General features: G+C 68.8%; 51 protein-coding genes and 2 pseudogenes (1 of these 53 running past the window's edge). 29 read left to right on the top strand and 24 right to left on the bottom strand.

The window, feature by feature from the left end:
- From uca to ACM6LR_RS20175, 3 genes are all read left to right on the top strand, one after another.
- Positions 1–2,445, top strand: partial view of an urea carboxylase gene (uca, locus tag ACM6LR_RS20185; protein ID WP_414937562.1) — the 3' portion only. 1,122 nt of this gene lie to the left of the window's left edge; only the last 2,445 of its 3,567 coding nucleotides appear in the window; the start codon falls outside the window, past its left edge; the stop codon is at positions 2,443–2,445.
- A complete protein-coding gene (locus tag ACM6LR_RS20180) occupies positions 2,442–4,055 on the top strand; it encodes an allophanate hydrolase (protein WP_414944294.1) in 1,614 nt (537 codons plus the stop codon). Before uca ends, ACM6LR_RS20180 begins: the two co-directional genes overlap by 4 nt.
- A 363-nt stretch (positions 4,056–4,418) precedes the next feature.
- On the top strand, positions 4,419–5,006 hold the full coding sequence (locus ACM6LR_RS20175) for a D-alanyl-D-alanine carboxypeptidase family protein (RefSeq protein ID WP_414944293.1): 588 nt from the start codon (positions 4,419–4,421) through the stop codon (positions 5,004–5,006).
- 55 nt (positions 5,007–5,061) lie between these two features.
- Here ACM6LR_RS20175 and bla read toward each other — a convergent pair whose 3' ends face one another.
- Positions 5,062–5,979 carry a class A beta-lactamase gene (bla, locus tag ACM6LR_RS20170; RefSeq protein ID WP_414944292.1) on the bottom strand — a complete coding sequence of 306 codons (918 nt, stop codon included), beginning with the start codon at positions 5,977–5,979 and terminating at the stop codon, positions 5,062–5,064.
- A 192-nt stretch (positions 5,980–6,171) separates the two neighbouring features.
- On the opposite strand from bla, the gene ACM6LR_RS20165 reads away from it, so the two are divergent.
- A complete protein-coding gene (locus tag ACM6LR_RS20165; RefSeq protein WP_414937559.1) occupies positions 6,172–7,404 on the top strand; it encodes a thiolase family protein in 1,233 nt (410 codons plus the stop codon).
- Complete coding sequence (locus tag ACM6LR_RS20160) at positions 7,404–9,515, top strand: 3-hydroxyacyl-CoA dehydrogenase NAD-binding domain-containing protein (RefSeq protein ID WP_414944291.1); 2,112 nt, start codon at positions 7,404–7,406, stop codon at positions 9,513–9,515. The genes ACM6LR_RS20165 and ACM6LR_RS20160 overlap by 1 nt, the downstream gene beginning before the upstream one ends.
- Positions 9,516–9,672: 157 nt before the next feature.
- Here ACM6LR_RS20160 and ACM6LR_RS20155 read toward each other — a convergent pair whose 3' ends face one another.
- The gene (locus ACM6LR_RS20155) at positions 9,673–10,173 is read right to left on the bottom strand and encodes a permease-like cell division protein FtsX (protein WP_414937557.1); all 501 of its coding nucleotides are present in this window, start codon (positions 10,171–10,173) and stop codon (positions 9,673–9,675) included.
- Between the two features lie 147 nt (positions 10,174–10,320).
- Here ACM6LR_RS20155 and ACM6LR_RS20150 point away from each other — a divergent pair.
- A pseudogene (locus tag ACM6LR_RS20150) lies at positions 10,321–11,913 on the top strand (twin-arginine translocation signal domain-containing protein).
- Positions 11,914–12,074: 161 nt separating this feature from the next.
- Here ACM6LR_RS20150 and ACM6LR_RS20145 read toward each other — a convergent pair.
- The 4 genes from ACM6LR_RS20145 to ACM6LR_RS20130 all read right to left on the bottom strand — a co-directional run bounded on the left by ACM6LR_RS20145 (position 12,075) and on the right by ACM6LR_RS20130 (position 16,522).
- Positions 12,075–12,899: an aldo/keto reductase gene (locus ACM6LR_RS20145; protein ID WP_414937555.1), complete on the bottom strand. Its 825-nt coding sequence runs from the start codon at positions 12,897–12,899 to the stop codon at positions 12,075–12,077.
- Between the two features lie 26 nt (positions 12,900–12,925).
- Positions 12,926–14,053, bottom strand: a complete 1,128-nt coding sequence (locus ACM6LR_RS20140) for a sensor histidine kinase (protein ID WP_414944290.1) — start codon at positions 14,051–14,053, stop codon at positions 12,926–12,928.
- On the bottom strand, positions 14,050–14,727 hold the full coding sequence (locus ACM6LR_RS20135) for a response regulator transcription factor (protein ID WP_414937553.1): 678 nt from the start codon (positions 14,725–14,727) through the stop codon (positions 14,050–14,052). Before ACM6LR_RS20135 ends, ACM6LR_RS20140 begins: the two co-directional genes overlap by 4 nt.
- Positions 14,728–15,034: 307 nt before the next feature.
- Positions 15,035–16,522: a PucR family transcriptional regulator gene (locus tag ACM6LR_RS20130; protein WP_414944289.1), complete on the bottom strand. Its 1,488-nt coding sequence runs from the start codon at positions 16,520–16,522 to the stop codon at positions 15,035–15,037.
- Positions 16,523–16,633: 111 nt separating this feature from the next.
- On the opposite strand from ACM6LR_RS20130, the gene ACM6LR_RS20125 reads away from it, so the two are divergent.
- The 5 genes from ACM6LR_RS20125 (at position 16,634) to ACM6LR_RS20105 (ending at position 23,758) form a co-directional block, all read left to right on the top strand.
- On the top strand, positions 16,634–18,103 hold the full coding sequence (locus ACM6LR_RS20125) for a sodium:solute symporter (protein ID WP_414937551.1): 1,470 nt from the start codon (positions 16,634–16,636) through the stop codon (positions 18,101–18,103).
- A 134-nt stretch (positions 18,104–18,237) separates the two neighbouring features.
- On the top strand, positions 18,238–19,191 hold the full coding sequence (speB, locus tag ACM6LR_RS20120) for an agmatinase (protein ID WP_414937550.1): 954 nt from the start codon (positions 18,238–18,240) through the stop codon (positions 19,189–19,191).
- Complete coding sequence (locus ACM6LR_RS20115) at positions 19,188–20,843, top strand: thiamine pyrophosphate-binding protein (RefSeq protein WP_414944288.1); 1,656 nt, start codon at positions 19,188–19,190, stop codon at positions 20,841–20,843. The genes speB and ACM6LR_RS20115 overlap by 4 nt, the downstream gene beginning before the upstream one ends.
- Complete coding sequence (locus tag ACM6LR_RS20110) at positions 20,840–22,246, top strand: aminobutyraldehyde dehydrogenase (RefSeq protein ID WP_414937548.1); 1,407 nt, start codon at positions 20,840–20,842, stop codon at positions 22,244–22,246. Before ACM6LR_RS20115 ends, ACM6LR_RS20110 begins: the two co-directional genes overlap by 4 nt.
- A gap of 81 nt (positions 22,247–22,327) precedes the next feature.
- Positions 22,328–23,758: a purine-cytosine permease family protein gene (locus ACM6LR_RS20105; protein WP_414937547.1), complete on the top strand. Its 1,431-nt coding sequence runs from the start codon at positions 22,328–22,330 to the stop codon at positions 23,756–23,758.
- On the opposite strand, the gene ACM6LR_RS20100 is transcribed toward ACM6LR_RS20105, so the two are convergent.
- Both ACM6LR_RS20100 and dxs read right to left on the bottom strand, forming a co-directional pair.
- Positions 23,755–23,928: a hypothetical protein gene (locus ACM6LR_RS20100; RefSeq protein WP_414944287.1), complete on the bottom strand. Its 174-nt coding sequence runs from the start codon at positions 23,926–23,928 to the stop codon at positions 23,755–23,757. The two genes, ACM6LR_RS20105 and ACM6LR_RS20100, sit on opposite strands and share 4 nt — an antisense overlap.
- 223 nt (positions 23,929–24,151) lie before the next feature.
- Positions 24,152–26,056: a 1-deoxy-D-xylulose-5-phosphate synthase gene (gene dxs / locus ACM6LR_RS20095; RefSeq protein ID WP_414944286.1), complete on the bottom strand. Its 1,905-nt coding sequence runs from the start codon at positions 26,054–26,056 to the stop codon at positions 24,152–24,154.
- Between the two features lie 218 nt (positions 26,057–26,274).
- On the opposite strand from dxs, the gene ACM6LR_RS20090 reads away from it, so the two are divergent.
- The 5 genes and pseudogenes from ACM6LR_RS20090 to ACM6LR_RS20070 all read left to right on the top strand — a co-directional run bounded on the left by ACM6LR_RS20090 (position 26,275) and on the right by ACM6LR_RS20070 (position 33,237).
- Positions 26,275–27,762 (top strand): aldehyde dehydrogenase family protein, encoded by a 1,488-nt coding sequence (locus tag ACM6LR_RS20090; RefSeq protein WP_414937543.1) that lies wholly within the window; start codon positions 26,275–26,277, stop codon positions 27,760–27,762.
- Positions 27,763–27,778: 16 nt separating this feature from the next.
- Positions 27,779–29,290 carry an APC family permease gene (locus ACM6LR_RS20085; RefSeq protein ID WP_414937542.1) on the top strand — a complete coding sequence of 504 codons (1,512 nt, stop codon included), beginning with the start codon at positions 27,779–27,781 and terminating at the stop codon, positions 29,288–29,290.
- The gene (locus ACM6LR_RS20080) at positions 29,287–30,840 is read left to right on the top strand and encodes a GMC family oxidoreductase (protein WP_414944285.1); all 1,554 of its coding nucleotides are present in this window, start codon (positions 29,287–29,289) and stop codon (positions 30,838–30,840) included. Before ACM6LR_RS20085 ends, ACM6LR_RS20080 begins: the two co-directional genes overlap by 4 nt.
- Positions 30,841–31,070: 230 nt before the next feature.
- The gene (locus ACM6LR_RS20075) at positions 31,071–31,613 is read left to right on the top strand and encodes a DUF1062 domain-containing protein (RefSeq protein WP_414937540.1); all 543 of its coding nucleotides are present in this window, start codon (positions 31,071–31,073) and stop codon (positions 31,611–31,613) included.
- 371 nt (positions 31,614–31,984) lie between these two features.
- Positions 31,985–33,237: pseudogene (locus ACM6LR_RS20070) on the top strand (DUF222 domain-containing protein).
- 62 nt (positions 33,238–33,299) lie between these two features.
- Here ACM6LR_RS20070 and ACM6LR_RS20065 read toward each other — a convergent pair.
- From ACM6LR_RS20065 to ACM6LR_RS20055, 3 genes are all read right to left on the bottom strand, one after another.
- Positions 33,300–33,665, bottom strand: a complete 366-nt coding sequence (locus ACM6LR_RS20065; RefSeq protein WP_414937538.1) for a hypothetical protein — start codon at positions 33,663–33,665, stop codon at positions 33,300–33,302.
- Between the two features lie 148 nt (positions 33,666–33,813).
- Positions 33,814–35,019 (bottom strand): class I SAM-dependent RNA methyltransferase, encoded by a 1,206-nt coding sequence (locus ACM6LR_RS20060; protein ID WP_414937537.1) that lies wholly within the window; start codon positions 35,017–35,019, stop codon positions 33,814–33,816.
- A complete protein-coding gene (locus tag ACM6LR_RS20055; RefSeq protein ID WP_414937536.1) occupies positions 35,016–37,049 on the bottom strand; it encodes an APC family permease in 2,034 nt (677 codons plus the stop codon). The genes ACM6LR_RS20060 and ACM6LR_RS20055 overlap by 4 nt, the downstream gene beginning before the upstream one ends.
- Positions 37,050–37,201: 152 nt before the next feature.
- On the opposite strand from ACM6LR_RS20055, the gene ACM6LR_RS20050 reads away from it, so the two are divergent.
- Entirely contained in the window at positions 37,202–37,867 is a 666-nt protein-coding gene (locus ACM6LR_RS20050; RefSeq protein ID WP_414937535.1) for a potassium channel family protein, read from the top strand.
- Positions 37,867–38,523 carry a potassium channel family protein gene (locus ACM6LR_RS20045; RefSeq protein WP_016332961.1) on the top strand — a complete coding sequence of 219 codons (657 nt, stop codon included), beginning with the start codon at positions 37,867–37,869 and terminating at the stop codon, positions 38,521–38,523. The genes ACM6LR_RS20050 and ACM6LR_RS20045 overlap by 1 nt, the downstream gene beginning before the upstream one ends.
- A gap of 101 nt (positions 38,524–38,624) precedes the next feature.
- Here the strand turns inward: ACM6LR_RS20045 and ACM6LR_RS20040 are convergent, their stop codons facing one another.
- Entirely contained in the window at positions 38,625–39,368 is a 744-nt protein-coding gene (locus tag ACM6LR_RS20040) for a DUF3159 domain-containing protein (protein ID WP_414937534.1), read from the bottom strand.
- Positions 39,369–39,377: 9 nt separating this feature from the next.
- The gene (locus tag ACM6LR_RS20035; protein WP_414937533.1) at positions 39,378–39,758 is read right to left on the bottom strand and encodes an OB-fold nucleic acid binding domain-containing protein; all 381 of its coding nucleotides are present in this window, start codon (positions 39,756–39,758) and stop codon (positions 39,378–39,380) included.
- 103 nt (positions 39,759–39,861) lie between these two features.
- On the opposite strand from ACM6LR_RS20035, the gene ACM6LR_RS20030 reads away from it, so the two are divergent.
- Positions 39,862–40,578: an alpha/beta fold hydrolase gene (locus ACM6LR_RS20030; protein ID WP_414944284.1), complete on the top strand. Its 717-nt coding sequence runs from the start codon at positions 39,862–39,864 to the stop codon at positions 40,576–40,578.
- On the opposite strand, the gene ACM6LR_RS20025 is transcribed toward ACM6LR_RS20030, so the two are convergent.
- Both ACM6LR_RS20025 and dut read right to left on the bottom strand, forming a co-directional pair.
- Positions 40,575–41,222: a DUF3710 domain-containing protein gene (locus ACM6LR_RS20025; RefSeq protein ID WP_414937531.1), complete on the bottom strand. Its 648-nt coding sequence runs from the start codon at positions 41,220–41,222 to the stop codon at positions 40,575–40,577. The genes ACM6LR_RS20030 and ACM6LR_RS20025 overlap by 4 nt on opposite strands.
- The gene (gene dut / locus ACM6LR_RS20020) at positions 41,222–41,704 is read right to left on the bottom strand and encodes a dUTP diphosphatase (RefSeq protein ID WP_414937530.1); all 483 of its coding nucleotides are present in this window, start codon (positions 41,702–41,704) and stop codon (positions 41,222–41,224) included. Before dut ends, ACM6LR_RS20025 begins: the two co-directional genes overlap by 1 nt.
- A gap of 24 nt (positions 41,705–41,728) precedes the next feature.
- Between dut and ACM6LR_RS20015 the strand changes: the two genes are divergently transcribed.
- Positions 41,729–42,223, top strand: coding sequence for a DUF3093 domain-containing protein (locus ACM6LR_RS20015; RefSeq protein ID WP_414937529.1), 495 nt, complete (start codon positions 41,729–41,731; stop codon positions 42,221–42,223).
- A 102-nt stretch (positions 42,224–42,325) separates the two neighbouring features.
- Here ACM6LR_RS20015 and ACM6LR_RS20010 read toward each other — a convergent pair whose 3' ends face one another.
- Positions 42,326–42,634, bottom strand: coding sequence for a DUF4193 domain-containing protein (locus ACM6LR_RS20010; protein ID WP_005164528.1), 309 nt, complete (start codon positions 42,632–42,634; stop codon positions 42,326–42,328).
- A gap of 452 nt (positions 42,635–43,086) precedes the next feature.
- On the opposite strand from ACM6LR_RS20010, the gene cei reads away from it, so the two are divergent.
- A complete protein-coding gene (gene cei, locus ACM6LR_RS20005; protein ID WP_414937528.1) occupies positions 43,087–43,770 on the top strand; it encodes an envelope integrity protein Cei in 684 nt (227 codons plus the stop codon).
- A gap of 36 nt (positions 43,771–43,806) precedes the next feature.
- On the opposite strand, the gene ACM6LR_RS20000 is transcribed toward cei, so the two are convergent.
- Positions 43,807–44,625, bottom strand: a complete 819-nt coding sequence (locus ACM6LR_RS20000; RefSeq protein WP_414944283.1) for an inositol monophosphatase family protein — start codon at positions 44,623–44,625, stop codon at positions 43,807–43,809.
- A 67-nt stretch (positions 44,626–44,692) separates the two neighbouring features.
- Between ACM6LR_RS20000 and ppgK the strand changes: the two genes are divergently transcribed.
- Entirely contained in the window at positions 44,693–45,454 is a 762-nt protein-coding gene (ppgK, locus tag ACM6LR_RS19995) for a polyphosphate--glucose phosphotransferase (protein WP_414944396.1), read from the top strand.
- A 246-nt stretch (positions 45,455–45,700) separates the two neighbouring features.
- Positions 45,701–47,101 carry an RNA polymerase sigma factor gene (locus ACM6LR_RS19990; protein ID WP_414937526.1) on the top strand — a complete coding sequence of 467 codons (1,401 nt, stop codon included), beginning with the start codon at positions 45,701–45,703 and terminating at the stop codon, positions 47,099–47,101.
- 126 nt (positions 47,102–47,227) lie between these two features.
- Here the strand turns inward: ACM6LR_RS19990 and ACM6LR_RS19985 are convergent, their stop codons facing one another.
- Entirely contained in the window at positions 47,228–48,427 is a 1,200-nt protein-coding gene (locus ACM6LR_RS19985; RefSeq protein ID WP_414937525.1) for a hypothetical protein, read from the bottom strand.
- Positions 48,428–48,473: 46 nt separating this feature from the next.
- On the bottom strand, positions 48,474–48,851 hold the full coding sequence (locus tag ACM6LR_RS19980) for a hypothetical protein (RefSeq protein ID WP_414937524.1): 378 nt from the start codon (positions 48,849–48,851) through the stop codon (positions 48,474–48,476).
- A 62-nt stretch (positions 48,852–48,913) separates the two neighbouring features.
- On the opposite strand from ACM6LR_RS19980, the gene ACM6LR_RS19975 reads away from it, so the two are divergent.
- Both ACM6LR_RS19975 and ACM6LR_RS19970 read left to right on the top strand, forming a co-directional pair.
- Complete coding sequence (locus ACM6LR_RS19975; RefSeq protein ID WP_414937523.1) at positions 48,914–49,714, top strand: class I SAM-dependent methyltransferase; 801 nt, start codon at positions 48,914–48,916, stop codon at positions 49,712–49,714.
- A complete protein-coding gene (locus tag ACM6LR_RS19970) occupies positions 49,711–50,943 on the top strand; it encodes a hypothetical protein (RefSeq protein ID WP_414937522.1) in 1,233 nt (410 codons plus the stop codon). The genes ACM6LR_RS19975 and ACM6LR_RS19970 overlap by 4 nt, the downstream gene beginning before the upstream one ends.
- On the opposite strand, the gene ACM6LR_RS19965 is transcribed toward ACM6LR_RS19970, so the two are convergent.
- Both ACM6LR_RS19965 and ACM6LR_RS19960 read right to left on the bottom strand, forming a co-directional pair.
- Positions 50,935–51,144, bottom strand: a complete 210-nt coding sequence (locus tag ACM6LR_RS19965; RefSeq protein WP_414937521.1) for a hypothetical protein — start codon at positions 51,142–51,144, stop codon at positions 50,935–50,937. The two genes, ACM6LR_RS19970 and ACM6LR_RS19965, sit on opposite strands and share 9 nt — an antisense overlap.
- On the bottom strand, positions 51,141–51,728 hold the full coding sequence (locus ACM6LR_RS19960; protein WP_414937520.1) for a hypothetical protein: 588 nt from the start codon (positions 51,726–51,728) through the stop codon (positions 51,141–51,143). The genes ACM6LR_RS19965 and ACM6LR_RS19960 overlap by 4 nt, the downstream gene beginning before the upstream one ends.
- Positions 51,729–51,838: 110 nt before the next feature.
- Between ACM6LR_RS19960 and ACM6LR_RS19955 the strand changes: the two genes are divergently transcribed.
- The 3 genes from ACM6LR_RS19955 to ACM6LR_RS19945 all read left to right on the top strand — a co-directional run bounded on the left by ACM6LR_RS19955 (position 51,839) and on the right by ACM6LR_RS19945 (position 55,196).
- A complete protein-coding gene (locus ACM6LR_RS19955) occupies positions 51,839–53,032 on the top strand; it encodes a sensor histidine kinase (protein ID WP_414937519.1) in 1,194 nt (397 codons plus the stop codon).
- Positions 53,029–53,682: a response regulator gene (locus tag ACM6LR_RS19950; RefSeq protein ID WP_414937518.1), complete on the top strand. Its 654-nt coding sequence runs from the start codon at positions 53,029–53,031 to the stop codon at positions 53,680–53,682. The genes ACM6LR_RS19955 and ACM6LR_RS19950 overlap by 4 nt, the downstream gene beginning before the upstream one ends.
- 71 nt (positions 53,683–53,753) lie before the next feature.
- Complete coding sequence (locus ACM6LR_RS19945) at positions 53,754–55,196, top strand: APC family permease (protein ID WP_414937948.1); 1,443 nt, start codon at positions 53,754–53,756, stop codon at positions 55,194–55,196.
- Here ACM6LR_RS19945 and ACM6LR_RS19940 read toward each other — a convergent pair.
- Genes ACM6LR_RS19940 through ACM6LR_RS19930 form a run of 3 tightly spaced genes read right to left on the bottom strand, consistent with a single transcriptional unit; the run spans position 55,168 to position 57,096 of the window.
- On the bottom strand, positions 55,168–55,839 hold the full coding sequence (locus tag ACM6LR_RS19940; RefSeq protein ID WP_414944395.1) for a DUF6885 family protein: 672 nt from the start codon (positions 55,837–55,839) through the stop codon (positions 55,168–55,170). The genes ACM6LR_RS19945 and ACM6LR_RS19940 overlap by 29 nt on opposite strands.
- Positions 55,839–56,255: a GNAT family N-acetyltransferase gene (locus tag ACM6LR_RS19935; RefSeq protein ID WP_414944282.1), complete on the bottom strand. Its 417-nt coding sequence runs from the start codon at positions 56,253–56,255 to the stop codon at positions 55,839–55,841. Before ACM6LR_RS19935 ends, ACM6LR_RS19940 begins: the two co-directional genes overlap by 1 nt.
- Before the next feature lie 46 nt (positions 56,256–56,301).
- Positions 56,302–57,096, bottom strand: coding sequence for an EamA family transporter (locus ACM6LR_RS19930; protein WP_414937946.1), 795 nt, complete (start codon positions 57,094–57,096; stop codon positions 56,302–56,304).
- Positions 57,097–57,435: 339 nt separating this feature from the next.
- Between ACM6LR_RS19930 and ACM6LR_RS19925 the strand changes: the two genes are divergently transcribed.
- Entirely contained in the window at positions 57,436–57,615 is a 180-nt protein-coding gene (locus ACM6LR_RS19925; protein ID WP_410654702.1) for a hypothetical protein, read from the top strand.
- Positions 57,616–57,671 lie beyond the last annotated feature (56 nt).

Raw genomic sequence — 57,671 nt, 5'->3', positions numbered from 1 at the left:
ACGCACTACGACCCGTTGCTCGCCAAGGTGATCACCGTCGGTTCGGATCGAGCCGAGGCGCTGGCCGCGCTGGGCGCCGCGCTCGGGGAAAGCCGGGTGGACGGCGTCCGCACGAACCTCGGCCAGCTGCGCGCGGTGACCGCCGATCAGCGGGTGCACGACGTCACGCACGACACCGCGACGCTCGACGCGATCACCGATCCCGAACCGCGGATCGAGGTCCTGCGGGGCGGGACGATGACCACCGTCCAGGAATGGCCGGGGCGGCTCGGGTTCTGGCACGTGGGCGTCCCGCCGAGCGGGCCGATGGACGATCTGTCGTCGCGGCTTGGCAACCGCGCGCTGGGCAATCCCGAAGGCACTCCCGGCCTCGAGTGCACCGTGGACGGTGTGTCACTGCGGTTCACCGACGACGCAATCGTTTGCGTCACGGGATCTCCGTCACCGGTGACCGTCGACGGGACGACCGTTCCGCAGTGGACACCGGTCGAGGTGCCCTCGGGTGGCGTGCTGGACGTCGGGACCGGCACGGCCGGGCTCCGCGCCTACGTCCTCGTTCGCGGCGGCTTCGACGTGCCGGAGTTCCTGGAAAGCGCGGCGACGTTCACGCTGGGCGGCTTCGGCGGGCACGGCGGACGCGCGCTGGCGGCCGGTGACGTCCTCTCCCCCGGCCCGCTCCCGGAGAACGACGTCCTCGGGCCGGTTCCCGAGTCCGAACGCCCGGTCTTCGGCACGCACTGGGGGATCGGCGCGTCCGAAGGGCCGCACGCCGCTCCGGAGTTCTTCACCCCGGACGACGTCGAGACGTTCTACGCCACCGACTGGGAGGTGCACTTCAACTCCGCGCGGACCGGCGTCCGGCTCGTCGGACCGCGGCCACGCTGGGCGCGGGAGGACGGCGGTGAGGCGGGATTGCACCCGTCGAACATCCACGACACGCCGTACGCGATCGGCGCCGTCGACTACACCGGCGATCTGCCGATCCTGCTGGGCCCGGACGGGCCGAGCCTCGGCGGCTTCGTCTGCCCGGCCACCGTGGTGACCGGGCAGCGCTGGAAACTCGGCCAGTTGCGTCCGGGTGACACCGTACGGTTCGTGCCGATCACCACCGAGCACGCGGTTTCACTGCGGGAGGCACCCGGCGAAGCGGTCACAGCGACCCGGAAACCGATCGACGACGGCGGCATTCTCGGCCGTCTGTCCACATCGGACGAGAACCCCGAGGTCACCTACCGGCGCAGCGGCGACGACAACCTGCTGATCGAGTACGGGCCGATGAAACTCGACCTGGCCCTGCGAATGCGGGTCCACGCCCTCGCGGACAGGCTGGCGGCGGAAGGCCTCGACGGCGTGGTCGACCTGACACCGGGCATCCGGTCGCTGCAGGTCCACGTCGAGCCGGACGCGCTGCCGGTCTCGAAACTGCTCGATCTCGTCCAGGAGATGGAGCACGATCTGCCGCGTACCGCGGATCTCGTGGTGCCGAGCCGGACCGTGCGGCTGCCGTTGTCGTGGGACGACCCGGCGACACGCGAGGCGATCGAGCGGTACATGGCTGGCGTGCGCGACGACGCGCCGTGGTGCCCGTGGAACATCGAGTTCATCCGGCGGGTCAACGGTCTGTCCAGTGTGGACGACGTCTACCGGACGGTGTTCGACGCGGAGTACCTGGTGCTGGGGCTCGGCGACGTCTATCTCGGCGCGCCGGTGGCCACTCCCCTCGATCCGCGGCATCGGCTGGTCACCACGAAGTACAACCCGGCGCGCACGTGGACCGCGGAGAACTCCGTCGGCATCGGCGGCTCGTACCTGTGCGTCTACGGGATGGAAGGCCCCGGCGGGTACCAGTTCGTCGGGCGGACCGTGCAGGTGTGGAGCGGCTGGCGGCAACGTGGCTCGTTCGAACCGGGTTCGCCGTGGCTGCTGCGGTTCTTCGACCGGATCTCGTGGTACCCCGTGTCCGCCGAGGAGTTGCTGGACCTGCGGGCGCGGAGTTCGGCGGGGGAACTGGAACTCGACATCACCGACGGCGAGTTCGCGCTGGCCGACCACGAGCGGTTCCTGGCCGACAACGCCGCCGACATCGCCGAGTTCCGGGCGAAGCAGAGCTCGGCGTTCGAGGCCGAGCGGCAGGCCTGGGCGGCGGCGGGTGAATTCGACCCTCGTCCCGAGCCCGTCGGGGCGAAGGTCCCGACCACGAGGGTCGAGGCCCCGCCCGGCGGTCACGTCGTCGAAGCACCGTTCGCCGCGACCGTGTGGCGGGTGGACGTCGAGGCGGGCAAGAAGGTCGGCACGGCGGAGACGCTGGTGATCCTCGAAGCGATGAAGACCGAGGCGCGGATCCCCGCGCCGTCCGCCGGGGAGGTCGTCGAAGTGCTCGTCTCCCCCGGCGACCAGGTCGCCCCCGGCACACCGCTGGTGGTTCTGGGAAGGAGTGCGGGATGAGCGTGCTGGAGCGGGTGCGCGCCGCGTACCACCGGATCGCGCGGGTCGACCGGCCCGAGATCTGGATCGACCTGCGTCCCGAGGACGAGGTGCTCGCCGACGCCGAGAACCTGGAAACCCGCCGCGCGGCGGCTGAAATCTTGCCGCTGTACGGGAAGCTCGCCGCGATCAAGGGCAACATCGACGTCGCCGGGCTGCCGACGACGGCGGCCTGTCCCGAGTACGGCTACCGGCCGGACGAGGACGCGCCGGTGGTGGCGCGACTGCGCGCGGCCGGTGCGCTGATCCTGGGCACGACCAACCTGGATCAGTTCGCGACCGGGCTGGTCGGCACCCGCAGTCCGCACGGCGCGGTGCGGAACGCGATCGACCCGGCGTACGTGTCGGGCGGGTCGAGTTCGGGTTCGGCGGTCGCGGTGGCGCTCGGGATCGTGGATCTCGCGCTGGGTACCGACACCGCCGGATCCGGCCGGGTTCCGGCGGCGTTCAACGGGATCGTCGGACTGAAACCGACACGGGGACTGCTGCCGACGACCGGTGTCGTGCCCGCGTGCGCGAGCATCGACTGCGTGACCGTGTTCGCGCGGACGGTCGACGAGGCTTCGACCGCGTTCGCGAGTCTCAGCGAGCCACGGGATCTTCCGGTGGTGCACCGTCCTTTCCGGATCGGTGTGCCTCAGGAGCTGGGCCCGTTGCAGGACGGCTGGGCCGAGGCGTTCTCCGTAGCGGCGGAGTCGTTCCGTGCGGCCGGGGCCGAGCTGGTTCCTGTCGACATATCGGCGTTCCTGGCCGCGGCACGATTGCTGTACGAGGGCGCGTTCGTGGCCGAGCGGTATTCGGCGGTCGGCGAGTTCATCGACACGCGTCCGGACGTGGTCGATCCGGCCGTGCGGCGGATCATCGGTGCGGCCAAGGACATCCCGGCGCACCGGCTGTTCACCGATCTGGCGACACTCGACGGCTTGGAACGGGAAGCGTCGGCCGTTCTGTCCACTGTGGACTGTGTGCTGCTGCCGACGACGACCGAGCACCCGACGATCGCCGAGGTCGAGGCCGACCCGCTGGGGGTGAACGCCCGGCTGGGCAGGTTCACGAACTCGACGAACCTGCTGGGCCTGTCTTCGCTGGCCGTGCCCGCCGGAACCGTCGGCGGGCTACCGTTCGGGGTGATGCTGGTCGGGGCCGCGTACGCCGACCGGATCCTCGCCGACGTCGCCCGCCTGGTGCCGCGACGGACCCGGATCGCCGTCGTCGGCGCCCACCTGCGCGGGCAGCCGCTGAACCACGAACTGACCTCGCGCGGAGGCCGGTTCGTCTCGGCGGGGACGACGGCGGCCGAGTACCGGCTCTACGCGCTGGACACCGTGCCGCCCAAACCCGGCCTCGTCCGGGTCGCCTCGGGCGGCGAGCCGATCAAGGCGGAGGTCTGGGACCTGCCGTTCGCCGGCTTCGGCGAGTTCGTGGCGGGTGTCCCCGCGCCGCTGGCGATCGGGAAGGTGCGGCTGGCCGACGGAACCGAGGTGTCCGGGTTCGTCTGCGAGCCCATGGCGGTCGAAGGCGCCGAGGACATCACACGGTTCGGCGGCTGGCTCGGCCACCTGGGCCGATGATGGGCGTCTCGTGAGTGGTAAAGACGATTACCACTCACGGGACCTGACCCATGCGGTCCTGTCGCGCGGTTGCCCACCGAGTCTTCTTCGGCTGAGCCGCGTGAAAGGGTCCTTCACGCGGCAACTCAGTGACTGATGGGGCCACCGGGGCGACCGGCCGAGTGTTCCGAGTCCGTGAAGGACTCCTTGAGGGACCCAGAGTCCTTCAAGGAGTCCTTCACGGACGGACCGTGGACCTGACTCATCCACCGTAGGTCCCCCACTTACGGGACCAGCGCCTTTCCGGTTCGGTTGGCCTGATCCGGCATTCTGGGAAGAAGGTCACAAACCCTGGCGGCCCACCGGGCAGAAGGTAACTTCGGAGTGGTGCCCACCACATTCACCTCCAGCCGCAGGACCGCTATCAGCGTGTTCGCGGCGCTGGGGCTCGTCGGCATCGCGATGGTGGCGCTGGGAGCCACCGGCGTGGCCGTCAAACCGGTGTCCGGGCAGGCGCTCGCGGTCCTCGAAGAGGTCCCTGGCCCTGATACCGGCCCGACGTGCGCCGTCGACAAGCGCTATGTCGACGAGGAGACCACGGGCATGCGCCCGGACGTGGTCGACGCGTGGAAAGCCCTGCGCGCCAAGGCCAAGGCCCAGAACATCGAGCTGTGCGTGAACGACGGCAAGCGCAGCCGGAGCCAGCAGCAACGCGAGTTCGACAAGGCCGTCGAGCGGTTCGGCTCGGTCGAGCAGGCCAAGAAGTGGGCACTGCAGCCGGAGACGTCCATGCACGTCAAGGGAATCGCCGTCGATATCCAGCCGCTGAATTCGGCCGCGTGGGTCGACAAGAACGGCGGCGCGCTGGGCTGGTGCCGCCGCTACGACAACGAGAAGTGGCACTTCGAGTACGACCCGGCCTACGTCACCGGCGGCTGCCCCGCCCTGCTCCCCAGCGCCACCGGCAACTAGACGTGCTTGAAGACCGAACTCGTCCAAGCACGCGAGATCGCCGCGCGAAGCGCGACTAGGCGAGCGTTTCGGCTACGTACTTAGCCGCCTCCGCGAGCAGCGCCTGGTCGTACGGCGCGTCCTTGGCCGCCTTGCTGGACATGATCGCCATGACGATCGGCGCCTTGCCCGGTGGCCACACGACGGCGATGTCGTTCAGCGTGCCGTAGTCACCGGTCCCGGTCTTGTCGGCCACGGCCCAGCCCGGCGGCAGCCCCGCCCGGATCCGCTCGGCGCCGGTGGTGGTGCGCTGGAGCAGGTCGCGGAGGAAGTCGCGTTTGTCGTTCGGTAGCGCGTCACCCAGCACGATCTTCTGGTAGTCGGTGCCGAACGCCCGCGGTGTCGTGGTGTCGCGCGGATCGCCGGGGGTGGCCTCGGTGATCGCCGGTTCGAGCCGGTCCATCTGGGTGACGGTGTCGCCGAGGCCACGCGCGAAGGCCGTCAGCTCCTGGGGACCGCCGAGGTCCCGCAGCAGCAGGTTGCCCGCGGTGCCGTCGCTGAACCGGACGGCGGCGTCGCACAGCTGGCGGATCGTCATCCCGGTGGCCACGTGCTGCCCGGTGACCGGGGCGTGTTTCATCAGGTCGTCCCGTGAATACGTGACCCTGGTTTCCAGGTGCGACAACGGGTTGCGGTGCAGGACGGCGGCCGCCGCGACACCTTTGAACGTCGAACAGAACGCGAACCGCTCGTCCGCGCGGTGTTCGACCGTGCCGCCGCCTTCGGTGTCGAGCGCGTACACGCCGAGCCTCGCGTCGAACTTCTTCTCCAGCTCCATCAGCCGGTCGTGGAACTGCCGGGTGGTGGGAGGCGGGGGCGGCGGGGGAGCCGACGGCGTCGCGGGCGGGATTCCGCGGGTGCACGCGGCCAGCGGCGCGAGGACCGCCATCCCCAGAAGCGCGCGACGGGTGACGGCCGGCCCCGGCGATGTCATCGTGATCCCCCCTTGATCACTTCGAACATAGCAACTTCCCCACCGTCCCCGGATCGGCCAAGCGGCGGAGGTAGACGACCCCACTGAACCCAGGAGTGTGCCTTCCCCCACTCGACCGGGCCACCATCCTGGTTACCGACGGGTAACCAGGGCTAGGGTGCGGTCAGGACTACCTCTACTTCAGGAGCATTCGTGGCCGCAGGAGCAACACCGCTCGCGCCGAACGCGCGGTCGGTACGCAATGTCGCCTTCGTCGAAGGGGTGCGAACGCCCTTCGGCAAGGCAGGCGAAAAAGGCATGTACGCCGGCACCCGTGCCGACGACCTCGTCGTCAACGCCATCCGTGAACTGCTGCGGCGGCATCCCGAGCTGCCGCCCGAGCGCGTCGACGAGGTGGCGATCGCCGCCACCACCCAGATCGGGGACCAGGGCCTGACCATCGGCCGCACCGCCGCATTGCTGGCGGGCCTGCCGAAGTCCGTACCCGGTTTCGCGCTGGACCGCATGTGCGCGGGCGCGATGACCGCGGTCACCACCACCGCGAGCGGGATCGGCTTCGGCGCCTACGACATAGCCATCGCCGGCGGCGTCGAGCACATGGGCCGCCACCCGATGGGCGAGGGCGTCGACCCGAACCCGCGCATCATCGCCGACAAGCTCGTCGACCCGACGGCGCTCGTGATGGGCCAGACCGCGGAGAACCTGCACGACCGGTTCCCGGCGATCACCAAGCAGCGCACCGACGCCTTCGCCGCGCGCAGCCAGGAGAAGTACGCCGAGGCCGTGAAGACCGGCAAGATCGGGCCCGAGCTGGTCCCGGTCGCCACCCGCTCGAAGGAACTCGGGTGGGGCCTCGCGACCGAGGACGAGCCGCCGCGCCCGGGCACCACGCTCGAGACGCTCGCCGGGCTGAAGACGCCGTTCCGTCCGCACGGCCGGATCACCGCGGGCAACGCGGCCGGTCTCAACGACGGCGCCACCGCGGCATTGCTCGCCGACGAGGACACCGCCCGCGAACTCGGCCTGCCGATCGGCATGCGGCTCGTCGGCTACTCCTTCGCCGGCGTCGAGCCGGAGGTCATGGGCATCGGCCCGGTACCCGCCACCGAGAAGCTGTTCCAGCGCACCGGCCTGTCGATCGACGACATCGGCCTGTTCGAGATCAACGAGGCGTTCGCCGTCCAGGTGCTCGCGTTCCTCGACCACTTCGGCATCGCCGAAGACGACCCACGCGTCAACCAGTGGGGTGGCGCGATCGCCTGCGGTCACCCGCTCGCGTCGTCCGGCGTCCGGCTGATGACGCAGCTTTCGCGTCAGTTCGCCGAGCGCCCCGACGTGCGCTACGGCCTGACCACCATGTGCATCGGCATCGGCATGGGCGGCACCGTGCTTTGGGAGAACCCGGCATTCGAGGGGGCGAAGTAATGACTTTCACCGCTGAGCAGGCGAAAGCCGCCTTTCCCGACGAGGTCGTCACGAACGCGGTCACGCGTCTGGTCAAGGTGCCCGGGCTCGACAAGCCGGTCGCGCTGATCACCCTGGACAACGGCCACGACCACACCCGGCCCAGCACCTTCGGCCCGCAGGGCCTGGTGAGCCTCAACGCCGCGATCGACGCCGCCTTCGCGGCCGAGCCCGCCGCGATCGCGGTCACCGGCAAGCCGTTCATCTTCGCCGTCGGCGCCGACCTGTCCGGTGTCGAAGCGGTCGCGGATCCGGCACTGGCGCGGGAAATCGCGCAGACCGGGCACGACGTGTTCCGGCGCCTCACCGAAACCGAGATCCCGACCTTCGGGTTCATCAACGGCGCGGTGATGGGCGGCGGGCTCGAACTCGCGCTCTCCTGCCACTACCGCACGCTGTCGGAGAACACCGCAGCGATCGCGTTCCCCGAGGTCTTTCTCGGCCTGTTCCCTGGCTGGGGCGGCACGCAGCTGCTGCCGAACCTCATCGGGCCGGACGCCGCGGTCACCGTGATCATCGAGAACGCGCTGGCGCAGAACAAGATGCTGAAGGTCGCGCAGGCGGCGGAACTCGGCATCGTCGACGAGGTCTTCGGTTCGGCCGACTACCTCGAGCAGTCCCTGCTGTGGCTGGCGAAGGTCGTCAACGGCGCGATCACCCCCGTCCGCCGCGAGATCGACCGCGGTGCCGAGTGGGACGCCGCGATCGGCCGTGCCAAGGCCATTGTGGATGGTCGCACCAAGGGCGCCTCCCCCGGCGCGACCAAGGCCGTCGAGTTGCTGGAGCTGGCCCGCGAGAACGATCTGGACCGCGGCTACGCGGCCGAGACCGACGGCCTCGCCGAACTGCTCATGGACGACACGCTGCGTGCCGGGCTCTACTCGTTCAACCTGGTCAACAAGCGCGCGAAGCGACCGGCCGGTGCGCCGGACAAGTCGTTGGCCCGCAAGGTGAACAAGGTCGGCATCGTCGGCGCCGGCCTGATGGCCAGCCAAATGGCGCTGCTGTTCGTGCGCCGCCTCAAGGTACCGGTGGTCCTCACCGACGTCGACCAGGAACGGGTCGACAAGGGCGTGTCGTATGTGCACGATGAGATCGACAAACTACTGGCCAAGAAGCGGGTTTCGCCAGACGGCGCGAACCGGTTGAAAGCGCTTGTCACCGGCTCGCTCGACAAATCCGCCTTCGCTGACGCCGACTTCGTGATCGAAGCGGTGTTCGAGGAGCTTGGCCTCAAGCAGAAGGTCTTCACCGACCTGGAGCAGTACGTCTCCCCCGAGGCGGTCCTGGCGACGAACACCTCGTCGCTGTCGATCACCGCGATGGCGTCGCAGCTGAAGCATCCGGAGCGCGTGGTCGGGTTCCACTTCTTCAACCCGGTCGCGGTGATGCCGTTGCTGGAGATCGTCCGCGCGGAGAAGACCGACGACGTCGCCCTCGCCACCGCGTTCTCCCTTGGCAAGCAGCTCAAGAAGTCGAGCGTGCTGGTCAAGGACGCGTCCGCGTTCGTGGTCAACCGGCTGCTGTTGCGGTTCCTCGGCGAGGTGCTGGTGACTGTCGACGAGGGCACGCCGTTCGAGGTCGCCGACAAGGCGCTGGAACCGCTGGGCCTGCCGATGACGCCGCTGACGCTGATGCAGCTGGTCGGCCCGGCGATCGCCCTCCACGTCGGGGAAACCCTGCACGAGGCGTTCCCGGACCGGTTCACCGTCAGCGAGAACCTCGACCGCTTTGTCAAGGCGGGTAAGAGGGGCGTCTGGCAGTGGGATGACAAGGGCAACGCGACCGTCGACCCCGAGGTGGACGCGCTCTGGCAGCGCGGCGACTCGCCGTCGACCTCCGAGCAGGTGCGTGACCGCGCACTGGCCGCGATCGCCGAGGAGGTCCGGATCATGCTCGACGAGGGCGTGGTCGCCGAGGCCCACGACATCGACCTGTGCCTGATCCTCGGCGCGGGCTGGCCGTTCTGGCTGGGCGGCATCACGCCGTACCTGGACCGGGCCGGGGTGTCCGAGAAGGTCAACGGCAAGCCGTTCCTGGCACCGGGAGTGGCGAGCGTTCCGCTCTCCTGACGTCGAACACAAGGCCACCGTCGGCGATCTCCTGATCGCCGACGGTGGCCTTGTGCGTTTTTCGTGGATTTTGTGGCAAGTGGCCGCGTTTTCGTGAAACTCTGTGCTGGTGCGGGAAAGCTCGTCTCCCCGGCCATCCCCCCGGGGAGACGAGCTGTCACCGTTCGCCGGAAGGCGGGCAGGGCGGGGGCGTGACCTTCATCCGCGCGGCGATCGGCGCGGGATCGAGCACGTCGACCTTCGTCGCCTTGGGGAAGCGCTGCCGCAAATCCGCCGCCCACGCTTCGGGGTCGGTCCCGGTGACGGGTACGAGGTGCACGACCGCCGGGAGGGCGTCCTGGCTCGTCTGCTCCAGCAGATCCGGTCGGCTCGCGAACATCTCACGGAACCGCTCGTAGGCCTGTCGCTTGGTCTCGGTCAGCACGCGACGCGCTTTCGGGTCTTCCCGGAGCTTCTCCGCCGCGGCGGTCATGTCCTGGTCGGTCTCGACGTACATGACCAGCTGGATCCCGCAGAGTTCACGTTTGCCGAGCGCGGCGGGCGTGGTGTCCCGGGGTTGCGCCACGACGGACGTCGGCGTCGCACCGACCCCGCCGAGCACCACGACGGCCGTGGTCACGGCGGCCACGACGACGAGCAAGGCGACCGCACCGAGCACCCAGAGCGATCGGCGAGACGCTCTCGGTCTGCTTCTTTCGTCTTCCACAGGGACGATCATCACACGGCGCCGTTCGTTGGCCGCTCGGACACCGCCCGTTCAGCGAAGCTCTCTAGCGTGCCGCCGGTGAACAGCGAAAAACCTGGCGTGGACCGCCGCGGCTTCCTCAAACGCGCGGGCCTCGTGTCCGCGGTGGCCGCGGGCGCGCCGCTCACCGCCACCACCCCGGCGGAAGCCCTCGATCTGGACATCGCCCTCGACATCGATGTCAGACGGCTCTTCGGCCGGGACCACTACCGGTGGCTGGTGGGCGATCACCACATCCACACGCAGTACTCCTACGACGCGATGTACACGGTGGACGGAATCGCCGACGGCGCCCGCCGCCACGGCGCCGACTGGGCGGTGATCACCGATCACGGCCACGCCACGCACGAGAAGTCGTCGGTGGAGCGGACGAACGCCGCGATCCGGGCGGCACAGCGCGAGCACCGTGATCTCCTGCTGTGGCAGGGCATGGAGTGGAACGTGCCGGGCGCCGAGCACGCGACGCTGTTCTTCCAGGCGGGCGCGAACCAGGCCGCGAAGCTGCGTGAGTTCGAGCGTGCCTTCGACTGGCGGCTGACCGGGACCGAAGCGGGTACCCCGGACAACGAGGCCTTGGCGGTCAAGGCGATCCGCTGGCTCGCCGCCGAAGAACGCGCGCGGCGGATCCACGCGCCCGTGGTGGTGATCAACCACCCGCTGCGCAACGGCCGGATCGCCCCGCACGAGATCCGCGCGCTGCGCGACGCCTCACCAGGCATCGTCATCGGCATGGAGGGCGCGCCGGGAGCGCAGGCCGACGGCTTCCCCAAACCACTCGGAAGCGGCGGTGGCGCCCGCGGCGGGTACGGCAACTCGCCTGGTTCGAACTCGTGGCCGGGCTTCCCGGAGGCGGCTTACCGCACTCACGGCGGATTCGACTGAAGCACCGCGACCGTCGGCGGGCTCTGGGATTCCCTGCTGGCCGAAGGAAAGCCGTGGTGGATCACCAGCAACTCCGACTCGCACTACAACCGCGGCGACACCCTCGTCCGGCCGGGCGTCCCGGACGGCTACTACGACGAGCACGGCGGCTACCCGGACCCGATCGACACCGGCATCCCGCAGACTCTGCCCCCGTACGCGGACTTCGCCCCCGCTGAGTTCAGCCGCACAGTCGTCGGCGTGACCCGCCGGAGCCACGAAGGTGTGCTGGAAGGCCTGCGCGCGGGACGCGTCTGGGTGGTCCACGGCGGGCTCGCGCAGGAGCTGGAGTTCGGCGCGTACAGCGGCTGGACCTCGGCGACGATGGGCGGCAGGCTGCGGGTCCGGCGCGGGTCCGACGTCACGGTCGTCGTCTCGGCGAAACTGGCGGCCCGGCCCAACGGCGGCGGCGCGATCCCCCGGCTCGCGCGGCTCGACCTCATCTCGGGACCGGTCACCGGCCCCGTCTCCGACCGCGACACCCAGTCGGCGCCGGGTACCCGCGTGGTGCGCTCCTTCGAACCGCGGTGGGCTCCGGGGCGGACGGTCGCCTTCCGGCACACCTTCCGCAACGTGCGCGAATCATTCTTCGTGCGCACGCGCGGCACGGACGGCAAAAAGCGCGTGCCCGGCGGGATCGAGCCGAGCGCGGACGTGATCGGGCAGTCGAACCCGTTCGAGGACCTCTGGCTCTACGGGAATCCAATTTTCGTGGACGTCCCTCAGGCGTAGCTCTCCCTGAGCAGGCGACTGCTCGTGCGTGCAGGAGAACTGGCAGGCGCGGGGATCGGCGAGGACATCCGCGTGCCGACCGCCTTTTCACCGGCCCCGCCGGGCCGGTGCGGAGGCGGATCTGGCGCCGGCGAACCGCAACTAGAGGACTACTTGCGGGCTCACGCGCCCAGCGTGTCCGGGTCCGGCCCCAGCCGCTTGCCCTGCTCCAGGGTGGCGATCGCGGCACCGTCGTGCGCGTCGAGCGCGAAGTCGAAGACGTCCATGTTCTCTTCGATCCGTTCGGGCGTGACGGACTTCGGGATCACCAGGTGGTTCATCTCGATGTGCCACCGCAGCACGATCTGAGCCGGCGTCTTGCCGTGTTTCCGCGCGATGGTGGTGATCTTCTCGTCGGAGAGCAGGTCCCCGCCTCGCGCCAGCGGGCCCCAGGCCTCGGTGACGATCTCGTGCTTCTCGTGGAAGTTCCGGAGCAGCGGTTGCTGCAGCCACGGGTGGCACTCGATCTGGTTCACCGCCGGGACGGTCCCGGTCTCTTCGATCAGCCGTTCCAGGTGCGGGAGCTGGAAGTTCGAGACACCGATCGCCTTCGCCCGGCCGTCGGAGGCGATCTTTTCCAGCGCCCGCCACGTTTCCACGTACTTGTCCTGCGACGGCAGTGGCCAGTGGATCAGGTACAGGTCGACGTAGGAGAGGCCGAGTTCGCTCATGCTGGTGTCGAAGGCGCGCAACGCCGAGTCGTGACCGTGCTCGGTGTTCCACAGTTTCGTGGTGACGAACAGTTCCTCGCGCGGCAGCCCGCTGGTGCGGACGGCCTCGCCGACACCGCGTTCGTTGGCGTACAGGGTCGCCGTGTCGATGGCGCGGTAGCCCGCCTCGATGGCGGTGCGGACCACGCCGGTGACCTCGTCGTCGCCGATCTTGTACACCCCGAATCCGAGCTGGGGCAGGGACGTTCCGTTGTTCAGCCGAATACTGGGGACCATCCTCGAACCGTAACCCCGGCGGCGGGTCAGGGCAGCGCGGGCAGGTGGACGGTCACCGAAAGACCGCCGCCCACAACGGGTTCCGCGGAGACCATGCCGCCGTGGGCCTGGACGGCGGCCCGCACGATGGAAAGTCCCAGCCCCGCCCCGGTGCGGGCGGTCCTGGCGACACCGGCGCGGCGGAACGGTTCGAACAGTCCGGGGACCGCGGCCGGGTCGAGCAGGCCGCCGGACGACCGCACCCGCAGCACCGACCACTGTGGACCGGCCTGGGTGACGACGTCCAGCCAGCCGCCCTCGACGTTGTGCCGCACGGCGTTCTCCAAGAGGTTGCCCGCGATACGTTCCAGCAGTGCGGGATCGCCGAACGTCGGTGCGCCGGGGGTCGCGAATTCGGTGCGGATGCCACGTTTCTCGGCGTCGGCCCGCACCGCGCGCCACGCGCTCGCGACGATCGCCGCGAGGTCGACCGGTTCCCTCGCCACCAGCCCCGCGCCGTCCGTCCGCGCGAGCAGCAACAGCGAGCCGACCAGCCGCTCCGCCCGTTCGGTCGCGTCGCGGACCACGCCCGCCATTCGCCGCAGTTCGGCTTCGTCGGCTTCCTCGTCGGCCAAGGTGACGTCGAGTTCGGTGCGGATGACCGCGAGCGGCGTCCGCAGTTCGTGGCTGGCGTTCGCGACGAAATGCCGTTGCGCGTCGAACGCGGCCTGCAGCCTGTCGAGCATGTCGTCGAAGGTCTCGGCCAGTTCGGCGAGTTCGTCCTTGGTGCGGACCTCGCCGATCCGCTCCCCCATCGATTCGATCGACAGCCGCCGTGCCGTCCCGGTGATCTCGCGCAGCGGCCGCAGGACCCGCGCGGTGAACGTCCACGCGAGGATCCCCGCCGCCAGCACGACGAAACAGAACGCGACCGCGCCGAACAGCAGCACGCGGTTCCGGGCGTACACCCGCAGATGCTCGGTGACGGCCGACGCGTCGACGTCGACGCCGTCGACCCGCACCGTGGTGCCCGGCGGCAGTTGCGGGACGGCGGAAACGGCGTCGCCGACCAGATTCCAGGTCAGCCAAAGCAACAGGAGACTGACCAGCGCCACCAGCCCGGTCGCGAGCAGTGTGACCCGCCCACGCAGGCTGCGGGCACCGGACAGGTTCACCCGCGTGCGGTCCCCTGCTCCGGCACCCGGTAGCCGGAGCCGACGACGGTTTCGATGATCCCCGGTTCGCCGAGTTTCTTCCGCAGGGTCATCACGGTGACCCGGACGGTGGTGGTGAACGGGTCGGCGTTCTCGTCCCACACGCGTTCGAGCAGTTCCTCGCTGCTGACCACCGAACCCGCGGCCGACAGCAGCACCTCCAGCACGCCGAACTCCTTGCGGGTCAGCTCGACCGGACCGCTCGCGCGACGGACGGTCCGCCTCGCCGGGTCCAGTTCGACGTCGCCCGAAGTCAGCAGCGGCGGCGCGGCCGGGGTCGCGCGGCGGCCCAGGGCCCGCACCCGCGCGACGAGTTCGGGGAAGGCGAACGGCTTGGCGAGGTAGTCGTCGGCGCCGAGCGAAAGCCCGTCCACGCGGTCCGAAACGGAACCGCTCGCGGTGAGCATGAGCACGCGCGTCAACTCGCCGGACGCGACGATCTCGCGGCACAGGTCGTCACCGGACATGCCGGGCAGGTCACGGTCGAGCAGCACGACGTCGTACCGGGTGACAGTGGCCTTTTCGTGCCCGTCGTCACCGGTGAGCGCGATGTCCACCGCCATCCCCTCGCGCCGCAGGCCGCGTGCGATCGCGTCGGCGAGGGGTTCTTCGTCTTCGACTACCAGAATTCGCACGACCCTACGTTGCCACACATTCCTGAGAGTGACCTGATTGGACTCGTGAGCGGTAAGGGCGGTTCTGTCGCGCTTGTCTGTCCGCAGGAAGTACAGGAAGGTGTGAAGGTCGAGTTTCTTCGGCTGAGCCGCGTGAAGGGGGCCTTCACGCGCCATCGTCGTCACTGGTGGGGCCACTGAGGCGACCAACCGAGTGTTCCGAGTCCGTGAAGGACTCCTTGAGGGACTCTGGGTCCCTCAAGGAGTCCTTCACGGACCGCGATCCCGACCCCACCATAGGTACCTAGGACACGGTTGGCTTTAACACTCACGAGACCCAGCGCAGGGCGAACCACAGCCGCATCCGGATCTCCGGGTCCGCCAGGTCCACCTCCAGCGCCCGTTCGATCTGCCCGATCCGGTGCCGGACGCTGTTGCGGTGCACGCCGAGTTGAGCGGCCGTCCGGTCCCAGCCGCCGTGGTGCGCGAGCCAGGTTCGCAGCGTTTCGACCAGTTCGCGGTCGCCTTTCCGGTCGAGTTCGCGCAGCGGCGCCAACGCTTGGGCGGCGAACCCCGCCGCCGCGCCCGGGGTGATCAGCGCGTCCAACCCGAGCCCCGACGCTTCCGCGACCACCGGCCGTTCCAGCGCGGCGGCCCGCCCCAGCAGCGATTCGGCTTCGGTGACGGCCTCGGGAAGGCGATCGGGCGGGACGGGCGAACTCACCACGGCGAGCCAACCGTCGGCGCGGAGCCTGTCGAGGTCTCCGATCTCCGGCGCCTCGCCGACGATCGCGTCGAACCGCGGTCCCGGCAGCAGCCGCACGAGCGGGGTGTCGAGCCGGGCGCGCAGCCAGTCGTAGCGCGCGGCGGCCTCGGTGGGGCCGCGGCGGTAGGCGATCCCGGCGACCAGACGGCGCTCGTCCGCGCCTGCCACGTCGGTCTCCCCCAGCAGCAACGCGGTGGCGGTGGCGCCGAGCCCGGCCGCGTCCGAACCCGCGCGGCTCGCCAGTCCGAGCAGCGCCGCCCCGACCGACAGGATCGCGCGGTCCGCGCCGTCGAACCGCTCGACGCGGCCGACCACGACCAGATACGACGCCGTCGCCTGTGGGTACACCGGTTGCGCGACCACGTGCGTGCCGTCGGCCAGTTCCGTCGTCGCACTGCGGATCCCGCGGCCAGCCCGCAGCGTGGCGACCAGTTCCCGGACCTCGGCCGGCCACGGTGACGGCGTGCCGTGATCGGCGGCGAGGACGTCACCGACACCGACCAGCGCCACCCATGCCCGCAACCGTGCGGCCAGCGCGCTCGTCAGCTCGCCGAGCCCGTCACCGGCCGCCCTGGTCAGCGCCTCGCGCGCGACCGCGATCCGCCGCTGTTCCCGCTGTCCCGCCTCGGCCAGCGCGACCGACACCGCCCGGCTGATCGCCAGGAACGGCGTACGCGGCTGGACGACCAGCAGGGGCAGGCCGTAACGGATGCAGGCCGCCCGCAGCGACGGCGGCAGCGTCTCGTAGGCGCCGGGGGTGAGCCCGAACCCCAGCGCGGAGATCCCGCTGCCGGCCAGCCGCCGGACGTAGCGGTCGATCTCCGGCGGCTCCACCGGCAGGTTCACCCCGGCGGTGAGCAGCAGTTCCGCACCGAGCAGGTACGGCGCGGGATCCCGCAGCTCGCTCACATGCGCCCAGCGCACCGGGGCGTCGAGCGCGCCAGGGCGCAGCGTCTCCACGACCGGGTCGAGTGCCAGTTCCGGGTTGCCGACCACGGCCCGTAACGGGACATTCACCTCTGAGTCGAGCGGATCGTGAGTTTGGGTCATTCCATCCTCATTCGCACATAACTCTGGATGGATCATCCCATGTCGTTCAAGGCGCTAACGAACCTACGGTGACCCGAACGAAGCGAACAGCCCCCAGGTAAGGAGGACACCGTGGCCGGTGACTACGCGGTGATCGCGCTCTACATAGCGGGCATGATCGGGGTCGGCTGGTTCGGTCTGCGGCTCGCCAAGACCAAGTCCGACTACCTGGTCGCCGGCCGTCGCCTCGGCTGGTTCATGTATTCGGGCACGATGTCCGCGGTCGTCCTCGGCGGCGCTTCGACGGTCGGCGGGGTGAAGCTCGGCTACACCTACGGCATCTCCGGCGCCTGGCTCGTGATCGCGATCGGCGTCGGCATCCTGGTCCTGCACACGCTGTTCGCGCGGCGGCTGGTGAAGCTGCGCGTCTACACCGTCGGCGAGATGCTCGACCTGCGTTACGGCGGCTCCACCAGCGCGTTCTCCGGCGTCGTCATGTGGGCGTACACGCTGATGCTGACCGTCACCTCGACGCTGGCGTTCGCCACCATCTTCAAGGTCCTGTTCGACGTGCCGAGCTGGGCAGGTATCGCCATCGGCGGTTCGATCGTGGTGCTCTACTCGGTACTCGGCGGCATGTGGTCGATCACGCTGACCGACATCGTCCAGTTCGTCATCAAGACCATCGGCATCCTGTTCGTCCTGCTGCCGGTCTCGATCGCCTCGGCAGGCGGCTTCGACGGGATGGCCGCGCGGCTGGACGAGAGCTACTTCGAACTCACCGCCATCGGCGGCGACACGATCTTCACCTACTTCCTCATCTACAGCTTCGGGCTGCTGATCGGGCAGGACATCTGGCAGCGCGTGTTCACCGCCCGCACCCCGGGCATCGCGACCGGCGGTGGCGTCATCTCCGGTGTCTACTGCCTGATCTACGGCCTCGCCGGCGCGCTGATCGGGACGGCGGCAAAAACCCTCTACCCGACGCTGGCCAGCGCGCAGGACGCGTTCGCCACCATCGTCGAGGAGCAACTGCCCGCCGGGATCCGCGGCCTGGTGCTCGCCGCAGCGCTGTCGGCGATGATGTCGACCGCGAGCGGCGCGCTCATCGCCTGCTCCACGGTGAGCACCTCGGACCTGCTTTCCAAGCTGGGCCTCAAGAAGGCCGTCAACGAGGTCACAAGGAACCGCGTCACCACCCTGGTCCTCGGCATCGCCGCGATCGGTATCGCCATGGTGGTGGACGACGTGGTCAACGCGCTGACCATCGCCTACGACATCCTCGTCGGCGGCCTGCTGGTCGCGATCATCGGCGGGCTGGCCTGGAAGCGCGGTACCCGCCAGGGCGCGCTCGCGTCGATGGTCGTCGGCACCGTCGTGGTCGTCACGTTCATGTTCGTCGACGGCGTCGAGGCCAACAGCCCGATCTACTGGGGACTCGGCTCCAGCCTGGCGGTGTACCTGCTGGTCAGCTTCCTCACCCCGCGGACGTCGGACGAAATCCTTACCGTCTGGACCCGCCGCCTGAACGGCAGCGCGGTCGCCGAAGAAGAAGAGGCGAAAGCGAAACTCGATGAGGCTAAGGCGACGAAGGTCCCTTGATCTTTTGAGGTCGCGCGTTTGGCCGACAGGCCCGCTATCGCGATGGCAGGGCGCCCTACCACCCAACCACCAGTTGACTGCGAAAGTCGCGTCCTGGCAGATAGCGGTCGCGCGATAAAAATCAAGGAGACACAGTGCCTGAGCAGAGCCCGATCGGCCCCGTCGACTCGTCCAAGGTGCCCCGGTTCGCCGGTTTCGCGACCTTCGCGAGGCTGCCGCGGATCGATCAGGTCGAGCACGCGGACGTCGCCGTCGTCGGGGTGCCGTTCGACGCCGGGGTGTCCTACCGCCCAGGCGCTCGGTTCGGCCCCGCCGCACTCCGTGAGGCCAGCAGGCTCCTTCGCCCGTACCACCCGGAACTCGACGTCTCCCCGTTCGCCGAAACGCAGGTGGTCGACGCCGGCGACATCGCGCTCAACCCGTTCAACATAGGCGAGGCGATCGAGACCCTGCAGGACGAGGCAGAGGCGCTGACCGCGGGCGGGACGCGGCTGGTGACCGTCGGCGGCGACCACACGATCGCACTGCCGCTGCTGCGGGCGGCGGCGAAAAGGCACGGACCGGTGGCGCTGCTGCACTTCGACGCGCACCTCGACACCTGGGACACCTACTTCGGCGAGCCGTACACCCACGGCACCCCGTTCCGGCGGGCGTCCGAGGAAGGCCTCCTCGACACCGAAGCGCTGTCCCACGTCGGCACGCGCGGCCCGCTGTACGGCAAGCGGGATCTGGAAGAGGACCGCCGCCTCGGATTCGGCATCGTCACCTCCGGCGACGTCATGCGCCGCGGGGTCGCCGAGACCGTCGACGCGCTGCGCCAGCGCATCGGCGGCCGCCCGCTCTACATCTCGGTCGACATCGACGTGCTCGACCCCGCGCACGCGCCGGGCACCGGCACCCCCGAAGCGGGCGGCATGACCAGCCGGGAACTGCTGGAAATCCTGCGCGGCCTGCGGGATTGCAACCTCATCGGAGCCGATGTGGTGGAACTGGCCCCGGCTTACGATCATGCCGAGATCACCGCCATCGCGGCCTCCCACGTCGCCTACGACCTGGTGAGCCTGCTCAGCTTGGGGAAGGGCGAATGACCAGCGCAGAACGGATAGGCGGCGACGTAGTCGTCGAAACCCTCCGCGCGCTCGGCGCCGACACCGTGTTCGGCCTGCCCGGCCAGCACGCGCTCGGCCTGTTCGAGGCGCTGCGGCGCGACTCCGGACTCCGCGTGATCGGTTCGCGGGTGGAGAACAACCTGGCGTTCGCGGCCGACGGGCACGCCCGCGCCCGGCTCGCGGCGGACCCCGACGGCCCGGTTCCGGTGACGCCGATGATCGTGTCGACCGGGCCCGGCGCGTTGCTGACCTTGGCTTCGCTGCAGGAGTCCCGGGCCGCGTCGGTGCCGGTGCTCGGCATCTCCAGCCAGATCCCGGTCGCCGGGCTCGGCGGCGGACGGCACGGTTACCTGCACGAACTGCCCGACCAGCGGGCCAGCTTCCGTGACGTGGTGAAGTCCGTGCACGTGGTGCGGACCGTCAGCCAAATCCCGACGGCGCTGCGCGAGGCCTGGGAATCCGCGTCGGCGGCGCCGTACGGCCCGGTGTGGGTCGAAATCACGCAGGACGTCCTGCTGGCGCCGACGGATCTGCCGCGGATCACCTCGGCGACCGCTAATCCGGCATCCCTCGTACCGCTGCCGGAACTGCTCACCGAAGCAGCGAATCTCCTTGGTGCGGCGAAGAAGCCAGTGATCCTCGCCGGCGGCGGCGCACTGCGCTCGGGCGCGCAGGCGGAACTGAAGGCGCTCGCGGAGGCCTTGCGTGCCCCGGTGCTGTCGACGTTCGGCGGCAAGGGCGTCTTCGGCTGGGACCACGAACTTTCCGGGCAGTCCTGGCTCGAAGACTGGCACAGCACCGAATTCCTCTCGGACGCGGATGTGCTGCTGGTGCTGGGTTCCGGACTCGGCGAGCTGTCCAGCAACTACCGCGAGTTCGCTCCGCGCGGCCGGCTGATCCAGGTCGAGGCCGATCTCGGGAAGCTGGAGTCGAACTACCCGGCGCTGGGCATCCACGCCGACGTCCGGCTCGCCCTGCAAGGACTTCTGGAGCAGGTACCGTTCCGGCAGCCGGACGGCGTTGCCGAAGCGGCTGTCTCGGACCTGCTGGCCAAGGTGCGCGAACGGCTCGACGGCCAGCCACTCGATGCCGAGCGCAGGCTGATCGACGACATCCGCGCGGCGGTCCCCGAAGGCACGCAGACGTTCTGGGACATGACGATCGCGGCCTACTGGGCCTGGTCCGCGTGGAACCCCGAAGGCGCGCCGATCCACACCGCGCAGGGCGCGGGCGGGCTCGGCTACGGCCTGCCCGGCGCGCTCGGCGGCGCGGCCGCCACCGGCGGACCGGTGCTCGCGGTGTCCGGTGACGGCGGCGCGATGTACGGCATCGCGGAACTGGCCACCGCTGTCCAGCACGAACTGGACGTCACGTGGCTCGTGATCGATGACGGCGGCTATGGCATCCTGCGCGAATACCTGACCGGTGCCTTCGGGCAGTCCACCGCAACCGAACTCACGCGACCCGATTTCGCCGCGCTGGCACGCTCTTTCGGCGTCCCGGCCACCGTGTCCTTTTTGGACACCGTGGGGAAGGATCTCGCCGACGCGCTGGGCACGCCCGGCCCGTCGGTGGTCGTCGTCCCCGCGTGTCTGAAGATGTTCGAGCCGACCCACCTGGAGAAGAAATGACTCAGGTCTTCAATTTCGTCGACGGCGCCGAGGTATCGGCGGCGGGCTCGCGAACGCTCGACCTGGTGAACCCCGCCACCGGCGAGGTCTTCGGCACCAGTGTCCTGTCCGAGGAGTCCGAGGTGGACGCCGCACTGGCGGCCGCCGAACGGGCGTTCGAGGTGTGGCGCAAGAGCACGCCCGCCCAGCGTCAACTCGCACTGCTGAAGATCGCCGACGCCGTCGAGGCCCGTGCGGAGGAGTTCGCCGAGCTCGAAATCCGCGAGACCGGTAAGATCCGGTCCGTCGTGCTGGACGAGGAGATCCCGGAGTGCGTCAGCGCTCTGCGGTTCTTCGCGGGCGCGGCGCGGCAACTCGAAGGCACCGCGTCCGGGGAATACCTGCCGGGGCACACTTCCGCGATCCGCCGCGAGCCGGTCGGCGTCTGCGCGCAGATCGCGCCGTGGAACTACCCGCTGATGATGGGTGTCTGGAAGATCGCCCCGGCGCTGGCCGCCGGGAACACGATCGTGCTGAAGCCCGCGGAGACCACGCCGTCGACGGCCGTGCTGCTGGCGAAGGTCGCGGCGGAATTCCTGCCGCGGGGCGCCTTCAACGTGCTGTGCGGTGACCGCGACACCGGCCGCGCGCTGGTGAAGCACCCGATCACCGAGATGGTGTCGATCACCGGGTCGAGCCGCGCGGGCGTCGACGTCGCCACCGTCGCGGCGGCAGACCTCAAGCGCACGCACCTGGAACTCGGCGGGAACGCGCCGCTGCTGGTGTTCGGCGACGTGAACCTCCCCGAGGCGGCGGAAGGCATCGTCGGTGCGGCGTTCTACAACGCCGGGCAGGACTGCACCGCGGGCAGCCGGGTGCTGGTGGACGCGGCGATCCACGACGAGTTCGTCGCGGAGCTGACCAAGGCCGCCGCCACACAGGCGCCCGGCCGGGACTTCGGCCCGCTCAACAGCGAGGCGCAGTTCGGCCGGGTGCGCGGCCTCGTCGAACGGCTCCCCTCCCACGCCCGCGTGGAGACCGGCGGCACCCCCGCCGGTGACCGCGGGTTCTTCTTCTCCCCCACCGTGATCTCGGGCCTGAAGCAGGACGACGAGATCGTGCGGGAGGAGATCTTCGGCCCGGTCATCACCGTCCAGTCCTTTGTGGACGAGGACGAGGCGGTGCGACTGGCCAACGGCGTCCCCTACGGGCTGGCGTCGTCGATCTGGACCAACGACCTCGGACGCGCGACCCGTGTCTCGGGCGAACTCGACTTCGGCTGCGTCTGGGTCAACACCCACGGGCCGCTGGTCGCGGAAATGCCCCACGGCGGCTTCGGTCACTCCGGCCACGGGAAAGACCTCTCGTCCTACTCCTTCGCCGAGTACACCCGCGTCAAGCACGTCATGACCCGCTTCGCCTGACCGCGTTTAGTCCTCTAGTTGCGGTAGTTGGCGGCACGAACTACCGCAACTAGAGGACTACTTGCGTATTTGGAGGTCCCCATGGGTGAGAAGATCACCGAAGTCGAGCAGCACGGCATCGCGCCGATCCCGCCGGAGGAACAGACGTCGCGGCCCCGCGACCTGTTCCGGATGGCGTTCGGCGGCGCGAACACCTTCGCCACCATCATCCTCGGGACGCTCCCGATCGCCTTCGGCCTGAGCTTCTGGGCGGCGGTGGCGGCCACCGTCGCGGGTGTGGTCGTCGGCGCGCTGGTGCTCTCGCCGATGTCGTTGTTCGGCCCGCTCACCCGGACCAACAACGCCGTCTCCTCGGGCGCGCACTTCGGCGTCGTCGGCCGTTGTGTCGGCTCCTTCCTCTCCCTGCTGACGGCGATCACGTTCTTCGCGATCTCGGTCTGGGTGAGCGGCGACGCCGTCGCCGGTGCGGCACAACGGCTTTTCGGCTTCGACGGCGGCGAGGTGCTCCGCGGCGTCGCGTATGGCGTCATCGCGATCGCCACGCTGGTGGTGTGCATCTACGGCTACCGGTTCATGCTGCTGGTGAACCGCGTCGCCGTCACCCTGGGCACCGCGATCATGCTGCTCGGGGTAGTGGCCTACGGCGGCACGTTCGACCCCGGGTTCGACGGCACCGGTACCTACGCTCTCGGGGACTTCTGGCCGACCTGGATCCTGGCCGCGCTCACCACGATGGCGAACCCGATCTCGTTCGGCGCCTTCCTCGGCGACTGGACACGCTACATCCCCGCGCGCCACAGCCGCCGTTCCCTGCTGGCCGCGCCGTTCCTGGCGCAGGTGGCGACGCTGCTGCCGTTCGGGTTCGGCATCGCCACCGCGACGCTGGTCGCGGATCCGGCCGACTACATCACCGGCCTGACCGCGATCTCCCCGCTCTGGTACGCGATCCCGCTGATCGTGGTCGCACTGATCGGCGGGCTGTCCACCGGCACGACGTCGCTCTACGGGACCGGCCTGGACTTCAGTTCGATCTTCGTGAAGCTGAGCCGGGTCCAGGCGACGTTGCTGATCGGCTCGCTCAGCGTCGTGTTCATCTTCGTCGGCAACTTCGTGCTGGACATGGTTTCGAGCATCAACGCCTTCGCCACGCTGATCGTGCTGTGCACGTCGCCGTGGATGGTGATCATGATGATCGGGTTCGTGCTGCGGCGCGGATTCTACGACCCGGACGACCTCCAGGTCTTCAACCAGGGCCGCAAGGGCGGGCGCTACTGGTTCACCCGCGGCGTGAACTGGCGCGCGATGGCCGCGTGGATCCCGGCGACGACACTGGGCTTGCTGACCGCCAACACCCCGATGATCGCCGGGCCGTTCAAGGACATCGCGGGCGGCGTGGACATCAGCATGGTGATGACGCTGTGCACGGCGGCGATCGCGTATCCGGTGCTGGTGAAACTCTTTCCCGAGCCACGGGAGGTCTACGCGTACGCGGAGCCGGCTGTCGCGGTTTAGGCAAACCGGCCCAGCCGTCGAGCGGTTCGTAAATCTCGCCGATCGACGACGACGCCCGCGACCATCGACGCGTCGTCGGTGACGTCCGTCTTGAGGATCTTGATCCCGCGTTCGGCGAGGCACCGTCTGGCGTCCTGAGCGCGTGAGTGACCGGGCACCTGTGCTGACACCAGAGTAAGGGGGTGGGCATGACCGGGACTGTCTCACCGGACTGGGTGGATTTCGGGTCATCTAACGACCCGGAATCCACCCCAGTCACCGACCGCACTCGCGAGCACGACACCGTGGCCTGGTCGACTTGGCCGTCCGCCGCCGGCATCTGGCGGGCCTAGCGCGTGTGATGAACGGGACTTTCATTGCGAAATTCGCAATGAAAGTCCCGTTCATCACACCTCAGCGGTGCGTGTCCTCCGGTGACGGCGTCCGGCTGGCCAGGTTCGCGGACCACTCGGTGACCCGCCGCGCGACGTCCTGCGCGGTGAGCCCGATGCGGGCCAGCACCTCCTCGCGCGACCCGTGGTCGTGGAACACCTGCGGCACCGCCAGATCTCGCAGCGGCACGTCGCATTCGGCGTCGCGGAACAGCGCGGCCAGCGCGGACCCGAAACCACCGTGACGGCCACTGTCTTCGACGGACACGACGAGCTTGTGCTGTTCGGCCAGCGCCACCAGCTCGGCGGGCGGCGGGACGACCCAGCGCGGGTCCACCACGGTCACGCCGATGCCCTGGTCCGCCAACCGGTCCGCGGCGGCGAGCCCGAGCATCGCGAACGCGCCCACCGCGACGAGCAGCACGTCGGCGTCACTGGACGGTTTGCGCAGTACGTCCACCACACCGACGCGTTCGACGGCGGGGACGGAGTCGATCACGCCGCCCTTGGAGAACCGCAGCGCCGTCGGCCCGTCCTCGACCGCGACGGCCTCGCGCAGCTCTTCGCGCAGCGTGCCGGCGTCGCGCGGCGCGGCGACCCGCATACCCGGCACCATGCCCAGCAGCGAGAGGTCCCACATACCGTGGTGGCTCGGCCCGTCTGGTCCGGTGATGCCGGCGCGGTCCAGCACCAGCGTCACCGGCTGGCGGTGCAGCGCGACATCCATCAGGACCTGGTCGAACGCCCGGTTCAAGAAGGTCGAGTAGACGGCGACAACGGGATGCTTGCCGCCCATCGCGAGACCGGCGGCCGAAGTGACCGCGTGCTGCTCGGCGATCCCCACGTCGTACCAGCGGTCCGGGTACGCCTCGGCGAACTTGTGGAGGCCGGTCGAGCGCAGCATGGCCGCGGTGATCGCGACGACGTCCTCGCGGTCGGCGCCGATCTTGACCAGTTCGTCGGCGAAGACGCCGGTCCAGCTCGGGCCCTTGACCGGCGGCAGGCCGGTCTCCGGGTCGATCGGATCGGTCTGGTGCATCTGGTCGGCCTGGTTGGTCACCGCGGGCTCGTAGCCGTGGCCCTTCTCGGTGACCACGTGCACGATGACCGCACCGCCGAAGTCGCGGGCGTTCTGGAACGCCTTCTCCAGTGCCGCGAGGTCGTGCCCGTCGACCGGGCCGAGGTATTTGAGGCCGAGGTCGGAGAACATCATCTGCGGGCTCAGCGCGTCCTTGATCCCCGCCTTCGCCGCGTGCAGCGCCGCGTAGATCGGCTTGCCGACGAAGGGCGTGTGCCGCAGAAGTTCCTTGCCACGGTCCAGAACGCTCTCGTAGCCCGGCTTCAACCGCAGCGACGCCAAGTGGTCCGCCACGCCGCCGATGGTCGGCGAGTACGAGCGGCCGTTGTCGTTGATGACGATGACGACCGGACGGCGCGGGTTCGCGGCGATGTTGTTGAGCGCCTCCCAGCACATGCCGCCGGTCAGCGCCCCGTCACCGACCACGGCGATCGCGTGCCTGCCACCACCGCCGAGTTCGAACGCCTTCGCCAGACCGTCCACATAGGACAACGCCGTCGACGCGTGGCTGTTCTCGACGAGATCGTGCTCGCTCTCGGCGCGCGCCGGGTAGCCGGTGAGACCGCCGAGCTGGCGCAGCTTGCCGAAGCCGTCGTGGCGACCGGTGACGATCTTGTGCACGTAGGCCTGATGACCCACGTCCCACACGATGGCATCGCTCGGCGAGTCGAAGACCCGGTGCAGGGCCATCGTCAGCTCGACGACACCCAGGTTCGGGCCGAGGTGACCACCGGCGAGCCGCACCTTCTCGACCAGGAAGTCGCGGATCTCCGCGGCCAGCTCGCCGAGCTGCTCCTGGTCCAACCGCTTCAAGTCGGCCGGTCCGTGCACGGACTCGAGCAACGTCACTCTTCCACCTCGCCTGGTTCCTCTTCCGCCGTTCCGACCAGTCTACGGAGCGCGTCTGAGAGCCTTCCGTCCACCGCGTCACGGGTCACATGTCAGAAAATCACCATTCGTCACCCGACGGTGTGAACATGGTCTCTTTTGCCAAGTAGCGGTCACGTCGGGTGGCCGCGATAATCGCTGATCGACGGTTGAGCAGGAGCCGGTTTCGGAGGGGCTTGATGGCGGATTTCTTCATCGGTGGCGAATGGGTCGACGCGGTCGGCGGTGGTCGCCGGGAAATCCGCTGCCCCGCGGACGGGTCGCTGGTCGCGGAGGTCGCCGAAGGTACCCGGGAGGACACCGAAGCGGCCATCGCCGCCGCCCGGAAGGCCTTCGACACCGGGCCATGGCCGAACACGCCGGCCCCCGAACGCGGCGACCTGCTGCTCAAGGTCGCCGACCTGCTCGACCGCGACGCCGAGGCCTTCGCTCGCGCCGAGTCGCTCGACACCGGAAAACGCCTGGTCGAGAGCAAGTACGACATGGCCGACATCGCCGCGTGCCTGCGCTACTTCGGCAAGCTCGCCGCCAACGACGCCGGCCGCGTGGTCGACACCGGCGACCCGGACGCGTTCAGCCGGATCGTGCACGAGCCGGTCGGCGTCTGCGGGCTGATCACGCCGTGGAACTACCCGCTCCTGCAGACGATCTGGAAGGTCGCCCCCGCACTCGCGGCGGGCAACACGTTCGTCCTCAAGCCCAGCGAGCTGACGCCGCACACCTGCGTCATGCTGATGAAGCTGCTGACCGAGGCCGGGCTGCCCGGCGGCGTCGCGAACCTGGTACTCGGCGCGGGCGCGCAGGCCGGGGCACCGCTGTCCGAGCATCCCGACGTCGACCTCGTGTCGTTCACCGGTGGCCTCGCGACCGGGAAGATCATCGCCGCCTCCGCCGCCGCCACCGTCAAGAAGGTCGCGCTGGAGCTGGGGGGCAAGAACCCGAACGTCGTCTTCGCCGACTCGGACTTCGACACCGCCGTCGACTACGCGCTGACCGCGGTGTTCCTGCACTCCGGACAGGTCTGCTCGGCGGGCGCGCGGCTGATCGTCCAGGAGGAGTGGCATGACAGGTTCGTCGACGAACTCGTCCGCCGTGCCGAACTGATCCGACTGGGTGGACCTTTCGACCCGAAGGCTGAAACCGGCCCACTGATCTCGGCCGCCCATTTGGAAAAGATCGAACGCTACGTCGCCGCGGCTCTGGAAGAAGGCGCTGTCCTGCGCACCGGCGGCAAACGCCCCGACGATCGCGCGCTGGCGAAGGGGCACTACTACCTGCCGACCATCCTCGACAACGTGAGGCAGGGCAGCAGCGCCGTCGTCGACGAATCGTTCGGCCCGGTGCTCACCGTCGAGACCTTCACCGACGAGGACGACGCCGTCCGCATCGCCAACGACACGCACTACGGCCTCGCGGGCGCGGTATTCACCTCCGACGCGTCGCGCGCGCAGCGGGTCGCGAACCGGCTGCGGCACGGCACGATCTGGATCAACGACTTCCACCCGTACCTGCCGCAGGCGGAATGGGGCGGATACAAGCAATCCGGTTTCGGGCGCGAGCTGGGCCCGACGGGGCTGGCCGAGTACGTGGAGACGAAGCACATCTACCAGAACCTCCGGCCCGGACCACAGCGCTGGTTCTCAGGGGAGCCGGCGGCGTCCAACTAAAAAGGGGAAAGTGCCGATGAGTACTCCTTCCGACGACGGCCTCGCCGGTTTCGGCTACAAACAGGAACTCGAAAGAACGCTCGGCAACTTCCACACCTTCGCCGCCGGGATCAGCTACATCTCGATCCTGACCGGGACCTTCCAACTGTTCTACTTCGGTTTCAGCTTCGGTGGGCCCGCCTATTGGTGGTCATGGCCGATGGTGTTCGTCGGACAGCTGATGGTCGCGTTGTCGTTCGCCGAACTGGCCGCGCACTACCCGGTGGCCGGATCGATCTACAACTGGTCGAAACGGCTCGGCAGCCCGCACGTGGCCTGGATGGCCGGGTGGATGATGCTGACCGCCTCGATCGTCAGCATCGCCGCTGTCGCGCTGGCGTATCAGATCACGCTCCCCCAGATCTCGTCGTTCTTCTCGTTCTCCGGCGACAGCGCGGTGAACGCGATCATCCTCGGCACCATCCTGATCCTGTTCACCACGCTGGTGAACGCGTGGGGCGTCAAGCTGATGGCGCGGATCAACAGCGCCGGGGTGTTCATCGAACTCATCGCCGCGGTCCTGCTGATCATCGCGCTCGCGGTGAACATCACCCGCGGCCCCGAGGTCGTCATGCAGACCAACAACACCGGCGCCGACCAGCCCTGGGGCTATTTCGGGGCCTTCCTGGTCGCTTCGCTCGCGTCGACGTATGTCATGTACGGCTTCGACACGGCCAGCTCACTCGGAGAGGAATCACACGACCCACGCAAGAACGCGCCCAAGGCGATCCTGCGCGCGCTGATCGCGTCGTTCGTCATCGGCGGGCTGATCCTGATCCTGGCGCTGATGGCCGTCGGCGACATCAACGACCCCGAGATCGCGACGGGCGGGCTGCAGTTCATCGTGCTCGACGTCCTCGGCAGCACGATCGGCACGATCTTCCTGCTGGCGGTCGTCATCGCCATCACGGTGTGCAACCTGGCCGTGCAGTCGGCGTCGATCCGGATGATGTTCGCGATGGGCCGGGACAACAACCTGCCCGCCGGGAAGCATCTGGCGCGGGTGTCGCCGAAGACGAAGACGCCAGTGATCCCCGCGATCGTCTCCGGTGTCATCGCGGTGCTGATCCTGGTGGTCAACGTCGGCCAGCCGCAGATCTTCACGGTGATCACCAGCATCGGCATCATCATGATCTACCTGGCGTACCTGCTGGTGACCATCCCGATGCTGGTCAAGCGACTTCGTGGACAGTGGCCCCCGCCGAAAGGGGAAGGCACCAAGTACTTCTCCCTCGGCAAACTGGGTCTGCCGGTCAACATCCTCGGCGTGCTGTGGGGCGGCGCGATCGTGGTGAACCTGGCGTGGCCGCGGCGCGAGGTCTACAACGCGACCGAGCCCTACCACTGGTACCTCGAATGGGGGGCCGTGCTGTTCGTCGGCGCGGTGGCGGTCATCGGTTTCGCGTACTACTGGTTCGTCCTGCGGCACAAGAGCGGTGTTCTCGCCGATCACGCCGCGGAAGCACAGCCCGAGGAGGCAGCACAGTGACCGGAGAGTTCGACTACATCGTCGTCGGCGGCGGGACGGCGGGTTCGGTGGTCGCGGCGAGACTCTCGGAGGACCCGGACGTCACCGTGGCGCTCCTGGAAGCCGGACCGTCCGATGTGGACGACCAAGCGGTACTGGAACTGACGAAGTGGATGGCGCTGCTCGAATCCGGGTACGACTGGGACTACCTGGTCGAACCGCAGGAGTCCGGAAACTCCTTCCTGCGGCACGCCCGCGCGCGAGTGCTCGGCGGCTGCTCGTCGCACAACTCGTGCATCGCGTTCTGGGCACCGGCGGAAGACCTCGACGAATGGTCGTCACTCGGCCTGCCCGGCTGGTCGGCCAAGGACATCTTCCCGCTGTACAAGCGGCTTGAGACCAACGACGGCCCCGGTGACCACCACGGCCGCTCGGGCCCGGTGACCATCCGCTCGGTGCCGCCGAACGATCCGACCGGCGTCGCCCTGCTGCGAGCGTGTGAGCAGGCGGGCATCCCGCGGACGGAATTCAACTCGGGCAAGACCGTGACGCACGGCGCGAACTGGTTCCAGATCAACGCGCGCGAAGACGGCACGAGGTCGTCGGCGTCGGTGTCCTACCTGCACCCGATCATCGGCAAGCGGCCGAATCTGGAGATCATCACCGGCGCCCGCGTCCGGCGGCTGCTGTTCGACGGCAAACGCTGCACCGGCGCGGAATACCTGGCCGACGACCTGATCCACGGCGTTCCGTTGCGCGCGCGACGCGAAGTGATCCTGTCCTCTGGCGCGATCGACACCCCGAAACTCCTGATGCTGTCGGGAATCGGCCCGGCCGCGCATCTGCGCGAGGTCGGGGTGGACGTGCTCGTGGACTCCCCCGGCGTCGGCGAAAACCTGCAGGATCACCCGGAGGGCGTCATCCAATGGGACGCGCTGCAGCCGATGACCACCGAGTCCACGCAATGGTGGGAAATCGGCATCTTCACCAGCACGGAGGAAGGCCTCGACCGGCCGGACCTGATGTTCCACTACGGTTCCGTGCCGTTCGACATGAACACCCTCCGGCAGGGTTATCCCACCACGGAGAACGGCTTCTGCCTGACCCCGAACGTCACCCGGTCGCGTTCGACCGGGACCGTGCGGCTGCGCAGCCGTGACTACCGGGACAAGCCGAAGGTGGACCCGCGCTACTTCACCGACGAGCATGACATGCGCGTGATGACCTACGGCATCAAACTGGCCCGCAAGATCGCCGAACAACCCGCGCTGGACGAATGGGCGGGCACGGAACTCGCGCCCGGCAGGGACGTCAAGACCGACGACGAGATCGCGGACTACCTGCGCAAGACGCACAACACGGTCTATCACCCCGCGTGCACCGCGAAAATGGGCGGCGGCGGGGACCCCTCTGCCGTACTGGACGCTCGGCTGCGGGTGCGCGGGGTCGAGGGCCTGCGGGTCGCCGACGGTTCGGCGATGCCGTTCCTGGTCGCGGTGAACCCGTGCATCACGACGATGGCGATCGGCGAGAAGTGCGCGGACCTGCTGAAGGAGGATGCGCGCACTTAAAGGTGCTTGAGAAGGCCCCCTGGCTTCGGCCAGGGGGCCTTCGCTTTGCCCGAAAACCAGTGGAGCGGCCCCGCCGGTGCCATTACCGTGCCGCTGAACCACGCCGCCGAGCCGAGGACCTGCCGTTGTACGCCCTGTGAGACCTCCCGAGAGCTGATTCGTTGCGCGCCGCGTCTCCGCGGTCGCGCTCCTTCTTGCTGCGGTTTTCTCACTGAAACGGGTGTATTCCTGTGCTCGAAAACTGGGTGGTCGTACCCACCTGCCTGCCACTCGTCCGCCGCCGTTGCCACGCGTGCGCGTCCGGCCGCTTCCGGGCGAGCGGCAAGTTCCGCGTCAACGCCAACCACAAGCTCATCGACGCCTGGCTCCTCGTGCTCTGCACCGCGTGCGGGGACACGGCGAAGCTCACGATCCTGGAACGAACGAAAGTGCGCTCCGTCCGGCCTGAGCTGCTGAACCGGCTGCACGACAACGATCTCGGCCTAGTCGCCGAACTGCTGCGGGATCCGGTCTTGCTACGCCGGAACCGCGTCGCCCTCGACTGGGACGGCGCTTGGCGCCTCGACACCGGTGGTTCGGTCCTCCTGGACACGCTCGACGTCTCGGTTCGCTTCGCGGCGCGGATCCCGGTCCGGCCCGTGCGGCTGATCGCCGAAGGGTGCGGCCTTACGCGGGCCGAGGTCGAGAGATTGATCGACGGGGGGAGGGTCTCTTCGGAAATTCAGTTGAACGGGAAAGTGTCGAGAGGTTTCAATTTCACGCTGAAACGCTGAGGCTGAGACCCGGGCGCCATCCTTGATGTCGCGAAAGCCACTTGCGCGACGTCTGATGTCCCGAAAGTGGCTTTCGCGACATCGGGCACTGGGCCCTGGGCCCTGGGCCCTGGGCACTGGGCACTGGGCACTGGGCACTGGGGTCGTTCGGGAAGACGGTGTTGTGAACGCCTCGTTCACAACACCTGCCCTGAGACCGACACCCGGGGCACGACACAGCTTGGGGTGCCGCAGTCGCCGCTCCCATGCCCGACCGTAAGCTTTGTGTCACCGCCGAGCTATTCGATTTCACCCTCTAGTGGTCAATGCGCAATGAGCGTTGTCGCTTAAAATTACGAACAATTGTTCGGGGATTTCGGTATCATGGAGGGGTGTCCGAGACCCTCATTCCCGAACTGCCGCAGGAGTTGTGGCGCGCCGGCAAGCTGGAGCTTGCCCACGGCGTGACGCATCTGCTGCAGGTGCTGCGGGTGGCGTCGGCCGGGCTGGGGAAATACCTGGCCGAGGTCGAAACGCGGGGCGCGGAAGACCTGTTCGGCTACGGGAGCGCGTCACGCTGGTTCGCTGACGTGGCCCGGATTTCCCACGGTGACGCGCAGGACGTGGTGAATCGGGCACTGGCGCTCAGCCCCGTCCCGGAGGCCGGTGGCACGGGAACGGTGTTCGCGCCCGCGACCGCCGCCGCGGCCGAGGACGGCGCGCTCGCCGAGCAGCACATCGACCTCATCCTCGACTTTCTCCGCAGGATCCCGTCCGACGTGCCCACGGACGAGCGCGACGGCGCGGAGAAGATCCTCGCCGACCTCGCCCGGAAAGCCGGGCCGAAAGAGATCACCGAAGCCGGCGCCGACCTGCTCGCCCATCTGGACGCGGACGGGAAGGAACCGAAGGATCCCGAACCCGACCCGCCGCGGCGTGAGGTGTTCGTCGAGCGCCGCAAAGACGGTTTCTGGAAGCTCTCCGGACTCCTCGACCCCGAGACCGGGGCCCGCACCGCGGCCGCGCTGGACGCCCACGCGGGACGACGCCCGGTCGACGAGTTCGGCCAGGCCGACCACCGGACCCTGCCCCAACGCCGCGGCGACGCCTTGGCTGACCTTCTCGACCTCGCCATCGCCTGCCCCGACCAGCCCGGCACCTCCGGCTACCGCACCCTCGTGCACGTCACCATCGGCCTCGATGAACTGAAGACCGGTATCGGGAACGCATGTTTGGACTTCGTCGGGCGGATCACCGCCCGCGAAGCCAGACTGGCCGCCTGCGACTGTCTCATGATCCCCGTGGTCCTCAGCGCCGCCGGTGAACCCCTCGACGTCGGGCGGATGAGACGATTCGTCACCCCCGGCCAACGCCGCGCCCTCAACATCCGTGACGGGGGCTGCGCGTTCCCCGCGTGTCATCGGGCGCCGAAGCACTGCCACGCCATCACATTCAGCACTGGGCAGACGGCGGCCCCACTGACCTACGCAACCTCGTGCTGCTCTGCTCGTTCCACCATCGGCTCATCCACCACGACGACTGGCAAGTCCGAATGGCACCCGATGGCATTCCGGAATTCGTGCCACCCCGATATCTGGATCCGCTACGACAACCCCGGCGCAATATCCTGCACCGCGTTACCTGACAACAGAACCGAGGAGCCCGTCGGCCACACCGGCGACGGGCTTCTCGGCATGCCCGCGGTCCTCAGGGAATCGAATCCGAAATGACAGCCGGTGTACCGCGGTCCCCGGAGATCTGGTTCAGCACCCAGACCTGCCCGAACTCGGCCAGCGCGGGCCCCGACCAGTAGGCCCCTATGCTCACGCCCTTCCATAGCGGCATCTTCGGCCCGCTCAGAGTTCCGTGGCTAACCTGAACCTGGACGGCGCCCTCGACCCAGGTGAAGACGAAATGGGCGTACATGAACATCCACGCCTGCCTGCCCAGAAGATCCCGGGTGAGCACCGGCCCGTCCGACACGTAGGGCGCCGTGTAGATGACCTGTTTCCGGCCGCTCCGGTAGCTGACCTCCTGTGTGGTGATACCGGGCGGAAGCATCGAGGGGAGCACGGGTCAGCCTTTCCCGCCGCGATCACCGAATACCAGGGCAAGAGATCTCGTTTCCCGAAATTCGAACACGAAACTCAGGATGACGAGCACCCGGCACCCGGACAAGTCGAACGAGGCCGATCCATTCCGACGGTCTACGAATTCCCCGTTATTGCAACAACGCAACGCATTCGACATGGTGTGTCATCGGGAAGGCGTCGAAAGCGCGCAGGTCCACCAGCCGGTAGCCGTGCTCCGCGAACAGCGCGATGTCCCTGGCCAGCGCCGCCGGGTCGCACGCCACGTAGACGATCCGGTCCGGCGAGCCTTCGACGATCGACTCGACGACGGCCTTGCCCGCGCCCTTGCGCGGCGGGTCGAGGACGACGACGTCGACGGGTTTGGGGGCATCGTCCAGCAGGTGCTCGACGCGGCCGGAGCGCCAGCGGACCTGGGGGAGGTCGGCCAGGTTCTCCTCACCGTCGGACACGGCGCGGCGGCCGGATTCAATGGCCAGGACCCGCCCGCCCGGGCCGACCTGCGAAGCGAGCACGGAGGCGAAAAGGCCGACGCCGGCGTAGAGGTCCCAGGCCACGCCGTCGCGCGGGGCTTCGGCCCATTCGGCGACGACGGCGGCCAGGGTGTCCGCGGCGGCCGGGTGGACCTGCCAGAAGCCGTGGGCGTCCAGGCGCCAGTCGCGGCCCGCCGCGTGCTGGACGGCGAGCCCGCCCGCCAGCTGCCGGGACTTGGTCTTCCCGTGGACCGTCGACAGGTCACGAAGGTGCACGTGACCCCCGCCGTCCTTGGTGACCTCGATTTCGCTGCCGGGCCGCCAGTTCCGCGACACGACGTCGTCGAGCGCGCCGGGGACGGTGATCGGGCAGTCGTCGATCGGGATCACGCGGTGGCTGTGGTGCGCCCGGAAACCCGCGCGGCCGTCCTTGCCCGCGACGAGCCGGACGCGGCTGCGCCAGTCCAGCGGGCCGCCGTCGAACGCTTCGACGACGACCTCGCGCTCGATCCCGGCCATCCTCTTCAGCTGTTCCATGACCACGGCGGCCTTGAGTTCACGCTGGTGACCGGGCGTGGCGTGCTGCCAATCGCAGCCGCCGCACCCCCCTGGCGCCGCGAGCGGGCACGGCGGCTCCACTCGTTCCGGTGACGCCTCCAGGATCTCGATCGCGTCGGCGCGGCAGAACGAACCACCCTTGTCCTCGGTGACCGAGGCCAGTACCCGTTCGCCGGGCAGCGCGTGCCGCACGAACACGACCCGCCCCTCCGCCCGCGCGACGCAGTGCCCGCCGTGCGCCACCGCGCCGACCTCCAGCTCGATCGTCCGTCCGAGCCACGTACCGGTCGACGCGTCCACACTCATTCTGATTTTTCCTTGTCCTTCGTCTTTTCGGTCTGCTTGCCCACGGGGGAGAATCCACGCCGGACGTCACCGGCCGCGGGGCGCGCCTTCCGGTCGCGTTTGATCGCCTTTTCCGACGATTCGAGCTGCCACGGCACGCTGGTCACCATGACGCCGGGCTGGAACAGCAGGCGTCCCTTGAGCCGCAGCGCGCTCTGATTGTGCAGCACCTGCTCCCACCAGTGCCCGACGACATACTCCGGGATGAACACGGTGACCACGTTGCGCGGATTGTCACCGCGGACACGCTTCACATAGTCCAGCACGGGTTTCGTGATCTCGCGATACGGCGATTCGATCACTTTCAGCGGTACCTTGAAGTTGTGGTCGTCCCATTCCTGGACGAGTTTGCGCGTCTCCATGTCGTCGACGTTCACGGTGACGGCTTCGAGCACATCGGGGCGCACGGCCTTGGCATAGGAAAGCGCACGCAACGTCGGCAGGTGCAGTTTCGAAATCAACACGATCGCATGGTTACGCGAAGGCAATACGACCGGTTTCCGGTCCATTTCGCGCAATTCTTCGGCGACCCGGTCGTAGTGCTTCCGGATCGCGGTCATCAGGATGTAGATCGCCACCATCGCCGCGATCGCGATCCAGGCGCCGAGCAGGAACTTCGTGATCAGCACGATGATCAGCACGGTGCCGGTCATCGTGAGGCCGACGGCGTTGACGGTCTGCGAACGCCGCATCCGCCGCCGCACCGCCGGGTCGGTTTCCCTGGCCAGCAGGCGATTCCAGTGCCGAATCATGCCAGCCTGGCTGATCGTGAACGAGACGAAAACCCCGACGATGTAGAGCTGGATGAGCTTCGTGACCTCGGCGTCGAACGCGATGATCAGCACCAGCGCGAACGCCGAGAGGAAAAGAATGCCGTTGGAGAACGCCAGCCTGTCGCCGCGGGTGTGCAGCTGGCGCGGCAGGTAACGGTCTTGGGCGAGGATCGAGCCGAGCACCGGGAAGCCGTTGAACGCGGTGTTCGCGGCCAGCAGCAGGATGATCCCGGTGACGAAGGAGATGTAGTAGAAGCCCGGCGTGAAGTCGGCGAACACCGCGTGCGCGATCTGCGCGACGATCGTCTTCTGTTCGTAGCCCGCGGGGGTGCCGGACAGCTGGGTCTCGGGATGCTCGGCGAACTTGACCTCGGTGATGATCGCCAGCGTGATGATGCCGACCAGCATCGTCACCGCCAGCACCCCCATCATCAGCAACGTGGTCGCCGCGTTCTTCGACTTCGGTTTCCGGAACGCCGGGACGCCGTTGCTGATGGCCTCGACCCCGGTCAGCGCCGCCGCGCCGGAGGAGAACGTCCGCAGCAGCAGGAAGAAGAACGCGAAACCGGTCAAAGAGGCTTCTTCGTGCAACCCGAAATCGGCGCTCTCGGCCCGCATGTCGGCGCCGGAGGCGGCCTCGATCAGGCCCCAGATCACCATGCCGATAATGCCGATGATGAAGCCGTACACCGGGATGGCGAAGGTTTTGCCCGATTCGCGCACTCCGCGCAGATTCAGCGCGGTCAGCACGACCACGATGACGACCGCGAAGATCACCTTGTGCTGCGCCACCCACGGAATGGCCGAACCGATGTTCGCCACGCCGGACGACGTCGAGACCGCCACGGTGAGCACGTAGTCGACCAGCAGCGCGCTGGCCACGGTGAGCCCGAATTTACCGCCGAGGTTGGTGTTGGCGACTTCGTAGTCACCGCCGCCGCTGGGGTAGGCGTGCACGTTCTGCCGGTAGGACGCGACCACGACCAGCATGACGAGCGCGACGGCGACCCCGATCCAGGGCGCGAACGCGTACGCGGACAGACCGGCGACACTGAGGGTCAGAAAGATTTCCTCAGGCGCGTAGGCGACGCTCGACAACGCGTCGGACGCGAAAATCGGCAGCGCGATGCGCTTCGGCAGGAGCGTATGCGAGAGGCGGTCACTCCGGAAAGGACGTCCGAGGACGAGCCGCTTCAATACGGTCGGGAACTTCGACACCAGGAAAGACTAGCCGCGGCGCGCAGCGTCTCCGTTGAGGGTGGCGGCGGGGAGGACGGTGGAGTAACGGGCGGCCCGCACGGTAGGTTCGGCGCTGGTGTGTCTGGGTACCGGCGGACGGGTGAAACGTCCGCGAACTAAGGAGGCAGGGCGTGCACGTGGTGATCATGGGATGCGGCCGGGTCGGCGCATCCCTGGCCGCGGCGCTGGAGCGGCTCGGGCACGAAGTCGCCGTCATCGACAAGAACCGGCAGGCGTTCCGGCGGCTCGGCAGTGACTTCCACGGTCAGCAGGTGGTCGGCGTCGGCTTCGACCGGCAGGTGCTGATCCAGGCCGGGATCGAACGCGCGGGGGCTTTCGCGGCGGTGTCCAGCGGTGACAACTCCAACATCATCTCGGCGCGGGTGGCCAGGGAGAACTTCGGCGTCGACAAGGTCGTCGCCAGGATCTACGACCACAAACGCGCGGCGGTCTACGAACGGCTCGGCATCCCGACCGTGGCGACCGTCCCGTGGACGACCGACCGGTTCCTGCGCACCCTGCTTCCCGACGGCGTCGCCTCGGAATGGCGCGATCCCTCCGGCAGCGTGGCGCTCCTGCAACTCCCGCTGCACGAGGGGTGGATCGGGCACAGCGTGCGCGACCTGCAGGACACCACCGGCGCGCGAGTCGCGTTCATCATGCGGTTCGGCACCGCGGTGCTGCCCGACACCAAGGCCGTGATCCAGGCCGACGACGTCGTCTACGTCGCCGCGAAATCGGGCACCGTCAGCGACGTGACCACCGTCGCCGCTCGCGAACCGGAAGAGGAGAACTGATGCGGGTCGCGATTGCCGGGGCCGGCGCGGTGGGCCGGTCGATCGCCGCGGAGCTGATCGACGGGCGCCACCAGGTGATGCTCATCGAGCGCGAGGCCGACCAGTTCGAGCCGCACACCGTCGAGCAGGCGGACTGGGTGCTGGGCGACGCTTGTGAGGTGTCGATCCTCGAGGAGTCCGGGATCGAGGAGTGCGACGTCGTGATCGCCGCGACCGGCGACGACAAGGCGAACCTGGTGGTGTCGTTGCTGGCGAAGACCGAGTTCGCGGTGCGCCGGGTGGTGGCGCGGGTGAACAACCCGGCCAACGAATGGCTGTTCAACGACGCCTGGGGCGTCGATGTCGCCGTGTCGACCCCGCGGATGCTCGCGGCGATGGTCGAAGAGGCGGTGAGCGTCGGCGATCTGGTGCGGCTGATGACGTTCCGGCAGAGTCAGGCGAACCTGGTCGAACTCACCCTCCCGGAGGAGACCCCGCTGGCGGGCAAAGCGGTCAGCGAGATCAACCTGCCGCGTGACGCGGCGCTGGTGACGATCCTGCGTGGGGACCGGGTGATCGTGCCGCAGCCGGAGGATCCACTGGAGCCGGGCGACGAGCTGCTGTTCGTGGCGACCTCGGACGTGGAACCGGAGATCCGGACCGCGCTGGGGTACTGAAAGGTCCTGTCACGCCTCCAGCCCGTGTTGTGAACGGGACTTTCCTTGCAAATTTCGCAAGGAAAGTCCCGTTCATACCATCCAGGGCTTGACGGAAGCGGCTAGTTCTCGACGGCGGGCGCCTGCGCGTATTTCTCGCGCAAGCGCGCTTCGGCCTCGGAGTCCGTCTCTTCGCGCGGTGCCTCTTCGGCCAGCGCCTTGAGGTGCTTCTCCGACCGCCGCACCGCCCAGACGACGGTGAGCAGGCCGAGCGCGTACAGCGGGTAGCCCATCGCGATCTTCGCGAAGGCCAGCCAGCCGGTGTAGTCCTCGTCGTAGAGCCAGCGCTGCACGACGAACCGGGCACCGAAGATCAGCGCCATCGCGCCGGTCGCGATCGAATAGGCGATCAGCGACTTCTTGTCTTTGCGCCAGGCGTGGCCGTTTCCGTTCAGCGCGTTCCACACCACGCCGGCGAGCGGCCAGCGCACGACGATGGAAAGCACGAAGACACCGAAGTAGACCAGGCTCGTCCAGATACCGAACAGGAAGAAGCCCTTGGCCGAACCGGTCCGGTAGGCGATGAACGCCGCGATCGCCACGCCGAAGAACCCGGAGATGGCGGGCTGCAGCGGCTCCTTGCGCACGACGCGCAGCACCGTGATGGCCACCGCGCTGCCGACGGCGGCCCAGATGCCCACCGTGAGACCGAAGATGGCGTTCGCGATCACGAACACGATGACCGGCAGCGAGGAGTAGAACAGCCCCGACAGCCCACCCATCTGTTCCAGGAGGGTGGGCTGAGGCTTCTTGTCGTCGTCCGGTTCCCCGGTCTTCTTCTGCTCGCCGCCGGCGGGTTCAGTCACGATACGGGATCAACTCACAGGGCTCTGAAGTTCGTAATAGGGGTTGTACAGCACCTTCTGACCATTACGTTCGGCCATCCGGCCGCGCACCTTGATGGTTCGCCCGGGTTCGATTCCGGGGATCCGGCGGCGTCCGAGCCAGATTAGCGTCACACCCTGTGTGCCGTCGAACAGCTCGGCCTGCAGTGTCGCCGCCTCGTTGGTCGGGCAGAGCTCCACGCTGCGGATCCTGCCGAGCACCGTCACCTCTTGACCCGACCGGCAGTCACACGCGCGCTGCGCACCGCCGGCCTCGGACTTTTCGGACAGGTCGTCGGCGTCGAGATCTTCGACGTCGCTGGTCAGCTTGCGAACCAACCGGCTGAAGTAGCCGCCGTCTTTGGCGGACATAACGGTGCTCCTGTGCTCCGGGGCCCCCGGCTCGAACGGCCCGTGCGTGAACCAGCGTAACTGTGTCCAAGCCAGGGAAACCGCTTTGGGAGAAGATCGCAACGTGACCTCCGCTATTCCGCCTACGACGGCAGTCGTACTCCCCGGCACCGGGTCCGACGAAGTGTTCGTGCGCAGCGTGTTCTCCGGCCCGCTGCGGGCGCTCGGCATCCGGTTGCTCGCCCCGCCGCCGCCTCCGGGAGACCGGCTCGTGAAGGGCTACCTGGACGAGCTGGACCGGCTGTCCGGCGAGCACGGTCCGCTGCTCGTCGGCGGCATCTCGTTCGGCGCGCACCTCTCCGCGGAGTGGGCGGCGCGTAGTCCGGGCCGCTGCACCGGCCTGCTGGCCGCGCTCCCGGCCTGGAACGGCCCTGCCGGGGACCGGGCTCCCGCGTCACTTGCCGCACGGCTGTCAGCGGATCTGGTGGCCGAAAGCGGCGTCGACGGCGCGCTGGCGAAATCGTCCGACGACGTCCCGGAGTGGCTTTCGGCGGAGCTCGGCCGCGCGTGGCGACGGCACGGTGACGGACTGGCGGCGAGTCTGCGGACGGCGGCGTCCCATCCCGCGCCGGGACTCGAAGAGCTGAAGGGCCTCGAGGTGCCCGCGGGGATCGGCGCGTGCGTGGACGACCCGATCCATCCGGTGGAGGTCGCCCGGGCGTGGGCGGACGCCCTGCCACGCGCCGAGGTCGGCGAGTCGACGCTCACCGCCCTCGGCGCGGACCGGGAGTCACTGGGCCGGGCGACCGTGCTGGCCTGGCTCAAAGCCTCGCGGAACTAGCCCTGCTGTTCCGCGATGTGCTGCGCGACGGCGTCGGGCAGCGTGATGGTCAGCGGGGTGCGGACCGGCATCGGCGCGTCACCGCGGTCGACGATGGTGTGCCGCACGATCTCGCGCAGCACCGCGGGCGCCTGCGACGCTTCCGACTGCGGCCCGGCGATGACACCGCGGAGCATCCAGCGCGGGCCGTCGACCCCGACGAACCGCAGCGCGACGTCGCCGACGATCGCGGACAGCTCCAGCCCCCACTCCCCCATGCCGACCGAGACCTTGGCGCCGTCGGCCCGCAGCTGCTCGGTGAGCTCGGTGCTGACGTCCTTCCACAGGCCGCCGGACCGCGGCGCCGCGTAGCCGCTGACGGTGATCTGGCCCTGTTCGGTGACGACGTGCACCGCGCGGACGCCGCCGCTGTCCGGGTCCATCTCGACCTGGACCTGGGACCCGTCGGGCACCGGCACCTTCACCGAGCCGAGGTCGATCCTCGGGATGCCGTCCTCGGGCGCGTCTTCGACGTCGAAGGGACCGTCGGAGGTTTCCGACAGCTGCGCCTCGAGCTCCTCGTCGTCACCGACGCGGTCCTCGACCTCGGGCGCGGCGTGCCGTCCGCTGGGCTTGGCCTCGCGCTTGCGTCCGAAAATCCCCACTAGTTCTCCGTTCCTTCCCTGGCTCCGGCTCCCAGTGTGGCGTGTCCGCCCGTGGAGCCATACCCGCCCTCGCCGCGCTCGGACGACTCGAGTTCGGCGACCTCGACGAACTCGGCCTGTTCGACCCGTTGCACGACCAGCTGCGCGATCCGGTCGCCGCGGGTGAGCACGACCTTCTCGAAGAGATCATGGTTGATCAGGCAGACGCGGAGCTCACCGCGGTACCCGGAGTCGATCGTGCCGGGTGTGTTGACGACCGAGAGGCCGACACGGGCCGCGAGGCCCGAGCGAGGGTGGACGAAGCCCGCATACCCGGGCGGAAGGGCGATCGCGACGCCCGTTCCGACCACGCCGCGTTCACCGGGCGCGAGTACGAGATCCGAGGTGGTGACGAGGTCGGCGCCGGCGTCGCCGGGGCGCGCGTAGGCGGGAAGAGGGACCGACGGATCGATCCGGGAAAGCAGTACCTGAACGGTGGACACGGGCGGCGAGACTACCCTGAACACGTGGGTGAGAGCGCGAACACCGCCGAAGGCGACGCCATCAAGCATTCAGAGCGGCTCTACGTCCCGTGGTGGGGCTGGCCGTTGCCGCTGCTGGGCGGCGGGCTGCTGGCGGCGGAGATCGACATGGGCTATCCCGGGCTCCGCGGCTGGCTGCCGTACGTGGTGCTGATCCCCGCGGTGATCGCGCTGATGATCTCCCTCGGCCGGTCCCGCGTCCGGGTGACCGGTGGCTCCGAGCCCGAACTGTGGCTCCGCGACGCGCATCTCCCGCTGAAGTTCGCGGGCGACGTCGAGGTCATCGGCAAGGAGGACAAGCGGAAGGCCCTCGGCCGTGACGCCGATCCGGCGGCCTTCGTGCTGCACCGGGGCTGGGTCGGCCCGGTCGTGCGGGTCTGGCTCACCGATCCCGAAGACCCGACGCCGTACTGGCTGTTCAGCACCCGGTACCCGGAAAAGGTGGCCGCGCTGCTCCGCCAGCCCGCCTCGAAGTCCTGAGCAAGTCCCAGCAAAGGAAAGGGGGTCGGCCTCGTGGCCGACCCCCTTATTCCTGTTTTGAACCCCGAAACCCCTGTCGCGCCGTCCCCTGTGCCCGTAGGCTCAGGCGCAGTCGCGGCAGATGAGCCGTCCGCCACTCTCCTCCGCCAGCCTGCTGCGGTGATGCACCAGGAAGCAGACGGAGCAGGTGAACTCGTCAGCCTGCTTGGGCACGACCTTCACGGTCAGGTCCTCGCCGGAAAGTCCGGAGAGGTCCGCGCCCGGCAGTTCGAAGTTCTCGGCGGTCGCGTCTTCGTCGACGTCCACGACGCCGGACTGGTTTTCGTTGCGCCGTGCCTTGAGTTCTTCCAACGAGTCTTCGGCCAGCTCGTCGGCTTCGCTGCGGCGCGGAGCGTCGTAGTCGGTCGCCATGTGTCCCTCACCCCTGCGATGCTTCGATGTCAGATGGCCCGGACTCGCGAGCGCGCGGCTCGTGAGTCCTTCGTGCCGCTGGTTAACGTCCCAGCGCCCCTGTTTGTGCCCGACTGGGCAGTGAGCGAGGTCTCTCTTTTGCGCCTCTTACTGCCGCCTGAGCCCGCGAAGGGTAGCTCACGCCGATACCGGCTCTGCAACGAGTCAGACCTTGCTGCGATTACGTCACCCAACAGGGGGAACCTGGTTCCAAGACGCCTGTCGTCCGAATGGGTTGCCCCCACGTCGGGAACCTCACCCCATGGGCTCGGTCGCTTGCCCGGGGTGGCCGTCGCGTGGTGCTATCCGGAGGCCAGCACCGATCACCTCCGCCGTAACGCATAGGCTGATCGAACACGATGGTGGGATGAAACACCGTCCGGGGATCCGGGCTTTGGGGAAGGGACTGGCAGGTGGCGTCGGGGAACGGCATCGGGGACCGCGGGACGAGGACGTACCGCAAGCACAGGCCGCTGCCCGCGCTCATCGTGATCGGGGTGCTGGCGCTCGGCGCGGTGATCGTTTGGGTGAACATCGTGGCGAGCGGCTCGGACATCGACGCCAAGGTCCGCTGCGATCCGCCGCCCGTTCCGCAGCCGGGCATCACGTACACCCAGCTGGCGCACAACGGGCTGGACGACCGCGCGCCGGTCCCGCCGGACAAGGTCGCCTTGCAGGTGCTCAACGGCTCCAAGGTTCGCGGCCAGGGCGGCATCGCCACCAGCACGCTCAAGGAAATGGGCTTCTCCCAGGCGCTCGAGCCGGCCGCCGACCCGGCATACGAAAAGGTCGAAGCCAAGTGCCGCGGCCAGATCCGTTTCGGCGAGAACGGCGCGGCCGCGGCCCGCACGCTCAGCCTGGTCATCCCCTGCGCCGAACTGCTGCAGGACAACCGCAAGGACGCCTCGGTCACGCTCACCACCGGCACCCTGTTCGGCGAGATCCGCCCGAAGGCGGAGGCGCGCCGGGTCCTCGACCAGCTCACGCAGTGGTCGAAGGCACAGCAGGGCAGCGGCGGCGGTGAGCAGTCGGCCGGTGGCGGCGCCCCGGTGATCGACCAGGCGCTGCTGAAGGCCGCTCGCGAAACGCCCTGCTGAGTCTCCCTCGCGTGAGATGAACGGGACGGACCCACCTCAGATCGCGCCCGCGCCCGAATCGAGCAGTGCCTGACGCAACGGCGTCGCGATCGACGGCGCCACCGCGAACGTCGCGTCCGGTCCCAGCTCGGCGTCTTCGCCGGGGAGTGACACCAGGGCTCCAGCTTCGGCGGCGATGAGCGCCCCCGCGGCCCAATCCCATTGCCCGAGGCCGTGTTCGACGTAGGCGTCCAGCCAGCCCGCCGCGACCGCGCACAGGTCCAGCGAGGCGGCGCCGTTGCGCCGGACGTCACGTACCCGCGTCGCCAGCCCGGCGACGAAACGGGCCTGCTTGGTGCGGCGTTCCACCTTGTAGGCGAACCCGGTGCCGACGAGGGTCAGGTCGAGCCGGTCCGGGGTGTTGACCGAAAGCGGCCGCCCGTCGAGGAACGCGCCCTGCCCGCGCGCGGCGGTCCAGCGGCGGCCGCTGACCGGCTCGACGACGGCGCCGGCCACCGACACCCCGCCGACCCGCGCGGCCACCGACACGGCGAACCACGGCAAGCCGTAGAGGAAGTTCACTGTTCCGTCGATCGGGTCCACCACCCAGGTCACCCCGTCGCCGGCGACCCCACCGCCCTCCTCGCCGAGCACGGCGTCGTCCGGGCGCAGTTCGGCCAGCCGCGCGCGCACGAGCCGTTCCGACTCGTGGTCCACCGCGGTCACCACGTCGGTGTCGGCGGACTTGGTGTCCACCCGCACCTCGCGGCCCGCGTTCATCCCGGTCCAGGCCTCGTGGACCAGTTCGGCGGCCTCGCCCGCGACACGCTCGGCGACATTCTTCAGCAACGTCTCGTCAACTCCCACGTCCGCCATGTCACCACATCCGGTTAAAGTCTCCGAGGCAGGTTTCTGAATCGTGCGAGAAGGGACCACGTCCGTGGTGGAGGCGACCCGAGGTTTCGGTATCGACATCGGCGGCAGCGGGATCAAGGGCGCGCTGGTCGACTTGGCGGAGGGACGGCTGATCGGCGACCGGATCCGCATCGACACGCCGAAGCCGTCGACCCCCGAGGCGGTGGCGGACGTCGTCGCGGAGATCACCGGCCAGGCGAGCTGGGACGGGCCCGTCGGGGTCACCCTGCCCGCGGTGGTCAAGAAGGGCGTCGCGCGCACCGCGGCCAATATCGACCGCGAATGGATCGGCACCGACGCCGACGCGCTGTTCGCCAAGCGGCTCGGCCGCGGGGTGGACGACATCGCGATGCTCAACGACGCCGACGCCGCGGGTATGGCCGAGATCCGCTGGGGCGACCCCGTCGCGCGGCGCGGCGTGACCGCGCTGCTGACCTTCGGCACCGGCATCGGCAGCGCCGTCTTCCAGGACGGGAAACTCGTGCCCAACACGGAGTTCGGCCACATCGAGGTCGACGGCTTCGACGCGGAGAAGAAGGCCGCGGCGTCGGTGAAGGACAACGAGGAACTCTCCTATCCCGAATGGGCGGAACGGGTGAACAGGTATCTCTCCGTGCTCGAAAACCTGATCTGGCCGGACCTGTTCATCGTCGGCGGCGGGGTCAGCAAGAAGTCGCACAAATGGGTCCCGCTGCTGGACATCCGCACGCCGGTGGTCGTCGCGTCCTTGCAGAACAACGCGGGCATCGTCGGCGCGGCGGCCGCCGCCGCGGAGGGCATCGAGCACTGACGCGCCCGTGCTGACATCCGCGCCGCGGATGTCACTTCGGCGGGTCGTACGGCGTGTCGCGCCCGCCGGGTGGTGGTCCGCGCCGCGACGCTGTCACGTATCGTCGTTACAATGGAACACGGCTCACGGCGGCGGCACCCACGAGAACGAGGGAAACCGCAGGCCGAGGGATGTTCCCCGAAGTTTGAGGCAGCCGAGACCATCACGCCTCGGCTCGTCATGTTCGACCGCTGCGAAAGGGCGTAAGTGGCAGCCGCAAGAACCGCAACCCGAAGCGGGACGAAGACAGCGACCGCAGCCGGCGAGCCGGCCGACGAGGCAGCCACCGACGCGGCGAAGCCCGCGGCGCGCAAGACCGCCGCCAAGGCGGCCGGCGCGAAGAAGGCCCCGGCGAAGAAGGCTCCGGCCAAGAAACCCACCACCAAGGGTGCCAAGACCGAGGACGGCGAACCGGAAGACGGTCCGGTCGAGCTCGACGAAGCCGACCTCGAAACCCCGGATCTGTCCGACCTCGAAGAGGTCGAGGTGGACGTCGTCGACGCGACGGTCACCGAGGAGACGGAAGAGGACGCCGAGTCCGAGGAGGACGTCGAAGAGACACCCCCTCGCGCGCGCCGTACGGCGGCCGACAAGAACGCCGGAAAGACCTCCGACAACCCGGACTTCGTCTGGGACGAGGAGGAGTCCGAGGCGCTGCGCCAGGCCCGCAAGGACGCCGAGCTCACCGCTTCGGCCGACTCGGTCCGCGCGTACCTCAAGCAGATCGGCAAGGTCGCCCTGCTGAACGCCGAGGAGGAGGTGGAGCTCGCCAAGCGCATCGAGGCCGGGCTCTACGCCGCCGAACGCGTCCGCAACGCCGAGGAGGAGGGCGAGAAACTCGTCACCCAGATGCGGCGCGACCTCAAGTGGATCGTGCGTGACGGTGAGCGGGCGAAGAACCACCTCCTGGAGGCGAACCTCCGGCTCGTGGTCTCGCTGGCGAAGCGCTACACCGGCCGCGGCATGGCGTTCCTGGACCTGATCCAGGAGGGCAACCTCGGCCTGATCCGCGCCGTCGAGAAGTTCGACTACACCAAGGGCTACAAGTTCTCCACGTACGCCACCTGGTGGATCCGTCAGGCGATCACCCGCGCGATGGCCGACCAGGCCCGCACCATCCGTATCCCGGTGCACATGGTCGAGGTCATCAACAAGCTCGGCCGTATACAGCGTGAACTGTTGCAGGACCTCGGTCGTGAGCCCACTCCCGAAGAGCTCGCGAAGGAAATGGACATCTCCCCGGAGAAGGTCCTCGAGATCCAGCAGTACGCCCGCGAGCCGATCTCGCTCGACCAGACCATCGGCGACGAGGGCGACTCGCAGCTCGGTGACTTCATCGAGGACTCCGAGGCCGTCGTCGCGGTCGACGCGGTGTCGTTCACGCTGCTGCAGGACCAGCTCCAGTCGGTGCTGCAGACGCTGTCCGAACGTGAGGCGGGGGTGGTGCGGCTGCGGTTCGGCCTCACCGACGGTCAGCCGCGCACGCTCGACGAGATCGGCCAGGTGTACGGGGTGACCCGTGAGCGCATCCGGCAGATCGAGTCGAAGACGATGTCGAAGCTGCGTCACCCGTCGCGTTCGCAGGTGCTGCGCGACTACCTGGACTAGATCCCAGGCTCACGAAAGACCCCGCCACCCACGCTTCGGGTGCCGGGGTCTTTCGCGTTTCGTCCTCTAGTTGCGGTAGTGCGCGCTACCAACTACCGCAACTAGAGGACGAAACGCGGCGGGGGGTCAGGGGCGGCCGGTCAGGGTGGTCCAGGGGACGTGCACGGTCACGCGTTCCCGGAGTTGTTCGTTCATCAGCCAGAGCTCTCCTGTCGCCGGCCAGTACGACAGGTTCTGCGAGTTCACCGGCGCCCTGCCGCTCAGTCGCGACGTCGACGTGCCGCCGACCCCGCCGTGCAGGCACGACGGATGGTCGCCCGCCACCCCGGCGTATTCCGGGCAGGCCCCGGTGATCACGAAGTATCCGTTGCGCGCCACCGCTCCCTGCATGCCCCACACCGGCGACACGAACCCTTCCTTCGCGTGCACGGTCCCGTCGGCCGACAGCTTGGGCAGGCCGGTCGCGCGGTCGAACGGCCAGCGCAGCACCCTGCCACCGGACGCCTTGGGCACGTGTTCCGAGGTCACGATCGAACCGTCACTGTGGTCGAACGACATCGTCGCGAGACACGGGCGCAGCCCGGGAGCGCCGGTACAGGTTCCGCCGCCGGGGTACCAGAACGCGCCGATCTGCGGCATCGCGTAGTCGTAGAACGCCGCGTGGTACTTGCCGTCCGCGCCCTTCCCGACGACGCCGGAGCTGTCGTCGACCTTCCAGAAGTGCGTCGTGTCGAAGACCCGCACCACTCCCCCGGTCGTCGCGACGAACAGCCGGTTCCCGATCCACGTCATTCCGTGGCCATGTCCTTGCACGACGGCGAAGTTGTCGTTGGACGTCGGCTCGACGAGCAGCACGTGCCGGTAACCGAGGCCGGTCGCGTCCACAAAGGACAGCCGGACCATGGTGTCGCCGGGGGTGTGCCATGACGTCGCCACGACCCGCTTGCCGCCGACCTTCCCGGTCGCCGCGTCGGCGTCGCCGGAACCGGTCAGTCCTTGCGGGATCCAGTCGTTGGTCTTGTCGTCTCCCGCGTCTTCCCAGCAGAACCCCGCCGGTTTCAGTGCCGCCGCCAGATACGTGCCGTGGCACAGCGGACGGCCCTTGCGGTTGGCCGACGACAGGATCTCCGCCAGGCCGCGTGGCGGGAGCTTTTTCTCCAGCGCGGCGATCCGGGCGCCATAGGCGTCGAAGGTCGAACCCGGCGTCCAGCGGTAGCCGTCGACCGTGGCCGCGTCCATCCGTGGGAAGGCGGCCGCGGCGGAGGCGACCCCGGGGATGAGCGCGAACACCAGCAACAGTGAAGCGAAAAGTCCCAGCCTCTTCATACCCACGAGCCTCCCGGCCCCGCGCATACTTTCGATACAAACCGCGTCAGGACACGGAAAACCCGCGCTCGGCCAGGGATTTCTCGACACGCAGCCGTTCGACGCCGCGGTCGAAACCCTCCGGCAACTCGTCCAGCCGATGGTCGACCTCGACCTCCCGGCAGGCCTGGACGAGCAACGCGTCGTAGGCCTGCCGGGTGCCGTAACGGCGGACCGCCGAGGCGCCGTCCGGGAGTTCGGCGAGCAGCCGGCGCACCCGGCGGACATCGGCGGCGAGTCGCTCGACGGGCGGCCCGGCCGGGATCTCCGGCTCGCCACGCCGACGCCACCGGCGTACCAGTGCCGGCACCTTCAGCGCGCACCAGAAAAGAACCGACGGCGCCACGGCGACGACGGTGTACAGCACCACAGGCCCGGTGACCACGACTCAGGGTAATCCCGCGTGGAGCGCCGGAGAAACCGGCGAATCCGGCTATATTCGCGACTGTGCTGACCGAGAGCTACCGCTACCCGGACACCGGCGACCACGTCACCGGCATGTTCATCCGACGGCACGAGCCCTACGACGGCTACTGGACGGCCAGTGAGGACCGCGCGCTCGGGAAGGTCGCCGAACGGCTCACCGCCGTCCTCGGCCCGCGCGACAGGGTCAAGGCACTCGACGCCGGCTGTGGTGAAGGGCGCCTCCTCCCCTGGCTCGCCCGGTTCTCGGCCGACGTCACCGCCGCCGACCCCGACTCCGACAGGCTGGCCAAGGCACGCGAGACCGTCGTAAAGAACACCGAGTTCTCGTTCACCGTCTCGCCGATCACCGAACTCGACGGCGGCCCGTACGACCTCGTCCTGTGCAGTCACGTCGTCCAGCACGTGCCGACACCGGACGTCGCGCCGATCCTGCGGCGGCTGGCCGGGATCACCGCGCCCGGCGGCGCACTGGTGCTGGCCTACAGCCGGTCACCGATCGGGCAGGGCGCGTTCAGTCTCGACAGCGTCGAAGAGGGCACCGAGGTCCGCTCCCGGCGCATATCGCGCGAAGAATTCGACAAAGCGCTGCGTGACGGCGACGGCCCGGCGCTCCCGGTCCGCTACCTCGACCCGGCGGAGGTCGCCGCCGACGCCGTCGAAGCGGGCTGGCGCACCGAGTGGGAGTGGACCTACCACGTCCTCGACGATCTCGGCCCCGCCGACGAGCACATCGACCGCGACGAACTGGTCAACGCCTCCGGCCCGCTGCGCCGCCACCTCGGCCGGGATCTGGTCACCCTGCTGCGCCGCGCCCCCGCATGACCGCGGTGCTCCTCACCTTCGCCTGGGCGGTCCCCTTGACCGAGCGGGAGGCGGAGAAGGTGCTGGACGGCGGACGGGATCGCGGCCTGCTGACCCACCTCGACGGAAAACTCGGCGAGGAGTGGGCGGCGGCGGAGAACTTCCTCACCAGCTACACGACTCCCCCGCGACGCCGCGTGCTGCGCAAACGCACCGGTGGTTCCCGGCTGTCGATCCGCGCCGGCACGATCAGCCTGCCTTGCGAACTCATCGTCACCTGGCATCCGGCCTATCACGCGATGACGCTGGTCCTCGCCACCACGATCACCGGACCGGAGGCGGACCGGCCCGCGGCCGAGTTCGATCTCGCCATCGCCGTCCTGCAGAGCCTTCAGGGCCGTGAGACGGCGAACGGGGAGAACGGGCTGCACGGTGGCTACGGCGAGAAGTCCTTCCCCTCGCTCCTCAAGGCCGTCACCCACGTCTTCGAGGATCTGACCAAGGGCTGCGGGCTGTCCGAAGGGCTCAGCCGCAAGGGCTGGTGCGTCGAACTGCGGTCCCACGACGGGCATCCGCCCGCCCAGCGGGTCGCCGCCGATCCTCGCCCGTTCTACGGGATGGCGACCGGCGACGAGGGCTGGCGGTTCGTGCCCCGCGAGGTCGCCAGGGACGCGCTCGGCCCGTCTTGGGGCACGCGGTCCTTCGTCGCCGCCTACACGATGGCGGGCGGGATCGTGTGCCTCAACAGCAAGGATTCCGGCTACATCGAGCAGCAGGACGAGCTGATGCGCGGCCCGTTCGGCGCGGCCGAACCGTACTTCGGCATCGACAGCGACGTCGGCGGGCTCGACCACGGGATGTTCTTCATCCTCGAACGGGTCCTGATCCGGATGGCGCTGGCCGACCAGTGGCTGCGCAACGCCCAGCGGGAGACCCGGGCGCTGGCGGAGCGGAAGAAGTCGACGAGCCGCACGCGGCTGCTCCGGGGCTCGCTCGACGACCTCCTGGAAATGCTGCATTCGGTGCTCCCACCCGAAATCGATTCGCTGGAGCGCCGTCTGGTCACCAGCATGGGCGTGGAGCGGATCATCGCCCAGCTCGACCGGCAGGCCGAAGCGATGGACGAGGAGACCCGGTACTCCTACGAGAACACGGTGAGCGCGCGGGTCACGCGGCTCACCGTGGTGACCGTCGTGCTGACGGTCGTCACCATCGTCCTCGGGGTCCTGCAGGTGGTCGTGTCACTCTGACCGGCGGCGTTGCTTGCGGGCGCGTTCGGAGAACAGCACCGCCACGCCCGCGGCCACCATCAGCACGCTCGCCACGATGTGCGCCCCCGGCGGGAGCAGGTGGAGCTGGACGAACCAGCTCGGGTTGCTGCTCCCCAGCAGCCGGTTGATCAGCCCGCCCCCGCCCTGCACCAGCAACAGGATTCCCAGTAGTTCGATCATCGTCGGGCACTCTCCTTGATCCGGTCGTCCTTGGGGGACAGCTCCTGCCAGAGCGGTCCGGTGGCGAACCAGATGGCTGTCACGACCCCCAGCCGCGGCAACCAGCCCCACAACGGGTCGACCTGTTCGGTGTCACCGACCATGGCGATCAGCAGGAGCAGCACCCCCGCGGCGAGCCCACAGGCCAGCACGCACTTGAACCAGTCACGCCATTCGACACGCGCCTTCGCCCGGCCCGTCGGTTCGGGCTCCGGTGGCGGCCCGCCCGCGAACCGGTGGGCGAAGCGCACGTCGGCCCACTTGATCATCGAGTGCCCGAACACCACGCTGAAACCCAAGTACACCGCGGCGAGGCCGTGCACGAAGTTCGCCTTCGCGCCGTTTTGCAGGTCGACGACCGTCGCGGCCAGCACGACGAGGTCGATCACCGGGGTCAGGAGCAGGAGCACGGCGCTCGTCCGCTTCAGCTTGAACACATAGCGGGCCACCAGCCCGGCGACGATGGCGACCCAGAAGCCGATCTCCCCACCGGCGATCACGGCCGCCATGGGGTTTTCCACGATGAAGTCCAGGATCTTGTTCACGCTTCGACTTTCGCCCCTGCCGAAGGTCCACCGCATCGGCGAACGGCACGAGACCACCGTCATCAGTTCGTAGGACCCCGTCGCCTCCGCCGGTGTGCTGAGATGGAGGCGTGCCCACGTTGGTCCCGCGACTGAGTCACCTTCCGCTGTGGAAACAGGACCTCGTCATCGCGCTGGGCACCTGGGTCCTTGGCCTGCTGGTCTATCTGAGCGGGATGCAGGTGCTCCTGAACGGCCTGGACACGACGCCACTGTGGATCCGGCTGACCGAGCTGACCGTGCTCTGCTCGCTGGAGATGTTTCGCCGCGAGGTCCCGTGGGCGCTGCTCTGCGCGTTGGTCGTGGTCGGCGTGGACGTGGCGGTCAATCCCTCGCTGCCGATCCTCGTCGTCTTCACCGACTTCCTCTACGCGACGACGCTCTACGGTTCGCGTCGCACCAGCCGGGTGATGATCGGCGTCGCCGCGATCGGGACGCTCGCGGTGGTCTGCTTGGCGCTCGTCTTCTCCACGCAATGGCGGGCGGCGGTCCTGCTCGCGTTCGCGGTGCTGCCCTTCCTGGTCACGCCGGTGTGGTGGGCGGCCAACGTGCGCCAGCAGCGGGACATCGCCGACACCGAACGGGCGAACGCGGTCCAGCTGGCCAAGATCGGCGAGCTGGACCGGAAGGCCGCCGTGGCGGGGGAACGTTCGAAGATGGCGCGGGATCTGCACGACGTCATCGCCGGGCATCTGTCGGCGATCGCGATCCAGTCCGAGGCCGCGTTGACGATGTCCTCCGCCGACCCGAAACTGTCCAGGAAGGTCCTGGAATCGGTGCGGGAGAACAGTGTGAGCGCGCTGGAGGAGATGCGCGCGATGATCGGGCTGCTGCGCGCAGATCCCTCCACCGGGAACACCGAGATCGAGCCGACCGCGCCCGCCCGGCTCGCCGAACTGTCCAAACTGGTCGAATCGGCGCGGGCGAGCGGGCTGACGGTCGAGGTCGGGTCCACTGTGGACTCGTCGCGCCCCCTGCCCGCCGCGGTCGATCTGACCGCGTACCGGATCGCGCAGGAGGCGCTCACCAACGCGGTCAAACACGGCGCGGGAGGACGGGCTTCGCTCGACATCAACGCAGACGGGAGCATACTCACCGTCGAAGTACGCAATGATCTTCGACCGGGTCTCCCCGACGGTTCCGGGACCGGGCTCGGCCTGCTGAACATGCGGGAAAGGGCGTCCGCCGTGGGCGGCAAGCTCGCGGCGGGCCCGTCGGGCGCGGGCTGGCTGGTCCGCGCGGAACTGCCTCTGGAGGGGTTTTGACCGTCAAAGTGCTGGTCGCCGACGACCACGGCGCGATCCGTGCCGGGTTGATGATGATCCTCGGCAACGCCGAGGGCATCGAGGTGGTCGGCGAAGCCGCCGACGGCGCGACAGCCGTCCGCCAGGCGAAGGCGCTGAAGCCGGACGTCGTGCTGATGGACGTCCGGATGCCCGGCGTCGACGGCATCGCGGCCACGCGGGAACTGACCGCGGAGGGGCTGTGCGAGGTCCTCGTGCTGACCACCTTCGATCTCGACGAGTACGTCCACGCCGCGTTGCGGGCGGGTGCGGCCGGGTTCCTGCTGAAGTCGGTGGAAGCGTCACGGCTGATCGAGGCGGTGAAACTGGTCGCGGCGGGCGAAGGGGTGCTCGCCCCGCAGGTCACGCGGAAGCTGATCGCCGCCTTCGCCGCGGGGACCCGCGAACCTTCCCTCGTCCCCGCCGGACTCGACGAGCTGACCGAACGCGAGCGCGAAGTGCTGGCGTGCCTCGGCGGCGGCCTGTCGAACGCGCAGATCGGCACGCGGCTGCACATCGGCGAGACCACGGTGAAGACGCACGTGTCACGGGTGCTGACGAAGCTGGCACTGCGGTCGCGGGTGCAGGCGGCGATCATCGCGCAGGAGAACGGCGTCGTCCTGGACGACTGACGTGACAGGAACCGATCTGCGAGGTGGACGGCGATCTTCTAGCGTGGCCCTCCATGCGGCGAATTCTGGACGTGGACGAGGTCCTGAAGCGACAGGACTCCGGTGAGCTGAAACGCCGCCTGCACGGGCGCGATCTGGTCGGCTTCGGGGTCGGCATCATCATCGGCACCGGGATCTTCACCCTCGCCGGCGTCGAGGCGAAATCCCACGCCGGTCCCTCGGTCACCCTCTCGTTCGTGCTCGGCGCCGTCGTGGCCGGGATGGCCGCCCTCTGCTACGCCGAACTCGCCTCCAGCGTGCCGACGGCCGGAAGCGCCTACACCTACGCCTTCGCCACCCTCGGCGAGACGTTCGCCTGGATCATCGGCTGGGACCTGTTGCTCGAGTTCGCCCTCGGCGCGGCCGTCGTGTCGCGCGGCTGGTCCGGCTACCTCGCGAATCTGATGGGGCTCTCCCCCGATTGGTTCGGCGAAGACGCGAAAGTGAACGTCGGCGCGGTCGCGATCATCGCCGTGCTGACCGTGATCGCTGTCATCGGCATCAAGGAGTCGGCGCGGGTGACGAATCTGCTCGTGCTGGTCAAGGTCGCGGTGTGCGTGCTGATCCTCGCGGTCGGCGTGTTCTACATCCGCGGCGAGAACCTCACTCCCTTCATCCCGCCGTCCCAGCCACCGACGGAGACGGCGGGGGCGCTGCACCAGCCGATCGTGCAAGCCGCGCTCGGGCTCGAACAGTCCGTCTACGGCATCGCCGGAATGGTGACGGCCGCCGCGGTCGTCTTCTTCGCCTACACCGGTTTCGAAGCACTCGCCAACCTCGGCGAAGAGACCTTGAACCCCAAACGCGATCTGCGGGTCGGCATCCTCGGCGCGCTCGGCGTCTGCGCCCTGCTCTACATCGGTGTCTCGCTGGTGCTGACCGGGATGGTGCCGTTCGCCGAGATCGACACGGGCGCCCCGCTCGCCGACGCCTTCGACCGGGTCGGGCAGCACTGGGTGGGCGCGCTGATCTCACTCGGCGCGGTCACCGGGCTGACGTCGGTGATGATGGTGGAACTGGTGACGATCGGCCGGATCGGGTTCGCGATGGGCCGCGACGGCCTGCTGCCGAAGAAGTTCGGCGCGGCGCATCCGCGCTGGGGCACCCCGCACCGGATGACCGTCGCCGGTGCCGTGCTGATCGCGGTGCTGGCCGCGTTCGTCCCGATCTCCGAACTCGCCGACATGGTCAGCATCGGCGCGCTGTCGGCGATGATCATCGTCGCGGTGGCCGTCCCGGTGCTGCGGAAACGCCGCCCGGACCTGGAACGCCCGTTCACCGTGCCGTTCTCGCCGTACCTGCCCATCGTGGCGGCCCTGGCGTGTTTCTACCTGATGCTCAACCTCGACGTGATGACCTGGCTGCGGTTCGCCGCGTGGCTGTCGCTTGGAATGCTGATCTACGTCTTCTACGGGCGTAAGCACTCCCGTTTCGCACAGAACGACCTCAACTGCTCCACAGACCGGCCGTCGTGATCGCGGCGACGGCGGCCTCGGCGTCGCCGTCGTCGACCACGACCAGCATCCGGTGCAGCGCCGCGACCACCCATTCCACCGGCTGGTCGTGCAACCCGTTGTCCCCCAAGGACGGGTAGCCGTCCATAATGGACACCAGGGTCCCTTCGGTGCCGATCCGCATCCCGGTCACCAGTACGGAATGCCCGGTCGCCGGACGCCGGCGGGACGACCACAGCGGCGGGACACCCGTGTCGAGGTAGTCGAGCAGCGCTCGTGCCGGGGTGTCGTGCGCGCCGAATTCGGCCGGGTCGACCTCCGCGATCAACGCCACCCGCGGCAGGTGCCACAACGCGGCCAAGAGCATGAACAACGACTGCGGCGCCCAGTTCCCGGTGGCGGGCACCGCGGCGAGCCGTCCGCCCGACAACGCCTCGATCGCCCGCGACAGACCCTCCGGCGTGGTACCCGCCGATGCCGCAGCCTCGTCCTGATCGGCGACGCCGAACCCCGCGGCGCGCAGGGCGGCCAGCGCCGTGAAAGACCCGGCGAGCCCGTCCTTCTGCGGGAGTTCGGCCCGCGCGACGGCGACGAGATGCTCGCCGCCGGGCAGCCAGCGGCGACCGGACAGGCCGGTCCGGTCGCCGTCGATTCCGGAGGACATCAGTCTTCGAAGACCCACGACTGCATGATGAAGGGCCCTTCGTTCGCCGCCCCTGCCGAAGCGTAGGTCGCCAGCGCGGCCTCGTTGTCCGTTTCGACTCCGACCCACATCCCGCGGCAGCCACGCTCACGCGCGATCCCGGCCAGTGCGTCGACCAGGTCCCGGCCGATCCCGCGCCGCTGATAGTCCGGGCTGACGTCGAGTTCGTTGAGGAACATCTCGGTGCCCTTGTCCGGATGCGTCACCTCGGTGCCGGTGATCATCCCCGCCGGGCGGCCGTCCTCGTAGGCGATCAGCAGGTGGTTCTCCTCCCCCGAGAGGAATTTTTCGGAGGCTTTCCGCTGTGCGGGGCCGTCGAACAGGTGCTCGGCGGCGACGACCTCCTCGACGGAGCTGGCCCGCCGGATGTCGGCCACGTGTCCTCCCGGTGCTGGTAGCGCCACAGGCTGGTCAGTATCCCGGTCAGAGGGGCGCCGAGCCATCGCGTTTCCCCGGTGAACGCAGCGCCACCCCGGCGACGACGGCCAGCGTGCCGAGCGCCTCGGGCGGGGCCGGGACCTGCTTGAGCCAGAGGAGCCCGATCACGCCCGCCGTGACCGGCAGCAACGCGAGCAGCAGGGCGAACCGCGCCTGCCCGGCCTTGCGGAGGACGACCTGGTCGAGCGCGTATGGCACGACGGTCGAGAGCACGGCCACCCCGATGCTCAGCAGCAGCAGCCGTGGTGAACCCCACACCGCGCCGGTGTCGAACGCCAGCGGCGACAACATCACGGTGCCGACGGCGAACCCGACGGCCAGCCCGTCGATCCCGTTCCCGCCGACCGCGACCCGCTTCCCGAGCAGGATGTACCCGGCCCAGGCGACCGCCGCCCCCAGCGCGAAGAGCACGCCGAGCAGGCTGCCTTCGAGGCGGACGTCCGCGATGGCCACGACGCCCGCCACCACCAGCAGCAACGCGAAGACGTCGCGGCGGGTGCGTGAACCGAACGCCGCGACCAGTACGGGCCCGGTGAACTCGAGAGCGACGGCCGTGCCCAGCGGCAGCCGCGCGATCGCCTCGTAGAAGAGCACGTTCATCCCGGCGGTGACGATCCCGAAGACCCCGGCGAGCAGGAACGTGCGCCCGGTCCACGCCGATCGAGGAGGCCTGCGCCACGCCAGGAGGACCACGGCGGCGCCGAGACAGCGGAGCCAGGCCACCCCCGCGGGTGAGGCGACCGAAAAGAGACCTACGGCCACAGCCGCACCGGCGTACATGGAAATTCCGCTGAGAACGAACAAGACCGGCGCCGGAACGTCGGAAAGGCGGTTCCGGACGACTGCGATACCCACCCTCGCATGGTGCCTGACGTGGGAAAAGGCGGGCCAGCGGGGAGTCGTCTCCTACGTTGCGTGATTACGCTACGGCATACGAGGTAATTACCAGTGACAAATGAGACACCCGCACGGGAACACTTGCGGGCCGCCAAACGTCTGGAAGAGTGGAAGCACGAACACGGCGGGGCCGGGAACGAACGTTGCCGGCATCAGTGCCGAAGTGGTCGTAGCTGGATCGATGGCACCGGGTCACCGGTGCCGGGACGGAGGGAGACTCCAATGACTTCACCGACGCTCACCCGCCCCGAACTGACCGCTGCCGACCGATGCGACCGGTGTGGTGCTGCAGCCCAGGTTCGAGCCATTCTCAGCACCGGTGGCGAGTTGCTCTTCTGTGGTCACCACGCCCGCGCACACGAAACGAAGCTCAAAGAACTGTCCGCGGACATTCAGCGGTAGCCACCAGTCCACGACCACCCGGCGGCCGGCTGCTCCCCATGGAGCACGCCGGTCGC

The organism is Amycolatopsis sp. cmx-11-32, from assembly GCF_047608695.1.
In the GTDB taxonomy this organism is placed as follows: domain Bacteria; phylum Actinomycetota; class Actinomycetes; order Mycobacteriales; family Pseudonocardiaceae; genus Amycolatopsis.
The sequence above is the reverse complement of the archived record's forward strand: the minus strand, read 5'-3'. Positions and strand labels throughout refer to the sequence as shown.

Bases quoted from the DNA above. Each gene is read 5' to 3' on its own strand.
- ACM6LR_RS20180 (WP_414944294.1), top strand. From the start codon at position 2,442: ATGAGCGTGCTGGAGCGGGTGCGCGCCGCGTACCACCGGATCGCGCGG.
- bla (WP_414944292.1), bottom strand. From the start codon at position 5,979: ATGACATCGCCGGGGCCGGCCGTCACCCGTCGCGCGCTTCTGGGGATG.
- ACM6LR_RS20160 (WP_414944291.1), top strand. From the start codon at position 7,404: ATGACTTTCACCGCTGAGCAGGCGAAAGCCGCCTTTCCCGACGAGGTC.
- ACM6LR_RS20145 (WP_414937555.1), bottom strand. From the start codon at position 12,899: ATGGTCCCCAGTATTCGGCTGAACAACGGAACGTCCCTGCCCCAGCTC.
- ACM6LR_RS20130 (WP_414944289.1), bottom strand. From the start codon at position 16,522: ATGACCCAAACTCACGATCCGCTCGACTCAGAGGTGAATGTCCCGTTA.
- ACM6LR_RS20115 (WP_414944288.1), top strand. From the start codon at position 19,188: ATGACCAGCGCAGAACGGATAGGCGGCGACGTAGTCGTCGAAACCCTC.
- ACM6LR_RS20110 (WP_414937548.1), top strand. From the start codon at position 20,840: ATGACTCAGGTCTTCAATTTCGTCGACGGCGCCGAGGTATCGGCGGCG.
- ACM6LR_RS20105 (WP_414937547.1), top strand. From the start codon at position 22,328: ATGGGTGAGAAGATCACCGAAGTCGAGCAGCACGGCATCGCGCCGATC.
- ACM6LR_RS20090 (WP_414937543.1), top strand. From the start codon at position 26,275: ATGGCGGATTTCTTCATCGGTGGCGAATGGGTCGACGCGGTCGGCGGT.
- ACM6LR_RS20085 (WP_414937542.1), top strand. From the start codon at position 27,779: ATGAGTACTCCTTCCGACGACGGCCTCGCCGGTTTCGGCTACAAACAG.
- ACM6LR_RS20060 (WP_414937537.1), bottom strand. From the start codon at position 35,019: ATGAGTGTGGACGCGTCGACCGGTACGTGGCTCGGACGGACGATCGAG.
- ACM6LR_RS20045 (WP_016332961.1), top strand. From the start codon at position 37,867: ATGCGGGTCGCGATTGCCGGGGCCGGCGCGGTGGGCCGGTCGATCGCC.
- ACM6LR_RS20035 (WP_414937533.1), bottom strand. From the start codon at position 39,758: ATGTCCGCCAAAGACGGCGGCTACTTCAGCCGGTTGGTTCGCAAGCTG.
- ACM6LR_RS20010 (WP_005164528.1), bottom strand. From the start codon at position 42,634: ATGGCGACCGACTACGACGCTCCGCGCCGCAGCGAAGCCGACGAGCTG.
- ACM6LR_RS20000 (WP_414944283.1), bottom strand. From the start codon at position 44,625: ATGGCGGACGTGGGAGTTGACGAGACGTTGCTGAAGAATGTCGCCGAG.
- ACM6LR_RS19985 (WP_414937525.1), bottom strand. From the start codon at position 48,427: ATGAAGAGGCTGGGACTTTTCGCTTCACTGTTGCTGGTGTTCGCGCTC.
- ACM6LR_RS19970 (WP_414937522.1), top strand. From the start codon at position 49,711: ATGACCGCGGTGCTCCTCACCTTCGCCTGGGCGGTCCCCTTGACCGAG.
- ACM6LR_RS19965 (WP_414937521.1), bottom strand. From the start codon at position 51,144: ATGATCGAACTACTGGGAATCCTGTTGCTGGTGCAGGGCGGGGGCGGG.
- ACM6LR_RS19940 (WP_414944395.1), bottom strand. From the start codon at position 55,839: ATGTCCTCCGGAATCGACGGCGACCGGACCGGCCTGTCCGGTCGCCGC.
- ACM6LR_RS19930 (WP_414937946.1), bottom strand. From the start codon at position 57,096: ATGTACGCCGGTGCGGCTGTGGCCGTAGGTCTCTTTTCGGTCGCCTCA.
- ACM6LR_RS19925 (WP_410654702.1), top strand. From the start codon at position 57,436: ATGACTTCACCGACGCTCACCCGCCCCGAACTGACCGCTGCCGACCGA.